Here is a 56394-nt window from a genome sequence, read left to right as displayed (position 1 = left end):
CATATTCTTTGCCGGTGCTCTTCTTGTACCAGTCGTAGATACGGCCCACGAACGGCGAGATCAGGAACACCCCGGCATCGGCGCAGGCCTGGGCCTGGGCGAAGGAGAACAGCAGGGTGAGGTTGGTCTGGATACCTTCCTTCTCCAGCTTCTCGGCGGCGCGGATGCCCTCCCAGGTGGAGGCCAGCTTGATCAGCACGCGGTCTTTCGTGATCCCGGCCGCTTCATAGAGCCCGATCAGTTGGCGGGCCTTGTTCAGCAGTGCGGGTTCGTCGAACGATAGGCGCGCATCCACTTCGGTGGAGATACGCCCCGGGATCACTTTGAGGATGCCCGCGCCCACGGCCACGGCGAACTTGTCGCAGGCCAGGTCGACATTGCCCTTGGCGTCTGCCTTGACCTGCTTGAGCAGCTCGGCGTAGCCGGGGATGGCGGCGGCCTTGAGCAGCAGTGAGGGGTTGGTGGTGGCATCGACCGGCTTGAGGCGGGTGATGGCGTCCAGGTCCCCGGTGTCGGCGACCACGGTGGTGAACTGCTTGAGTTGTTCCAGCTTGGAGGTCATGGGCGTGCTCTGTCCTGTGCAATGGCTCGACATTACCCGAGCCCTACCGCCTGCTCAAGGCCCCCTGTAGGAGCGGCCTTGCGTCGCGATGGGCTGCGCAGCAGCCCCGGGCAATCCAGGGCTATGCCAAAGGTGAGCATTCGAGTCGAAACCTGACCGGAGGTTCCTGCTTGTGGCAGCGGACTTGCCCGCGATAGGGGCGCAAGGCGCCCCCAGACCCTCACCGGCCCGCCAGCAACTCCGCCGCCTGGTCCAGCACCGCCAGCGGCGCATCGGTCTTGTGGATGTCCGCCGACAGCAACTGGCGGAAGCGCCGCGCCCCCGGGAAGCCCTGGCCCAGCCCGAGGATGTGCCGGGTAATGTGGTGCATCGCGCCACCGCTCTGCAGATGCGCGACGATGTACGGCCGCAGTCGCTCCATCGCCTCGCTACGGCTCACCACCGGCGCATCGCTGCCGAACAGCTGCTGGTCCACCTCGGCCAGCAGGTAGGGGTTGTGGTACGCCTCGCGCCCCAGCATCACGCCATCGAAGGTTTGCAGGTGGGTGTGGCACTCGTCCAAGGTCTTGATGCCGCCGTTGAGCACCAGCTCCAGGTCAGGGAAGTCTGCCTTGAGCTGCGCCGCCACGTCATAGCGCAGGGGCGGGATCTCGCGGTTCTCCTTGGGCGACAGCCCTTCGAGGATGGCGATGCGCGCATGCACGGTGAAGCTGCGGCACCCGGCGTCGCGCACCTGGCCGACGAAATCGCACAGCTCGGCGTAGCTGTCGCGGCCATTGATGCCGATGCGGTGCTTGACCGTCACCGCAATGCCCACCGCGTCCTGCATGGCCTTGACGCAATCGGCCACCAGCGCCGGGTGGCCCATCAGGCAGGCGCCGATCATGTTGTTCTGCACCCGGTCGCTGGGGCAGCCGACATTGAGGTTGACCTCATCGTAGCCAGCCTGCTCGGCCAGGCGCGCGCAGGCTGCCAGGTCCGCCGGCACGCTGCCGCCCAGTTGCAGGGCCAGCGGGTGCTCGGACGCGTCATGGCGCAGGAAGCGCTGGGCATCGTTGTGCAGCAGGGCGCCAGTGGTGACCATCTCGGTGTAGAGCAGGGCGTTTTTCGACAACAGGCGCAGGAAGAACCGGCAGTGACGATCGGTCCAGTCCATCATGGGGGCAACGCTGAATCGCCTACTGATAATATCTTGATTTATAAGGGTTTTTTCTTCTGAAAAATTCACTTAAAAGCCTTCATGTGTAGCCTTGGTGCACACGCGGTGTGCATGATGGGTGTGTGCAGTGTATTATTCGGGTACGTCAGAATGAACAGGGATTGCACACGCAATGGCAAGTATTGTAAAGCTTCCAAGCGGCAGCTGGCGCGCTCAGGTTATGCGCGGTGGTGTGCGGAAGGGCATGACGTTCAAGAAACGCGCTGACGCAAAGCGTTGGGCTGCGGAGATGGAAAGCAAGCTTGACAGCATCAGGGCTGTCGGCACAGCGCCAACGCCTAAAGGATCGACTGTTGCGGATTTCATTGACAAGTACATTGAAGAAACCGATCCGGTCAAGCCACACGGCAAGAACAAAAAAGCGACACTCCTACGCCTGAAATCTGAGTTCAAGGGTGTCCTGATGTCGGAGTTCTCGATCCTTCATCTACGTGATTTTGTAGACAAACGGCTCAAGCAGAAGACCCAGGCTGGCACGATAGTTTCTGGTGTTACTATAGCTGTCGATCTGTCGTACATTTCGACGATTTTGCATTGGGCTCGGGAGGTGAAGCATTACGACGTTGATGCAGGTATTGCAAACGAAGTCCGTAGCAGTCTGTCACGCAGGGGGGTGAGTACTCGTAGCAATCAGCGTGAAAGAGAAGCTACAGAGGATGAGCTCGACAAAATTTTTGCTGCTTACGAAGCGAAGGGGTCAAGACAAGAGATACCCATGCAGCACCTGATTGCTTTCGCCTTGGCCTCAGCAATGCGGCAAGAGGAAATTTGTCAGATCCTCATTGAAGATATCGACCATGTTGATAAAACAGTAGTGGTCAGAAATCGTAAGCACCCGCATGAGAAGATCGGGAATAACCAGACGGTTCCGCTTCTACCTGCTGCATGGAAAATTGTCATGGCGCATGTGGGGGATCGAAAAGCGGGACGCATTTTTCCGTACAACCAGCGTTCGGTTAGCGCGTCATTTACTCGTATTTGTAAGCAATGCAAGATAGATGACCTGCATTTTCATGATCTGCGGCACGGAGCGATTGGCAAGCTATTCACTGTCGGTCTCCGGATCGAGCAGGTGGCTCTGATTTCCGGGCACCGAGATTGGAAGATGCTGAAGCGCTACACGCACATTAAAGCCAAAGACGTGCAGAAGGCCTTCAATGACCTGCTTGGTGTGCAGTCACAGGCGGTCGAAATGATGTCAAATTGATCGCAGAATGGACTATCGACTACGGAGCCCTAAAGAAGAATTCCCAAATCTGGTGAAATTCAATCCGGTGATACCGGACTAACGGACTTCCGTAGCGGGTCGTTCTGCCGATCATGGTTACAAATCGTGCTGGTCAAGTCCGGTGCAAATGAGTGGTCAGGTCGAATGCAAATTTGGGGTCAAGTCAGTGCAATTTACCCTGGAGTCGTGGAACAGCCTGATAACTCCGCTTGAGTCGCATTACCCAAAAAGGTGAAGGCGGTCGTCCTACGTATCTGATGGCGATGCTGGGTATTCGTCTTAAGCAGAACTGGTTCGGGCATAGCGATCTGGAGATGGAGCGCTCTATCAGACGACTATCCTGCGCTAGTTCGCCGGGCTGAGTCTGGAGCCCATACCCGACGAAGCCACCATCCTTAACTTTTGGTACTTGCTGGAGAAGCAGAAGCTGAAAACAGTGACTCCGGTGGTGGGCAATTACTACTTGGGTAGTCGGGGCCTGTCACTATTCAAATTGATCGAATGATGGCTTCTCGGCTACGCTGTTTCTCCAGTGAATTTAAATGATCTGTTAAATTCTCAATGCTGTAAAGATAGGATGTCCCGAAGCGGACATATGCCGGGCCGTTTCCTCGCTTTCTCCAGTCCTCTAATGTTGCCGGTTTTACCTTTGCAAGCATAGCTATCTGATCTTCTGTCAGGTATCCGGCTTTGTTCGCTAGGGCACTATATTCAGCGATGGTCGGGTGGTCATTTTTATTCATTGAAGCTGAATCTCAATCTTGGGCGCATATAGCTCTCGAGCTATCGCGCCGGTATAAAAATCCCGTTCCATCCTGTACTTAGGCCTTAGTACAATAACTGAAAGATATTCTTAATATTTTTTGGAGTTCTCTGCGTGTCGCTTGTCACTCTATCCTGAGATGGATGCACGCAAATGGTGCTCTTTAAGATTCCCCCTGTCAACAAAAAAATAGGAGATTGGTTTTGACACTTTGTCAACAGTTTGCGGGCTCTTTACCGATTCTATATCCCACTTGGAACGTATGCCGACGAGTTAGAATTATTTGGCTTGAGTCTAATCTTTTGACAAAATGTCAATTCGCGAATTTCGGGTGTGGTTATCCAGCAAAATTAAGCGACATTATTTGATGGCAAAATAAGAGCAAAGAAAAAGCCTAGGCGTCCTGCGGACGAAGAAACGAATAGCTCCGCCCCAGCCGTTGGCTTCCGCTTTGGAGCATTTTCAAAATCATTAATTGAGCTATGGTCGCAGCCTTATCGCTGTGAATGATTACCGAGAGGATGAGGTTTCAGCTTATGGGTTGGTTACAAACATATATACTCCGTTTTGAAAAATTGAATTCAAGTGTAAAAATAAAAAATAAATCTATTGACATTCATAAAGTGCTGAAAATGCTGGTATTTCCGTTTTAAGTGGCCAATTGATAGCTAGCGATAAAGTTAGTTTGTCAGGTGCAATTGTGGCCCGTCGATATCATGTGGGTGATCGTTACTCCAGCGTTGGCATTGAGGTATCGGCAAAACCTGGCTCGCCTGCGCTTTGGCCCACAAGGCCCACTTCGCCAAACTGATGGCACTTGGCGCCACTTAGCGATGGGCAACGGCGCGACATGCTGGAGCTGCTGGACGACCGCTATGGCAACCGCTCGACGCGGGTGATCAGCCAGATGTCGGTGGACAAATGGCATGTGCTGATCGGTAACTCGACCCTAAGCCAGCGAACACACCTTCAGAATCGCATTAAAGGCGATGGTGTACCTCAAACACGTGGACACCATCGCCCTTATCCCTAGGATCACCATGTGCCAGCGCATCTCTTAGCTGGTCATTTTTTCCAATACTCCATCACCGACGTCAGGGCCAGCCCCAGCCTGGTTGCAGCTTGTTGAGGTGAGAGACCTTCAGCCTTAAGCGCGAGCACCGCCTTCTCATTGTCAGCGTGCAGTGGTCTCCCACGAGACCTCTTGATCAGAGAACCGGAGGCGTCGAATTGCTCCCCAATCAACTCGATCCCGCCGACTGCCACGAAGTCGGTCAGCTTGGTCATCGAGTCGAGAATCTTTTCGTGCGGCACGACTCCTTCACGCACAGACACGCACAACGCCATTAGGGCGATCGCATCAAGACCTAGGGATTCTGCGAGAGCGTCGAACTGCTCAAGGCTGACGCTCGTTTGAGCGTTCTCAAGCTCAGCGATTTTGCGACGGTGCGTGGCGTCCGAGAGGTCGGCATAACGGGCACCACGGACGAGGCGGAGTGCGCGCAGCACCCCTGCGAAAGCGGTTCTGAGATCCATGACTCGCTCAAAAGTCAGGATATAGCCACATCCGGCCTTTACGAATAAACGCTGAATCAGTGTATTATTCGTAATATCGAATGACCCTAGAGCGCTGCGTTTGGGCAAAGCTGGCCGGTAAGACGCCGTCAGACCTTTCCGCAGCAGCACTAAATGAGGCTCCGCAGGTGGATAACCGCAGAAATCAAGCTTCCCCAGAAGGCGGAAACGCAGCAAGCCGGTGGGTCGCTAAGCCAAGATCTCCTAGCGGGTCAGCTAGTAACGAGCTATGCCAAGTCTGTGTGACGTCAGTAATTTTAAGTATCACCTGCCAGTTTCTTCTCTCTGGCAACGAGTGTCGATAACGAGGTAGTGAAGGTGTTTGTAACCAACGGAGATGCGCTGAAAGGTCGTTTCAAAGCTGCTGACAGTGAACGGCTGCTCTGGAAAGCGGTTGAGCTCAATCCTGTTAGCTACTACTTCCTCGTGGAGGGGTGTGGGCTGATTGACGGCTGCTTTGGCCCATGGGTGCGGTTGGTGTCAGACGTGAAGGAGCTTGATCTTCTTTGCGCAGGGCAGGGGCCTGAAGCACTTAATGTGAATCATATTCAGCTTCTCGCACCTGCTTCTATGACGAATCGTGCAGGGGTCTCGATGGAGTTGCTTTCAGAAATACGTATTAAGCCAGGCACTGAGAGCAACCCGGTCTACGAGTTCATCACTAAAGCAGGTGAGGTCTACACGAGCGTACCGAGTTGATGCAGTGAATGTTGGAGGGCTCATGGCAGCAATTTTAAGAGGGGCATTTTGACTCCAATGGCACCGTCTCCCTGCTACTAGGTGATGGTCTTAGGAAGCAAGCGGCACTAAGTACCGTTTTTTCGTTTCGCGCGTAGCTGATTCAGCACCTTTAAGCACGCTGCCTTTCAGGCGGTGCGGTTGATTGCGCGCTCAATAATTGCAGGAGCACGTTTTGATTAAATTTGATTGCAGGCAGGTCACGGGAGTGATCGATAAACCACGGGTCACCGCTACCGAGCCGGGGGCAGTCACAGCCCGGATAGTGATAGACGGGGAGGTGCTGCCGGAGGTTCTGCTACCGGGAAAAATTTACGAAGAGCTCGAGGCAGGAGAGCGTGTGACCCTGTACGGCATCTTCACCAAGAATAAGGACAAGATGAAGAACAAGGCCACCATCTATGCCATGAAAGGCCCGAACGGCAGGCTGGTAGCTGCGAGGCAGTATCAGATCAAGGTGCCGGTGATGTTGATGGTCTACGCAGTGCCCTTGATGATCTTGGCGTTCATTGCCGGATGCTTCCTTTCTCCTTATCCGATCCACCTACTGACCGGAAGCGTCGACCCTGATTACCTTGTTCGAACCACCTTTGTTTGGGCGTTCTGGGAAGGGATTCTGGCTGGGTTGGTGATGGTGGGGGTAGCGATCAACTGGGTGAGGTTGAGTAACGATCCAGAGAGTTGGGCGGCGATTGATGCGGCATCGCTCTCTCAGCGCTTCAGTAAAGTCTTTAAGTAGCGCTTGATAGCCGGGCTTCCGTTCCTATGGAGGCTTTGGCTAGCCCGCATGGGATGCACATGGAAATCGATGGGGTGGAGCGCGAACGCCGTCGTAAAGCTGTGGAAGCGGAGATTGCTTGTCTAGCGCTCGACGGAGGGCGGCTTGCAGCTGATTGCTTGGCACAGTTGCAGCGCTATGTGGATGGCCAAGTTAGCCTCGAAGAGCTTCGGGCAGAGCTGATTGAGCGTCTGCGATTAGAAGTTGAGGGAATCGCAGATGAAGACGAAATGCGTCGAGCCTGGGGTGACCTTGAGTGACTCGAGTCTCTCGGCCGTAGGCGGCTAAAGCCGAATGACCGAGCTCTCGATCTTGATTTTGATTTGCTGCCCCATGTGGACGCTCCGGAGACACGATCAGCGTCGAACAGGAACCTGCTGACCCGATGAAAATTTTGATTTACTCAGATCTGCACCTGGAGTTCGCGGACTTCCAACCCCCTGCTATGGAGTGCGATTTGGTCGTGCTGGCCGGCGACATCTCTGTGCGTGGCCGAGGAGTCATGTGGGCGAACGAGACGTTCAAGTGCCCAGTGATCTATGCGTGCGGGAATCATGAGTACTACAAGGGGCACCTCGAAAAAACTCTGGCCAAGATGCGAGAAGCTGCGGCAGAGCATGTGCACGTCTTGGACAACCAAATCCTGATCGTCGGTAACACCAGGTTTTTGGTAGCAACAGCATGGACAGATTTCACCGCGACTGGCGACTACAAGGCTGCGATGAGGGTGTGTGCTGAGTGGATGAACGACTTCAAGCGAATTCGCATTGGAGAGGGCTACAGCAAGCTGCGTCCTGTCGACCTGATTGCTCGGAACATCACCACTAAAGAGTTTCTGGCCACCGAGCTCGCCAAGGGCTTTGAGGGAAAGACAGTGGTGATCACGCATCATTGCCCTCTTCAAGAGCTGGCCGGCGATGGCCATGAAGGTCACCTAGGTGCAGCCTACTTCAATGAATGGCACGAGCTGGTAGCCCAGGCTGATGTTTGGATTTTCGGGCATACGCATCAAGCAGTCGACACAATCGTCTCAGGCTGCCGGGTCATTTCGAATCCTCGTGGGTATCCGGGAGAGCGCACTGGATTCTTGCCGGACTTCACCCTTGAGGTTTGACAGGGTTGCGCCTGCAAGTGCGGGCAATGTCAGTTTTGAAAGAGGAAGAGTTGATGTCAGCTGAGGTCAACATCGAGTACCACTGCAAAAGCCCGTCAGATTTCCAGCTCAAGCGGATCTTACGAGCGATGACTTACAGGTCTCGCCACCTGTTAGCGGCTACCTGAGCGACGTCTTCATCACGTCCGAATGCGCTGCTGGCATCGTTTTTGGTCACACCGATCCTGGACAGTTTGAACAACGGGCGGATGGGCACATTCTGCAGACTTCTCGCATCGAGCATCTGAAGAAGGTAGGGCGCTTCTGGGTGATCACGACGGCTGAAGGACGGTTTGTGCTGACGTCGTTCAAGCGGGCGGTTGGAAGGGCGAGCTTACGAGCGCTAATTGCGGAGCTGATTGAAACAACGTAGCCAGGCGCTTCCGTGCGCAGGATGAACGACGCTGCTTAGGCCTCCGGGAGCAATGTTCGGCGTTGGTGGTTGCTACTCAGGATTTTGTTATCCCGGATGCGGTCGTTGGAGAGGTGACCAGCATCCACCAGTCCTCGAATGTAGCCTTCGCTTTGCCACAAGCTTCAAGCAGATGAGCTACAGAGGTGCTCTGGCGGATGTCATCAATGATCAGCTGCCAGCGCTGGCTCTGCCGTAGACCGATGGGTTCGGCGGAAAAGACAGGAGCATTCAGAAAGAGTTTCGTAATAGCCAGAAACGGGTAGATTGCACAAGTCGGGTGCTCCTCGAGTTAAATATGGCTCGAGGTGATCATGCGCACACTCAATCGCCTGTTGTTGGCCAGCCCATAAAGTGTCCGTTCTTCTCGCATCGAAGCTTGCGAGATGGGGGCACCAAAATGTGAGGTTTCACATGGTCAAACGCAGGACGCCGCTTTCCTCATCCAAGATCGTCGACACACCTTTAGCTGCCATGCCCAGCAGCGTGATCAAGGCGATGCAAATCGATTTTGGTTGGGAGATCACAGCTTTTCTGTCATCAGTCGAGTACGGTAGTGGACAGCTCTTTCTGATGGGCTTCGTATTCAGTGATTGTGAGAAGCGATTCGATGATGGTGATCCAATTCGAACCTCCTTCATCATGGGAACCCAAGAGATCCAAGGCTATCTTGTGGTGCAGACGCTGAGTAGTCGCTATGTAGTATGTGACTGGGCAGGTGAGGGGGCTCGAGGGGGCTCCAAAGTTCCTCACTGAGGAGGGTGTGAAGGAATGCTTGTTGCTCAATTAGTTGGTGTATCTCGCATTTCGTTTACTGACGCCCTCGATCATGCCCCTCTCTCATTTACCGTGGTAGTGGCCAAATGGTATGGTCTATTCATTGTCGCTCTTCGCGACTTGCCGGCATTAGGAGAAGCCAGCTTGGGAACTCTAGGAAGTTCGTCTCAAACCTCGCCGTATCTTTCGAGATTCGCCACACCAAGGACAGGGGAAGACAGCATCCCTGGCTACTACTCCTCTGAGCTCAACATGTGGGCGATCGATTCGTCGGCGGGTGTAGTCCCCATCATCACTGATGGAGTTCTGAATGAGCTCATGACGAAGACCAAGGTCAACGCAGAACAAGATGATGAGGCGTGCTGGCAGATTGAGCTCCTGACCAAAACCTACCAAAAGGTTGAGAGTGACGACGACGATCCCTCTCCCTATCGTGGGCAGTCCTCTTCTGAGCTGCGTAATTTCGACACCAGCAATCACCTGCTGCAGCTAGTGACCAAGACAGATGCGAATACCGAGCGCGATGATCGGTGCGAGGTCAATCATATTCTCGAGCTGATCACCAAGACCAATGTCGAGCTGGAGCGTGACGACAATGGCGATCCAACCTTCGGGCTCGACACTCGCTACTACTCAGACTGATCTGGACGCGCACCATGTTGCTGCTGGTTACGAATCGTCGTGACATCACGATGGACTATGTTGTCGCTGAGCTCCGCCGGCGCAGCGAACCTTACATGCGACTCAACACCGAGTTGCTTCCACAGGCGCTGTGTACGATGGCGGGGCATCCGCGTGATGCTTGGTCAATTTCACTGGATGGTGAGACTGTCCAGGGAGCGCAGATTTCAGCGGCCTACTTTCGTCGACCAGGAGCACCAGCGGTATCTGGCCAGGTGGAGGATGTGGGGGAGCGGGCCTATGTCGAGGCGGAGTGGAGCAGCTTTCTCAAAAGCTTATACTCACGTTTGGAGGGGCGCTGGCTTAACTCTCCTGCCAAGATCTTCATGGCTGAAGACAAGCCGATGCAGCTGCTGTTGGCTCACGAAATTGGCTTCCATGTCCCCCAGGCTTTGATCACAAACGACATCTCCTCAGCCCGGGCCATTACCGAGGCCGGCCAGGCCATCGGCAAGCCGCTTCGCCAAGCTGTGCTCACGGGTGAGACCGAACGTATCATCTTCACCACTCGCCTCGGGCAAATTGAAGATGACCAGGCCGACGCCATCGCGTTGACACCCTTCATTGTGCAGACCGAAGTCCTGAAGCAATACGATGTGCGGGTTACGGTGGTTGGTGAACGAGTTTTCGCTACGGCGATCTGGTCTCAAGAAAACCCCGAAACGGAAACTGATTGGCGTCAGGGAAACCGTCCTGATTTGCGGCATGAAAGAATTGTTCTCCCTGAGTTCGTGCAAAGGCAATGCATCGAGCTAGTGGCGCACCTTGGACTCCGATATGGGGCCATTGACCTGATCTGCGATCGCTCCGGCAAGCTCTGGTTCTTAGAGATAAATCCTAACGGCCAGTGGGCCTGGATTGAGAACCTCACGGGGTATCCGATAGCGTCTGCAATCGTGGATGAGTTGACGGGGAAAACGGTTTCTCATGCTTAAGCAGCGACTCCAGTGGCTCTGGCCAACCATCATTCCATTGTCACCCGATGAGCAGCAGGGGGACAATCAGTGGCGCCGTAGCATGGCGTTGTCCGTGCGCGATGGTGATTGGTCTCGAGACAGTGATGTGATTCTAGAGGAGTCCCGTCGACTCTTTGATGCGGAGGTCGATCGACGTAAAGGGGCTGACGCCAAAGCAGGTATCTACCTTGCTGCGATCACGGCACTGATACCTGTCTTAGTGTCTTTGATACCCAGCTTGTGGAACGACAAATCAAGCAAGTGGTTGAGCTGTCTGGGGCTGTTTATCTTCGCTTGGGCTGTTGCCTATCTATTGAGGGCAGGGGGCTGGGCGTTTAAAACGCTCAAGGTCGATGGATTTGATGTGGTGAGTCCAGCAGATCTAGCTCAGAGTTGGAAAAAAGGATCACCGAAGGCAGCCTTGGCTAAGGAGCTATCCCACGCTGTGCTTAACAACTACCCCAAGGTGAACCGGAAAGTGACGGGCATCAAAATGACCCATGAATTTCTTCTCCGGGCTTTTCTGACCTTCACGATCTTGATGGTTTTGCAGGTGGCGTGGCCGGTAGGTACTTGGGTTATTGGAGAGGCTACGAAGCTGATCAATCCGGAAGTGATAGCCCCCCTGATCATGTGCTTTTCGTAATGCTGCTAAGCCTACAGCTCGAAGGTGCGGCTGATTCCTAGGTAGGAAAGCTCGTCAAAACCTAGCCGAAAAAAGTGGCCACCACCTGCGTGGAGGTGATGGCCACATGGCACTGAGCTTCGTCAGAACACTGCCAGTCAGGTCTGAGGGGGAGTAAGGCGACTAGCCTTACTTTTGAGCTGACCATCCTCCAAGATAGAACTGGCCCGCCTCGATCTGGCCTCGTTGTAATACTTAACAGACGATTCAACAATGAGATCTGCGGTCGTGCATCACAGGGTAAGCATCAGCAGGGAGACCACGGACTGGTCAGGTTCACGGTTTGTTCGAATGCTCCGCATGCGAAGGGTTGCCCGCTACCCGAAATAGGCGTTCCGTTCATCAGGGGGTAGTCCGCCTGGTCTACAGGCTTGGACTGTGGCGTTGCTCGATTCCAGGAAGCAGCTAAGCTTGTAGGCTGCAAATAGCGCAGCGGTGGCCTATTTCGCGAGCGGCACAACTATTTCGCCGCGTTTCGCCTGTGGGGTGGTCATCCCATGGAAGAGAACCTGCAACAACGTGCCGAGCATCTCGTAGGGCTCCGTACGCAGAATCCCGCGTGGTTGATTCTCGCCTCGCCGCGAGCACCATTTTTCCTGGCCAGCCTCCGGATGATCCTTGAGCCTGGCCATGATGGTGTCGAGATGAGCGACGCGCTCCGATCTATAGCTGACACCTTCGCAAATTGCCCTGATCCTGAGTTTTACAAGATCGAGCGTGGGGCTGAACTTCAGCAAGCAAACCGAGAGCTCAGAGAGTGGATCAAGCGCCGGCTCATTGTCGAGCGTAACGGGCGGATCTACGCAACAGACTTCTTGGAGTCAGCCTTTCGGTTCACTGAATCTCTCGAAAACCGCGTAATGACGTCAACCGCCTCTCGGTTGTCAGTTGTACAGCGTGAAATTGAGAATCTCGAGACGCACCTGAATTCGGATCTGAAGAGCAGGATGCTTGCACTCAAACGGCGTATCAAGGAGCTTCTGGCTGAGCTGGAACGAGCTAAAGCTGGGCTCATCCCCGTACTTGATGAAGAGAAGGCCATCGAAGGCATCAAAGAAGTTTATGCCCTCGCTATGAGCTTGCTGGCGGACTTCCGAAGGGTGGAGGACTCCTGGCGGGATGCTGACCGATGGCTACGCCAGTCGATTATCAGCGAAAAGTTCCACCGAGGAGAGGTCGTCGATAACCTGTTGAATGGCCAGGAGGCCTTGCTCAACACGCCGGAAGGCAGGGTCTTCGACAGCTTCCAGCAGCAGTTATGGGCTCCACTTGAGCTTGAGCGTATGAGGCATCGCCTTCAGAACATCTTGCGCCATCCAGCTGCTACCAAAGCGCTGACGAAGACCCAACAGGTTGAGTTGCTGCGGTTGGTGCCGAGGCTACTCCGGGAAACAGAGCTGGTCTTACAAGCCAGGGCTCGGAGCGAGCGAGACGTCAAAAGCTTCATGAAGACCGGGCTTGTTGCTGAACACCACCGCGTTGGGCACCTGCTCAACGAATTCTTCAGTATGGTCGTAAACATTGATTGGAGTCGCCAGTCGGTGCGGCACCTGCAGGTTCCTCTACCTCCAGTGGGTACGGCATTGGTGAAGGTACCGGTGGTTGAGCGACTGCGCTTCAAAGGTATCTCCGGAGAGATAGTTCCAGAGCTTGATCTCAGCCGATGCTCTGCAGATCTCGAGGAAATTGAAGAAGAATTTTGGCAGTCCTTCGATGGGCTAGATCGAGATGCATTCATCAGAGAAACCTTGAGAATACTGGCTGAGCAGCAGCGCCCCCTTTCACTTGTGGAGCTGGCCTCGCTCCTTCCTCCGACCCACGATCTTGAGTGCTTCACGATTTGGATCACCATGGCTCGGGAGGCTGGAATTGACGTGTATGAGGATCAGACCGCTCCGTTTGATCTGACTGACAAAGACGATCGTCAATGGCGCTTCCATCTGCCCTTCACCCAACTTGAGAGCGAGAAGCTTCGCGATATCAAATGGGAGCTTTGACATGCCTAGCATTTTTGATGAATTGACAGGCAGGCCAGGTGAGGACGAAGACCGCGATGAAGATTCGGATCTGGAGCCGGAGCTGGATGATGACCTGGAAAACGACGAATCAGACCTGGAAGGTGACGACCTGCGAACACCCCGGGTCGTTCGAGAGGTGGTTCAGGAACTGTTCAAAAACGGATTTATCGAAGAGGCCGACTACAAACGTCTCTACCGTGCGGCATTGGCGAATGCTGAGCAAGTGGAGCAAATCTTCGAACCCTTCGATCTTGAAATTCAGTATGACGAATTTCGAGGCCTGGCCTTTGTCAGGGTGCGCCGTGAGTCAGGTGAGATTGCCGAGGGCTGGACGCATCCACTTATACGGCGGCACCCATTCAACCTAGAGCAGACGCTGCTAATCGCTGTGCTCCGACAGCACTTAATTGAGTGCGAGATGGAAAGCGGGGTTGGGGCGGCTATCCCGCAAATGACAGTAGACGACGTCATCACACAGCTGCGAGCCTATCTCGGGGAGCCTGGTGCAGACTTCAAAGATCGCCAGAGGGCGGTGAAGCTGCTTATTCAACTGAGGAGTCATCATCTCATTTCTATGAGTGAGCATAGCGATCACTTCACCATCCGGCCGCTGATTGCTCACGTCGCAAATCCCGAAAATTTGGCGGCATTGCTCCAGTGGCTGGAAGTTCACGACCTCAGTGCCGATCAGCTCCCGCCAATGGGTGAGGAAGGAGAGGACACTGATGAATAATCTAGAGAGGAGTCCATCTGGATACCTCCTGAGGGAGCTGAAGATATTCAATTGGGGCAGCTTCAACGGTATGCACCTAGCGCCCATTGACCCCGCTGGGACATCGTTGGTTGGTGTAACTGGTAGTGGGAAAACAACGATCATCGATGGGTTTATGACATTGATTTGCCTGAGTCCCCGCTACAACCTTGCCTCGACCGGAGGGAATGATAGTGACAGGGACTTGGTGTCGTATGTGAGAGGAATGCCATCGCTGGGCGAGGGGCAGAATCTAAAGCAGAAAGGCACCCGCCCCGGGCAAACGATGTCAGGAATCTGTGCCACTTTCTCTCGAGGAGAACAGCTGGTACGTCTTGGCGCCGTGTTCTTTTTCGAAGGCACCAGTTCCGCGACAGCAGAGCTAGAAAAAAACTGGATTTACTGTACCAATCCGGAACAAAGCCTAGAGTCTTGGCTTGAGACTTTCCACGACGAGGGAAAGCGTGGCCTGGAGCTGATTGAGAACAACACCCAAGGTTTTTGGGTTCATTCTGTTCGAAGGGACTACATGGCGCGTGTCCGAGCCAAATTCCAAGTCAGTGACAACGCCCTCTCGTTGTTGAACCGCGCAGCTGGCATCAAGCAGCTCACCGACATTGACGCGATTTTTCGTGACCTTGTGCTGGAAGACCGGGCCGCTTTCAAACGGGCAGACGAAGTCGTAAAAAGCTTCGACGACCTCAATGTCATCCACCAGGAGCTGGAGACTGCTCGGGCTCAGGAGCAAAAGCTCAAACCCATCGCAGAGCTGTGGGTTCGCTACCAGCAACAAGATGAAAGCCTCGCAGAGCTCAGGCTTGTCAGCGAGCTAGCACCGATATGGTTCGCTGAGCAATCGCATGATCTCTGGTCGGCAGAGAAGAGGAGGTTGGAACAGGAAATAGAGAAGGCGCTTTTCGTAATGCATCGCCTCGGTGATCAGCGCAACGTGCTGAAGCAGCAATGTGATGTCTTCCTGCAAGCCTACTTGCAGAAGGGAGGCGCTAGCATCGATCAACTGCAAAGACGTGTGGAGGAATGGATAGCTACCAAGCGTGTCCGAGCAACCACTTCCGCTCAATATCAGTCACGGATGCGCAGGTTAGGCCTTAGCGAAGAGCTATCAGAAGAAGGGCTGAGGCAAAACAAAGAGTTGGCTCATCAGCGTAGTGATGCTTTAACACGGCAGATTTCAGAGCAACGCTCCGAAGCATTCCAGTTTGGGATCAACGAGTCAGATATTCGCGCTCGCCTCCTGGCCCTTCAACAGGAGGTTGAGGAGATCAAACAACGTCCAGGTTCAAACCTGCCTACTGGGTACCATCAGTTCCGTACCCAGCTAGCGGATCACTTGGGGGTAGATGAAGCCCTGTTACCCTTTGCGGCAGAACTGATCCAGGTGAGGGCAGACGAACAAGAATGGCGTGGGGCAATCGAGCGCGCGATCGGTGGGCATAGGCTTCGCGTGATGGTTCCTTCTGACAAAGCCAAGGCAGCGCTGCGCTGGATCAACGGGCGCGACAACCACCTGCATGTAAGAGTACTTGAGGTGGATCTCGATACCCCAAGTCGCGAGAACTTACCGGACGGTTATGCACGGAAGCTCATTCTCAAGCCGCATCCGTACAAGAAAGCAGTAGAAGCTCTGATTGCGGAGTTAGATCGCCATTGTGTTGAAAGCTCAGATGCGTTGCTGGCCACCCCCCAAGCAATGACCAAAGAAGGGATGATGTCAGAGCAGCCCAGTTTTTTTGAGAAGCGAGATCAGCGCTTGCTGATTTCTGACTGGTTCACAGGGTTCGACAATCGAGATCGGCTGACGTATCTGCATCAGGAAATCTCTGATTTTGACGGCCAACTGGAACATGCCCATGAAGCGCTTTGCGCTGCTAGGGATCGCCTGGGTGATCTCGAGGAAGCGAGCAATGCCTATCAATTGATCAACGATGTTGAGTTCGATTTCATTGATCTCCATGGGGCCGAGAGTCAGGTTATTGATCTCCAGGGGCAGCTTGAATACCTCACTCGCCCCGACACAGACGTTTCTACTGCCAAATCACAGTTGGATGAGGGACATCAGAAGGCAGCTGAGCTCGAGGAGTCGCTTTTCGACGCTCGTGATGTTCATACCAGGCTGGTGGTTCGGCTCAGCGCAGCTACACAGAAGGTCAACGAAACACAAGAGAAGGCTGAATTGGGGCTTTCTGCTGAGCAGCGTGCTAGCCTCTCCAAATACCTTCCTATCATCAGCCCCGAAGAGCTGAGCGAGCTCAGCAATATGGAGATGAACTGCTATCACGACCAATCCAAAGCTATTGAAAAATCGCGTGATCGGCTCGAAGAGCTTGAAACCGAATTGATCAGGAAGATGGCTGAAGCCAAGGCTGTGGATAATGGCGCTTTGGTTGAAGTAGGACTCGAGGTGGCTGACGTACTCGCATACCTTAAGCGCTTGACCCTCCTGACTACTGAGGCGCTGCCGGAGAAAGTCGAGCGCTTCCTCACCTACCTTAACCGCTCCTCCGATGATGGCGTCACTCAGCTTCTGAGCTTTGTCGAGCAAGAGGTCGTGATGATTGAGGAGCGCATTGAGGAACTTAACAGCACCTTACGTCGCGTCGAGTTTCAATCAGGAAAATACCTTCGCCTCGTTACCAGCAAGGTCATTCATAAGGATCTGGTCGCTTTGCAGTCAGCGCAACGGAGACTTAACACCGCTCGCTTCAAAGACGATGTCGGTGAGACCCACTACCGAGCGCTCAGGAGTTTGGTTGAGAACCTCAGGAGCGCCTGTGATCGGAAAAAGACGACTGGTGCGCGGGCCATACTCGATCCAAGGTACAGGCTGGAGTTCTCCGTTGCTGTGGTAGATAGCGTTACGAGAGAGGCAACCGCAGGCAGGAAGGGCTCGTATGGTGATAGCGGCGGGGAGAAGGAGATTATAGCGTCCTACATCCTCACCGCTGCTCTCGGATACGCGTTGTGTCCTATCGGTGAAAGCAAGCCAATTTTCAGCACCGTAGTGCTCGACGAAGCCTTTTCTAGAACCTCTGTGAGCGTCGCTGCGCGGATCATTGCGGCCCTGAATGAGTTCGGACTTCACCCGATTTTCGTTACCCCCAATAAGGAGCTGCAGCTTCTCAAGGTGCACACCCGGTCTGCCATCATTGTTCATAAAAAAGATGGAGCCTCGACGATGCTGTCTATGAGTTGGGAGGAGCTGCAGAATTATTCCAACAGCAGAAAAAACAAGGGCGTCAAAGGCGACGCCGGTGGTGACGCTTGAGCCTAGGTGAAACGTATGAAGTCGCCAGAAGATCTGCGGCAGAGGCTGATACAGCTATGGCTTAAGCCAGGTGTTCGTTCCAAACAGCTTCGCAATCCTGCCTCTTGGCCCTGGGAGCTGAACATCGGTAAGCCTCCGCCCCGGTGTTTCAACACTCGAATATCAGAGGTTCAGAGACACGTAGAGGCCTGGCGTGGCGTGAAAGTGGGCAAGGTTGAGTGGTCGAGCGTTTCTTACAGAAATGGAGCTGACACAATTCTCGTCCCTAGTAAGTGGTGTCTCCGAAACCCTTCAGAGTGGGTGGCCGCGACAGAGGATAGGCCAACCATCGAGGAATTTGAGGCTCTGGGGTACCTGGTCGAGCGTGTCCCTGAGCACTTCCATACCTTACTCATTCAACGACGGCTTCTATGGAAGGGTAAGCCTAGCGAAGAGGTATTACAGGCTGCAGTACTGGCTTCCCAACTGACTCCAGGGTGTGCGAAGGGGCAGCCTTTGCGACTGCTTTCTGGATACGGCGTTGATACCAAATTCTTTGAGCGAAACGAGCTGCTACTGAAGAAGTTCCTAGATGTCCTATTTGAAGGGGAAGCCTCTGAGCAAAGCCTGTGTGGCTTTCTGGACGCTTACGATGAGACAAACCACTGGGTATTGGTGGTGCCTCTAGAGGACGGGCTTTTGCCCTTCAAACGACAGAGGGTGACAACCTCAGAGCTTGCTCAGGTGGAGTTGCCTGGTTGCAGGCTTCTGGTCGTAGAGAATGAAAAATCTTATCACCAACTCCTTGAAGTGCCTGGAGCGGTCGCAGTCTTGGGGTGTGGCCTCGACTTAGCATGGCTCGACTCCCCCAAGCACCGCGAGAAGGCTGTGGCCTACTGGGGGGATATGGACACCTGGGGGCTGCGTATGCTCGCGCGGGCCCGGGTAAAACATGGCAAGGTCACCTCAATGTTAATGTCCAAAGCTCTCTTCGACGAATACAAGCGTGGCTCAGCCGTGAGGGAGCTAGTTCGAGCGCAAGATACCGCACCGTCTGGACTGACGGCATCTGAGAGCGAGCTGTTCTGCCATTTGGTGAAAAGCTCAAAGGGAAGGTTGGAGCAGGAGTTCATCCCAAGGCAACTGGTGCACAAGGCTTTGCAAGCCTGGGTGAGTTCAAGCAGCAATCCTTGACGGGCCGCATTGAATACCTCGAGACCGATACGGTTGTGCAGGCGGTGCTGAATATAGTGAAAAATGCCCAAGAAACTGTCGGGGCATTCGTTCTCTTCAGAAGCGAATCCCCGCACCGAGTCATCATGCATTCGCATCATGCCCAGCACCTAGCCGCTGCACGGCTACACCGACTGCAAATCGACGAGTTGCCACGGCCGCTGCGGGCAGTCGTACTGCAAAACGATTTAAATTGTAGCCTGCGTTGAGTTGTTGGAGTGGTTGCAAGGATGAAGCGGGGCGGCGGGCACCCCTCAGGAGTTCCAATCGGAGATTCTACAGCAGAGCTTCTTTTCCACGGCTCTTAAAGAACCTTTGGATCAGCTTGGTCAGCCGCGATTTGGGATCGCTGACAACAATGCCTTTACAGGCTGCAAGAAATCGATCCGCCACATCGCCGAAACTCGAGGTATACGAGTCCTTATGGATCAGGAACTGCATGCTTTGGTACATAATCGCTTCGAGGTCATTGCCGCGTGCCGCGCGAATTTCAAATGCGTAGTCCACTGCACTGATGGTTCTAAATAGATGCTCTTCAGCGGTATTCCACCCTCTGCTTGTGCGTATCAGATTGCAGGCATCCACAAGCGTAGTAGCGTTTGAATGACGAGTGTAGGCATCATTGAGCACTGCTTCGACCTCAGGACGCAGCGGTCTGGACAATTCCCATGGTGAGTGTTCGAGGCCTTGCGGATATGCTTTGTTCAAGGCCGTTGACCAAGCGTTCAACAGCTCTTCGCTTAGGGTGGTGCTGCCCGTGAGCTCCTCAGCAATGTCAATTAGATAGCTGAGGGTTGGTGCTTCGATGAACTGTGCTTCAGGAATCAGTCCCTCTAGCTCTTTGCTGAGCTGGATCTCATCGATGTTAGGGTGCCAGTTGTAACGTTCGAAGAAGGTTGAGACCTTGTTCCTGGCACTCAGAACTCTGCCATCTTGTTGATAGCGATCAATCAAGTCGCTGACCTTTTTGGTATCCAGCAACCCGGTTTGGAGAACCTCGACTACGAGCTGCTCGAATTCACCGCCATTGTGGATTTCTAGTTTGCGCAGCAGAGAGTCCCATTGGCCCTGAAGCGCGTCTTCCTCGCTCTCTTCTTGGTCACCATTCTGACTACGAACGGCCCTGGTCATTGCCGAAACAGCGGCGTTATGACCCAGAACATATTCAAAGGTCGGGCCGTTAATTAAGCCTTTGTAGTAAATGGCGCTTAGCAGCGTTATTGGTGGGATGACGCGAGCGATAACGTTATCGGAAAGCTGATCATGTCCTTCAAGCAACCGATTCGCTACGCGGATAATCCTACAGAGGATGCGAATGTTCGTAATGCGGCAGGCTACCGTCGCTGCCTTCAGCTCATCAGACCAATCAGTGCTAATAATACTTTGTGCAATGTTGAAAGCCTCCTCCGGAGAAGTGTCAAGGCGAAGCTCCTGGTCGATAACCTTCTCCCTGAACTGCTCCCATATTTCTTTGTCTTTGAGCTTGTCATCATTCAGCACTACAAGAATTCGGCAGCCGTAACTCTGTACGCATTCATCGATAAATCCTAATATTTCATCGATGCTGAGCTTTTCGTGCTTTCGTTCAATGTCGTCAATGATCAGAAACTTTTCTTTGAGGAGACTCGGGAGGGCGAGGAGCGGGAGGTCGTCCAGTGCACTGAACCCGCGATGAAAGGATTGAGCTATTTTTTTCATCCCAGACATCGCAGCGGTGACCTGGGCTAGCAGCGCATTGTCGTCCTTCAGTTTGGGAAGTAGTGCTTGAGCGACCTTGATCTTTAGATCGCCTAAGGCACCTACACCGAAGAGTGATACTGCAGCAGAGTTTTTGATCGCTTCATCTCGAGACGCATCTCGAACCTGCCTCCAAAGGTGCGTCTTTCCTGTACCCCATTTACCAGAGAGCGCAATGACACTGTTCTCAGGATCGTTCAAGGCCTCTAGGAGGTTTTGCTTGCAGCGCTCGATGGTCATCACGGCTCCTTGTGGACGAGGTAGATTGGTAATCCGAGGTAAATGGAGACAGTTTGGATGGCCTTCAAGGGCGATCCATAGTTCGAACATCAGGATTGGGCGTTCAGGGCATAAACCCAGAGGGCCTGGGTGGTCTTGACTCACGGTAGCCTTCGGTGTTCAGGCGGTTCATCAGCAGAGACAAACGGGCTGATCCATTCGGCGGCAAAAACCGCCCCGGTAGCTTCACAGGCCTATGCTTAAGGGGTTGGATTGTCTTAGTGGAGGTAGTGCCGCCATGTCCGATCCATTCACCAAACCATACCTGAACCCTCGCACTGGCAAGGTAAGCTCGGGAGGGGCCGCAAGAGAAGGGCGCATTAAAACGCTTGGAGGCGTTGACGAGATCATCAGCCAAGCCGTAACCAAGGCGCTGATAGCGAACGCGGATCAGATTCAAACCGCCAGAATGCCCAAGAAGTGAGATTAGCCAGCCATGTTGGGTAAAGTGATCGAATTCAAGCCGCTCGCAAGGCAGAAGGAGTCAACCTCTCCTGCCAGAAGTAGCTTGGCGGATGCAATCCTTCAGCAGTTTCTGACGGAGGCTGACGCGCCCGCCAGATGCACCCATGCGCCGGCGCAAATCTTAACGTTCAGCCAAGATGGAAGAGGTAGGGGCCTGAGAGTGACCTCGCAGGTGCAGATACACCTTACGTCACCCTTCACCTTGGCGTACTGGCTGAATGAACTGTCCGACCCGCCGACCTCACGTCTTAATGGTTAAATAGCACAAGGAGTACATATGTACTCCTTGTGTGTTTTTGGGTAATGGCCCATCACCTCAGAGGTGGATATCAGACTGAGCCAGGCGCTCAGCCGAGCTGTCAGCAAAGAGACCAGGTCTCACTGCCGAAGAGTTCTGGCTTGCTCGCCGTCGCACCACGAGTGCTTGGCGCATAAGGCGAGTGCCCGCCCCACCTGATCAAACTGTGGCCTCGCCTCCAATCTCAGGCATGCCCTGTAATAGTTCGTTGAGCCCAGTGATGTTTTGCTGATGGCCTGCGAAATCCGGGCTCCAATTGTTAGGCAGCACGTAGGCTTCTGATTTGCCCATCCGGTGCTCTTGGTCGGAAGACCAAATCTCCACCGAAGCGTTGCAGTAGATGAGGAATTTAAACTCCTCTAGTGAGATCTCGGACTGGATGTCGCTTCGACTCTCCCGTGTCGCGTTGAGTAAGCCACAGCCCTGGATTGGATCGATGATGAGTCGTTCATTTGTGAAATCCATCCAGAACACGAAAAACGCTCGCCCATTGGTGGACTCAAGCTGGATGCCTACCTTTCCATCATCCATACAACTGGCTGTCATGTGCATGAGACCGAGGTGAACAGCTGTCTGCCCCTTACGAGCCATTACATAGAGCTCGTCAGGAAGTTCGTAATCTCGGCCCTCGGTGAAGGCACCTCTACGAAGCCCTTCTAGCTGCTCGTCGTCAAACAACGCGCGAAACCCCTCTAGCTCATACAGGTGATCGCGTTCATATGCCGACGGTGGCGGTACACCGAGTCGCTCATCCATCGCGAGTTCCGCGAGATGGCGCATCAGCGGTTTGTCTAGGTGGATTCGCTGGTGGTCATCAGGATCGTCTGGATCGACGATATCCTCGCGTTCAGCGTGTGCGATCGCGTGACGTCCTTGGGTGGTCAGGTACTCGGAGATGTTGTCGCCTTGCGCCTGCAGCTCTTCACGCCGGGAGATCGCATCTCTGTCCGTCATTCGGGGCAGTGCCTGCTCAATCCATGGCCCTCGTTCCCGGCCATTGGGGAGAGAGCGTGCGAAGGCCTTGTAGAAGCCTAGGAAGGAGTAAAACGGATTACCGAGTGATAGCCCTTCACGGTAGTAGGCCAGCGCCTTCCGAGCCTCACCGCTCTGTGGAACATGAAGGTTCTCGCCCGAGAAACACTCGGTAAAGGCGTTGTTGAGAATCCTGCCCACACGATGGGGGTGGCTACCTCCACTCCACATCACGATGTCCACTTTCTTGCCTTCACGCCAAGCGATGGCCGTGGCTAGGCGCATGACAGCTGCACGACCCTCGTTAACCGTTAGTCCATAGCCATTTGCTCGAATCGCGATCGCAGGAAGGCTGCGGTGCTGGTCGTCGACTACTGCCGGCTGCAGAAGGAAATCAAGGTTCTCAAATCTGACGAGTTGAGGGCGGTTTGGCCAGAAGACCTGGGTCTCTAGCCCTCCCACCACCCATTGCCCTCGCTGGTTCTGGTACCGCTCGGCTAGTTTGAAAGGATCGTCCGATGCCAGCATCGAGGAGCTCCTAAAAGTTGTTGGCGGCAGTGTGCCACTCCAGATTATATTCAATGCGCATCAACGGGGCGAACGGCTCACATCGAGTGAGGGGAGATTACCTAATGACTAAAGGAGCGTGGTTATGCTGAGTCAATCTGTGATAGAGAAAGCTTTTGAGGATGTCAGCGATGCGATAAACAGGGAAGCGGCAAAAAGTAAGAATTTCAAATTTGAAATTAGCATTTCTAGAGGGGATGACTCGTCGGCTGAATTCTATAGCTTGATGACAGGTTTGGAACAACGACTGCTTGGGCGGTACAAAGGGTGCCATGTGCGTGCTGAGATGAGTCAGTGTGTCACTGCAATTCAGATTTATGTCGCTAGCTTAGATTGAGAGAGCAGGAAAATGCCAATAACTTGGCCGGATCTTGACGGTTTTATATCTGAGGCTATACGAGGCAATATTATCCAGGCGTCTAGGCGGCTAATATTTACCTATTGCAATGAAGAGCTGGAGCAGTGGGGGTTTTACTTTGCGGACGTGCTTTATTTTTTTTGGCACCGTCCGCCTATCCCGTCCCGGAATAGATCCAATTTTCCAGCCTCGAATTGGGTATAAGAGCTTACTCAAGTCATCCCACTGACTTTTCGCTAAAGCATTTGTAAGAAATGGCGATTCATTCTGAGAGTCTGAGTAATGCGCGCTTATAATATGCTGCGCCGTGAGAAGAAAAAATTTCTCCTCATATTTTATCAGAAGCCCAGTCCGCGTATCTGATTCTGTCTGCAATTTTGAAATATCGAGATGCGCAGACGTATGTTGTTGATCCGGCGGCCAATCTCGTAGATTTAGAGATGCAGGCTAGTCCAGAGATGATTCAAGGTCGGAAAGAATTCAACGAGATGATTAGGCAGGTGGGGGAGTGCAAACTCCTCAAGCAGAATAGTGGTGAGATTTAGCTTTGCTTGCCCAGCTTAGGCTTCCAGAGCCTTGGGTGTTACTCAGGGCTGACTGTGAGGTTTAGGTTCAGGGACGCGGCCCATAGTGCAGACTGGTTTTCCATGCCTAGTGATCACAAACGTCCAGCCGAGCTCAACGAGCCGAAGGATACGACGCCATCGGCGCCGAGCCTGGCTCATGCTAATGACCTGTTCCATGCAATCACCCTATAGGGGCCAAGCTGGGATGGCCACGGTAGGTTTGAACCAGGACACTGGGCGATACCCAGTCCAAAGGGCAGTCAGCATTGAGATGCCAACGGTGAGGGTGGCTCTAGATGTGTTAATTTCTGCGGCTCAAGCGAGTCACATATAAAAAGGATTTCGTGTGGATAGGGATTGGGTAAGAGCCTTCATTGAGAATTTTGCGTCAGCCACTATTGGCGATATGGACATCCCTAAGCTAGTTAACGGGAAAACCCTACACATGCCCAATCGGCTTTTCAAAATCAGAAGGTGCGGCGAGTACGCACTCAAAAATTTGGCTGAGAAAACTCTCTATCTGAGCGTGGCCAATGAGTTCAACGACCCATACGACACTGCCTTCTGGATTGACTACCGTAAGCTCGCTGCTTGGGAAAAACTCGATGAGCTTGGTTTCAGCGATGAGCAGGTCGCCACTGCTCTTGTGTCCGATGATCCCATTGCAGCGGTAGTAGCACTGGCATCGGCTCAAGAGCCATGCCCCCTGAACCTTGATCAATGGCTTCACGAAGTTGGGGTCTTGGCGCCGAATCACCAAGCTGGGCAGCTTCCCAACCTCATTGATCAGCTCAAAAGCAGCTACAAAATCTGCAGCCTGAGTGAGCGCATAGATTCGGTACTGATGTGGAGCCACTACGGCTGCGACCATACTGGATTCGCCATGGAGTACGACTTCACACGGCTTCACCGGAACGAGCTTCCCACCCTCACGCTATGGCCGGTCGCCTACACAGATAAGCTGTTCGACATCACCCACATCCTCAGAGCCCACCACTTGGGCAAGGACTACAACGAGCTTTTTGGCATTGCTGCATCGTTGTGCAAGGCTGTAGATTGGCAATACGAACGTGAATGGCGCTGGGTAATTCCAGATGGCGATAGAGAGGTCAAAGGCTTCAACCGTCGAGCGCCCCTCAAGGCTGTTCATCTCGGGGCTAAAATCTCGGATGTTCATGCGCTTGAGATCTTGAACATCTGCAGCGAAATCGACATCCCGGTCTACAAGGTTAAGCTCGCGCCCAATGAGTTCCGGATGATTTCAGTGCCTACTAGCCTCGATGATTGGTGTTCCATGAATGGACGGCAGCAGGGCAACATGCCTCGGTAGTGGATGATGCACAAGTAACCATTTTGGAGCGATCTGACAGAAGAAGGCACTGACACGGCCTAAGTGCTGAGGTGGTTACTGGTTCGAGGTGGCAGGCATGGCGAGAACTTCACGAGCCGCAGCAATACGCGACTCGTGAAAGCCGATCGGAATCTACGATTCGAGCCCCAGCGCTTGTCTCATTCGTATGATCGCCATATCCGCTTCCCCGTTGGGCAGCGTCTCTGCTCGGTAGGGTACGTCAACACGTGAGCCTGGAGGTACTTCAGTCAAGGTGACCTCGATCCCAGCCGTCCTAAGTGCATCCACAATGACCTCTACGATTGGATCAAGGCTGGTAAGGCCATTCCAAGAGGTTCTTGTTTCCCATGCATCCCGCAGTGCACCTAACAATGCATCGAAGTGCTGGATCAGATCGCTGGGGACTTGGCAGCGTTCCTCAAGGTCGACAGGTTCGTCAATGCCATCCAGATGACCCATGAGGTAGGCCACCATTTTCAGTGGCATTGCGGTTTCGCGCCCTGTCTCTACCAACAGCCTGGCAACGTCGCCATGCATCCTGAACTCTTTGATCGTGGTGCGCGCCCTGTCTACAGCGCCTTCGAGAGATGTTTCTAGGCCTTGGGCATAGCTATCAGTCACGAGTGTTCCCCGACTGATCAAAGCGCTAAGTCGGCAGGCTGCATATTCTTCCCAGATCGTGTGAGCTGTGTCCCGCAGGGTGCTCGTAGCCCAGTCCCCCTGATGAGGTTCCAACATCACTCCCGGGGAATGATCCTCGAACCAGCTTGCTGTCTGAACGTGGCCTAGCTCATGCGCGAGGATGTTAGCCGCAGCCCAAAACTCATCACTCTCCAGGTCTCGTAAAGCCACATCGAGAAGGACGCTTCCTTTCAGCACAACGTGCACCTTGATGGCGCCATCCCGGCGAACCCTAAGGGATTTACCGACTCCCACGAGACCACCTTCGTTGGTGTATTGCTTAGCTATTGTTGACTCATAGCCCAAGTCCAACGAATCCAGCGCTGCATCGTAATCGAAGCCAATCGTGACACCGTCCAAATTTGACAGATCCATGACTCGACCACAGGTAACGACGACGTCACTGACGGCAGAAATGAATTTGTCTTTCCATTCAGCACCCTCAGGAATATCCCTAAAACTAATCTTGCACGACGCAGGAATGGAGCAGGGTGGTAACGGCTGTTCTGCAGCGTGGGTGTCTTCAGTCACGTTGATGCCTCCGTGTTCACTCCGGCGATTCCGCCGGAGCAGGTAGCCTTGTATGGAACAAGCGCCCACGACTGCAGGGCGCTTACGCCAACGAGAGACGATAATTCAGAGAGTCAGTTTGCGAGTCCATCCGTGCGTGGCGTAATCAAGGGTCACAATGGCAGCCGCTTCGGACGCCACTTTGTGGAAGGTGTTGTCCTTGCTTTTGTCACCGTAATCGCTGATGCCGCGTACCACCAAGACGGGCACGCTTTGCTTTTCGCAGGCTTCGAAAACGCCATATGCTTCCATCTCGGCGACCACTGCTTTGTCGTGAAGCCCTTGGAAACTCTCGAAAAGCTTCGGGTCTCGAATCAGTAGTTCGCCAGAAGCAATGGTTGCTGGGGATACCTTCAGATGGGCCGCGACGTCGCCGGCTTTGGACTCAGTCGGCATCGCAAAACCAAGCTCGCTCGCACGTTGTTGCAGGCGATCAGGTAGGGATGCGGTTGCGAAGTAAGCGTTTAGATCTTGCTGGGTAGAAAGCCCAGGTCGAGGCATCTCCGGTCGCGCCGCAAGCTTGCCACCGGCGAGCGCTGCCGCCCCTTCGTAGTACACGACGCGCTCGGACAAAATAACTTCACCGAGGCTCAGCTTTTTACGCCGGCCCGCTGCAATCCCCATCATCAGAACCTTTTTAGGCTTCAGCTCCGAAAGGAGAAGCGTTGTGATGGCGGATGCATTGACGTTGCCAGCATTGCCCAGAGAAGCGATGACGCAAGAAAGTGGGCCGTCAGCTCGCTGAATAGTCACTGGCCAATAGTGGACACCGTGGGCGGTGAATCGCGCTGGAACATCTTCGCCGACACCGAACACTTTTTTTGCAGCTGCCAATTCAATGGCAATGGCTGTGATCACCAGAAGGTCAGGAGACCGTGCCGCTTCTCGTGCCTCAATTTCAGCCTGGAAGAGGCCTACGGAGAGCTCAGCGATTTTGTCGAGGTCGTAGATGGGTTCCTGCAAAGACATGCTATCCAGACGTCCCTTCACTTGCTCGCCGGTGAGGGGGAACATCGTCAGGGGCTCTTTGAAGAAGTTTGCGTGCAGGCCGAGCGCTCCTTGGCCGTCCTCGCTGAATCCACCCAGCTGGAGGTCGAATGGCAGCACGGGAAGCTTATGTCTGCGCATTTTGCGGGCGCGGTCTGAGACACCCTTGCCACCACCCAAGGCGATCATCGCTGTGGCGACTTCAACTTGTTCGTCTCCAATGTTCCCGCCGGTGATCACGTCGTCCTCGAGGTAGATGATCTCCGCGAAGTCTTCAGCCGAGAGCCGGCGGATCAGCATCCGCTGTTCTGGAGTCATTTTTTCCTGCATGGACGATTTAGAGGTCACGATTTTCAGCTGGCGGGCAGGGGTGCAACCAGCCAACAACTTTTCCGCCTCGTACACCACCGTCCAATCGAAGGTCAGCGGATCGCCTCCCTCATTGGTAGGAAGCCCTGCGAGGTAAACCACCAAGCCACCCTGTGCGGCCAGGACACTTTTGGTGAGCGCGCGAGTGAAGTCGTGCGCGAGATCGATCGAGGCCTTCTCTGTCTTTTTGGAGATGCTGCCCGCAATCAGAATGAATTCATTTTCAAGCTTTGCCATCGTGACAATTCCGGTAGCTGAGGTGTTGAGTGTTGGCTGATTTTTTGGGTGTTAATACTGGATGAGGTCTTTGATCTCATCCCTATTCTTCAGCGCCAGCTGGATGACCTCGGGCCTCTGATCGGCTTGGTCTTCATTCAGGTTGAGCTGGAACAGGAGGTACAAGAGAAGGGCTCGGCGACACTCGACGTGCATCTCACCGTTCTCCATCAGAAAGTCGGCCTCGATCAATTTGCGCTGGGCGGGAGTGAGGCCAGGGTGGGGGGTGAGAATCACATCCACCATTCTGTTCCAGGCGTAGTCTTCATCGACCCGATCACGATCTTGCCCACCAGATTTGCAGTATTTGATACGGGTCAGAGAAAAGTCCCGGAAGGCTTTGCGTTTGTGGCAGTACGCGCGAACGTGCCAGCGGTTCCCATCGTGTACCAAGGCATGGGGTGACAGTAGCCGCTCCCCACCTTCGGGGTCGTTCATAGACTGGTAGAAGACCTCAACAAATTCTGTCTCGCGTATCGCACGGAGGATTGCCCCAACGATGTCTGCGTTCAGGCGACGACCTAGCTTGGGCACGGCTGCGACAGGGGATTGCCAGCCCAGGAAGCTGCCGTAGGGGATCTCTGGCTGAACGGCGACGCGCAGCAGATCATCCAGGTACCGCTCCACTGAGGTGGACGAGAAAACTGCTTTGAATGTGTCGGTCGCCCTGTAAACCCTGGCCCGGGTGTCGTACTCCAGGTTGCTCTCAGCGAGCTTCGAATACTCAGTGATGTCCAGCGAAGCTTGTGGCACCGAGATGCCAAAGAAGTCCGTGAGACTGCTTCGGTTGATCTGGCCGTCCCATCGCAGTCGATAGTCGATGAATTCCAACCGACGTTCTTGGCCCCAACGTGCTCCTTGTCGTCCCTTACTGGTGGGTTGGTCGTCCGTGGGTTTGGACTCGTTTGTCATGATCGAACCTTGATAGCGTATAAAAACTAGACTGAGCATAAAAACTATGCGTATAGTAATAATACGCTAGCGAGCTGCGGTTCGCAATTTTCCTTGCCGAATTCTTCGGATGGTGCAAGGAGGGTTGAATTGCAGTGAGCCGTAAGGGCGATTCGGGCCTTGTGCTCGAGTGGCCGCGCCATCTCATCCGTCGGCATGTGGTGTAGCTGCTGGTAGGGATGCTTTGCGACTAACACAACATTTCTAGGAGGGGATGGCACATGCCACTCACCAACACTCAGATCAAGTATTACGACAGTAACGTGCTGCGCCTGCCGAAGGACAAGCGGGAGACCTACAACGCCCAGGTTGACCGGTTGATCGCAGCGCTAAAGGACAGCCTGAAGAAGCAGGACAAAATCACCATCAAGAAGGTGGTGAAGGCCGGCTCATTTGCCAAGCACACCATCCTGCGGCCCAACGCTCAGAACCCCGCCGACGTGGACGTGGTTTTCTACATCAGTGGCCAGAAGGTGGATGAAGAGACCTTCGCGACCCTCAGCCAAAAGATCTACGACGCGCTGGTCAACCTGTACCCCAACAAGTCTGTTGAAGACTTCGAAATCCAGCGCAAGGCAGCGAAGGTCACCTTTGTGGGTACCGGGCTGGAGGTTGATATCGTTCCGGTCATCGAGAACCCGAACAAGGACAGCTACGGCTGGCAGTTCGACCGTGTCGATGGCTCGAAAACTGAAACCTGCGCGCCGTGTCAGGTGAAGTTCGTAAAGGATCGGAAGGATGAAGATCCAGACTTTCGCACCTTGGTGCGCCTAGCCAAGCGCTGGCGTACCTGGAAGGAAGTACCACTCAAGTCCTTCCACGTCGAGCTGATCATGGCCCACGTGCTTGAAGTGAACGGCAAGGCTGGCTCGCTGGAGAAGCGCTTCCGGGATTTCCTGCTGTACATCGTGCAGTCCGGGCTCAAGGAGGTCATCAAGTTTCCTGAGAACGGCTGGGTGCCGCAATTCAAGGATACGGTAGTGATCATCGATCCGGTATGCGACACGAACAACGTCGCGAGTCGTATCACCGAGGACGAGCGCAAGGAAATCGTTCAGCTCGCCGAGGAGTCGTGGGAAACCGCGAACTTCGCTTCGATGGAGGATGACTTCGAGGTGTGGAAAGAGCTGTTCGGCAAGGGCTTCAAGGTGGAGGACGCAGCATGAGTTCTACCTCCACCCAAACCAGCACCTTCACCACGACTGATATTGAAGCGGTCATGCGGCGTATCACTGCTGACCTCGTAATGATCGCGTCCAGCAGCGGTGCGATCACTGAAGCCGAGGCTCGTGAATGGGGGCATGACATTGAGGTTCTGGCCAAGTACGGCTACCTCGAGTATGTCGATATCACCTTGTTGAGCTACGGAGTCGAGTACAAGGCTGCTCGATTCTACGTCAATGAATCTGGCTCGCTTGCGAACCAGCGGCCAGGAAATGCCCTCTGGCCAAGACTCTCGAACTCAGAACTGCGGATCGTTCTCGCCACCACTGACGCCTACGATGCGAGAGCTCAGGAAAAGATGGCCGGCAAAATGAAAGGCAGTTGGTCGACCAGTTACGCAGATATTTCTCACTCTCAGCTGACCCAGAGTGGTGGGCGTGAATACTCCAGCAATGGCTATGGCATGGAACGTAAGGACTATACCCGATGAGCACTACCACCGTTTTTGACTCGGCCATTGAGCTGCCGGACATCCAGCTGACTGATCGCGAGAAAGTCTTGCTCGGGTTTGCTGGCCGCTATGAACGTGTGCAGAACCAACTCCAGCTGTTGCTGAACCAGGGCCAGTTGTCCGAGTGGAGCAAGCAGCACCATAAAAGTGTGCTGCCGATCTGCAACCTCGTGGCCGATCAGTATCCCCTGGTGATCTTCCATGGCGACGTCGGTACCGGGAAAACTGCAACAGCGGAGTGCATTGCTAACCGTATCGTCCGAGACTCTCGCGCTGAGGACTCGGTACTGTTCAAGTTGAGCAACCGCGTTCGGGGTTCCGGTAAGGTCGGCGAGATGGGCACGTTGTTGACGCAGGCCTTTGCAGAGGTTGCTGAGGCTGCGGGTAAGAAGCGTCGAGCAATTCTGATCATCGACGAAGGTGACTCAATTGCGGCTTCCCGATCGCAAAGCCAGAGTCACCACGAAGACAAGGTGGCAGTGAACACCTTGATTCAAGGTGTCGATGAGCTTCGTAAGTATGGTGGCCGCATCGTGGTGATCCTGTGCACCAACCGACTTTCCGTGCTGGATGCGGCCCTTCGCCGTCGTGCCGCCATCGTTGAAGAGTTCACTCGACCGGATGCAGCAGAGCGGAAAGAGTTGTTCAGCATGGATTTGGCTGGCATGGGGCTTTCGGACAAACAACTGACCGACTTGGCAACTGTCACCGGTGAGCGCAACGGTCAGCCAGCGTGGACTTACTCTGATATCCGGACTCGCCTGTATCCATCGGCAATGGCGAAAGCCTTCCCAAATCGTCCGCTGGAGTTTAAGGATCTGACCGAGTCGATTCTGGAGATGAAGCCATCCCCGGTCATGGAAGACAAGTAAGCGGCTGATGGTTTGATTGGGACGGAGGAGGGGGCTTCGCTCATACTCTTTACCGACTAGTTCAGTGATCTTTCCAGGGGCTTGGTGTCTGGTAGCGGTACGCGCGGTAGTCATCCAGACATCAGCTCAAACGGAGTAGTTATGAAAGTCGAAAAAGAAATATTCGTCTCGGTCGACATCGAGGCATCGGGCCCTATCCCGGGTAAGTACAGCATGCTGTCGATCGGCGCGTGTCTGGTGTCGAATCCGGCCGAGCAGTTTTCATGCTTGCTAAAGCCCATTTCCGAGGCGTTCGTTCCGGCTGCACTGGAGGTCACAGGGTTGTCACTGGAGAAGCTTCGCAACGAGGGCTTGGAGCCTCGTGATGCAATGGCACAGTTCAAAGCGTGGGTTGAGTCACTCGCCGGCGCTGGCCAGACGGTCGTGTTCGTAGGGTTCAACGCTTCCTTCGACTGGAGCTTCGTGAACTACTACTTCCATCTGTACCTGGGTGAGAACCCTTTTGGCATCGCAGCACTCGACATCAAGTCCATGTTCTTCGGTACCGCTCAGTGCACCTGGAAGTCGACTCGGTCGAGTGAGATTGAAAAGGTTGTGAATCCTGAAAACTCTGGCAATCATGATGCGTTGGACGATGCAGTGTACCAGGCAGAGCTGTTCAATTTGATTCGAGAGAAGCTGGTAGCTAGTAAGCGTTCATAGACTTTTCTGGAGGGGCTAGAACTCCACCTTGCCCCGCCCCGCCTTGACAGTGCTGCGCCTGGCTTTTCCTTCGAGGCGGCGGGTCTTCGAGCCGAGGGTCGGCTTGGTGGGACGGCGTTTCTTCTCGGTCTTGCCGGCAGTGATGATCAACTCGGCAAGACGCGCCAGTGCGTCAGCGCGGTTTTGCTCCTGGGTGCGGTACTGTTGGGCCTTGATGATCAACACGCCGTCGCCGGTGATGCGACTGTCACGCAGCGCCAGCAGCCGCTCCTTATAAAACTCGGGTAGCGACGAGGCGGGAATGTCGAAGCGCAGGTGCACGGCGCTGGACACCTTGTTGACATTCTGCCCACCTGCGCCTTGCGCGCGGATGTATGTCAGTTCGATGTCGGCATCTGGCAGATGCACGTTATTAGAGATGGTCAGCATGGTATGGCCCTTGTGATTGCCCTTAATTATCACAGCCTTCGCCGCTCGCCCACAGAACAAAAGACGTTTGACTTCAACCACACTGATCGGGACGCCCCACTCCGTCATTGCCAATTCAGCGGCCTAGAGTGTGATCGGCAGGCTCGTCAGGGCCCCTTTGTTGCGAGGGGCAGCGATGCATGGATCGCGCTTTCCGCGTAGCGGGCTCGTTGTTGCTCTTCGACTGGGCGTTCAGCTTGGCAAAGTACCTTTTGCAGCCTATGGCGCCTTTTGGTTGTCTGTGGGGTATTAGCTCACGAGATCTGCGCTATGCATCCAACGACACCAGACGGGCGCTATTTCGTAGTAAAAGGTCAGCTCTGGCGCTGCACGAATCTCTCACTGAGTGAGCGCGAGCGGCAACGCCTCGTGCATGACGTGATGGATGCTCGACGAGATGTCAAAAGGGCCAAGCGCGCTGACGATTCGAGCATGCTTAACTCTGCACATTCGCGAGTGAATGTTGCCAAAGAAGGGCTGGGCGAGCGGGGGGGCGTTTGGTGGGACGACGGCAGTCCTGACTACAATCGTTGTCGGGTGGAACTTACGCCTTACGCTGACTGGTACAAGGTTTTGGATGCCACAAAGGATCATTGATGTACGTCGAAAAGAGCTTCACTCCTCAACAGTTATTTGAAATGGTGTGGACACGACCCGTTCTGATCATCGCTAAGGAAATAGGTGTCTCAGATGTGGGCTTGTCGAAGGCCTGCCGCAAAGCGGGTATCACGTTGCCCACCCGGGGCCACTGGGCCAAGCCAGCCTCGAAGCGCCCGCGTCGTCCAAAGCCCCCAGCCTCTACCACTCCTATTACGTTTCACGTTCTGGATGTCCAAAAGGCTGCCAAGCTGAAGCCAGAAAATCCAGTCAAAGACCCTAATACGTTGATCGTGCCAACGGAGTTATCTGACCCCCATCCTTTGGTAAAAAAATGGCTGGCGGCAGCGAAGAAAGCCAAGGAGCTCAACGGCGCGTTGGCAGGAGATAAGTCGCAGGTCTTGAATGCTCACATTTCTTCGGCGGAAATTGACCGCTGCGCAATTCTGTATGACAGCCTGATCAAGACAGGGGAGGCCTTGGGCTACGCATGGGGAATTAGCGATAAAGGAACCTTTGTTCGCCTGGAGGGGGAGGATCTACTGATCACGATCCAGGAAAAGATTAAACGCTACGATATCCCACCGCCGCCTCCCAAATCCTTTAAGCCTGGTCAGAGATGGGAGCCTGACTATACGGCGATGAGAGCAGCTCGCTTTGGCTGGGAGCCCACAGGTGTGTTTTCGCTGATCGTCGATGCGCGTTCTGAGGGGCTGATTCAGAAAACTTGGACTGACAGCAAGACAGGGAAACTTGAGGCAAAACTTGGTCAGATTTTGACGGGCTTCGTTCGCATTGCCGCCTCCGTGAAAGCTCAAAGATCATACGACGAAGCTAATCGACGTCGATGGGCTGAAGAGGAGCGCGTTAGGAAAGACAGGATTGATCAGCAGCGTCGCCTGGAAAAACTGCGTCAAAATTTGATGAATAACTTGGGAAGTTGGGAGCGCGCTCAGCGGCTGCGTGCGTTCATCCAGGCGACGGTTGAAGCATCACCCCCTGACGAAGCATCTCAAATGGCATTGGCGATGTGGGTTAGCTGGGCTGCACAGCAAGTTGAGTTGCTTGATCCACTACAAGTAAGTGCTCCGAACGTTATCGAATTGGCTGTGGAATTGCCAAACTCAGAATATGGTTACTGGAGCAGTAACAAGAAAGTAGAGGACTGGTGGCCCTAATTTTCATTTGGGTTTGAACTTAAACTGCGCTAGGATCCTCTACAAGTCTCCTATCCTATTTCGGAGTATTCACATGTCGCGTTTGGCAGAATTTAGACAACTTGAGCAAAAACTAGCTGCCCAGTTGGCCGAATTGGAGGCGATGAAAGGCAGCAGCGAGCTTCAGAAAGAAATCGAGTTTGAGACCAAGCTGCGTGACCTGCTGAGCAAATACGGTTACAACCTGCGCGACATCATCAACATCTTGGATCCTCAGTCCAACCGACGCTCTGCTGCTCCGGCAGTTGCAGAGAAAGCGCCACGTCGTGCCCGTCAGGTCAAGCAGTACGAGAACCCTCATAACGGTGAAGTCATTGAGACCAAGGGCGGTAACCACCGGCTACTTAAGGAATGGAAAGCCAAGTACGGCGCAAACGAGGTTGAAGGCTGGGTCACCCGCTAAACCGTTGAGGCGGATCAAATCATCGCGGTGGGTGCCGCGCGACCAATGAGTCGCAGGCTCAACTCCGGAGTCGTGCTGGGCGGGCCCGCAGGGGACTGACTCTCTGTAGTGTCGGTAGCGCCTAAACGACACCTGCCGTGAGAGGTTCATCGTTGCTGGTGTCATGAATCGCTTGTAAGGATGGCCTGAACGTTGAAATGGCGCTTGGTTAGCGGGGCTTTGCCTCTGGAATACGCACGTCACGCTACTTCACATAGGCATCTGCCACCCAGACTTCACCCATCGGAACCTCGGCTCTTGAACCTTTGGCCCGCCAAAATCTTCACCTTCAATCTCGAAAGACTTGGCCATCAGATCCCGCACCCCGCCCAAACGCTCCATGGCGGTAAGTTCCTTGGTGATGTCTTTGATGACCGTTGTAAACGCCTTGGCCGATTCTGACTTCATGAACTCGGGAGTGGAGAAGGCGAAATCTCGATCGGGTAACGAAACCCCGAATAAACTGGTGACAGAGCTTGCCGCTTTGATGAGAAAGCTGCCCTGGATGCCTTGGGCAGAGCGGACGCCGTAGCTGCGCTTAAGGTCACCGCAAATCTTGTCAACGTCATCCATGAACTTGGTGATGCGCTTGTTTCCACTCGCGAGCCCTTGCTCGTCGAAGGCAACTCGAATGGCCTTTAGGGTTTCGCGCATGGTAACGAAATGGTCTTCGCTACGGATCTGCCTGGCCGCCTCGATCGCACCGGAAACGCTGCCGGAGGATTGAGTCAACCACGCCGAGAACAAGGGTAGATCCAAAGCTACGGTCTGGGTTGCTCCGTGCGATTGGATTTCCGAAATGCTAGTACTGGTTTTGTCCGAGAGGTTTGCCAAAAGGCGGGCGGTGAAGTCATGGCCGAAGGCGCCGGCTTTCTTCATCCAGTGCACTTGATAGGCATGCCTAATGGGATGGATGAACGAGTCCGCTTTCAAGTACTTGGCTGCGGTCGTGTAATAGATCGATTTGTATGCAAGCCAATTCAGTGAAGCAATGAACATCTCCAGCTGCTTGGTGGGGCCTCCGTAGGCACCAGAGTACTCTCCAGTGAAGTCTGACTTGCTGAACACGTGGCCATCAGAGCCTACTAGCTTGACGTCTTTTGACCAACGCCCGCGCGTTTCACTTGCATCGCTTAATTCCGCGAAAATTGCCGCGCTTAGGGCGCTGTACTTGCCGTAATCGTCAGAAGCTCGGTAGCCCAGCATCCTCATGGTTAGGTAGTAGACGCTGGAGGCTTGATCCCAGGTGCAGACCATGTTCATTTTCAGCTGCTCCAAGAGGGCACTGAAATCTTCGTCCACGAACTCGCCGCCGCGAATTTCTGGGCGGATCAACTCTGCTTCCTTTTGAGCAACCGCGTCCACTCCCCCCAGCCCAAACTCGGCAGGTGACAAGAACCGGAGGTAAGGGAATTGTTGTTTGCGGTTTTCTCTGTGCGCGGCTTTATAGTTGTCTATACAGAGGAGGTCGTCGTAGAAGAGGTTTCCTTGCAGGAAATTCTCTAACGCGCACAGGTCTCCATTGATCGTATCTCTGGTCTTGACTGGAACCGCGCCGGTAGCGCGCTGGACGGCGGTGAGGGTGGCGTTGTCTATCAGTGCGTAGGTCATGGATTTATTGCCCATCCTGTGTGGTCGAGACTATAGCCACTCAGATTGGATGGTGGCTATAACCCCGACAACTCCCCGACCGACACCACGCCTCGCGGATTTTTTCCGAGTGCATGGCAGCCCTATGAAATCGGACGTTTTCTGCCTATCTTTGAGCTGGATCTGCCTTTGCCAGGGATTGTCCCATGCTCGAAAAAATCCTGCTTCGCAACGTCTCCAGCTACTCGCCTGAGGCTGTGGTGTCCATTGCTCCGCTCAAGCGCGTGAGCCTGTTTTATGGCCAGAACGGTACAGGCAAGACCACCATCGGCAACTTCCTCCAGGCTCCTGATGAGTCCTGCTACAGCGTGTGCGGGGTGGAGCCGGTAAAGGTCGGTCGGGAGGTGCTGGTCTACAACCATCACTTCATGGAGAAGAATTTCCAAGAGGCCACCTCCCAACCTGGGGTGTTTACGCTCAACGAGGGAAATATTGAGGCAAAGGAGGCACTGGCAGCAGCGGAGGCATCCATTACTGAGCTGACCATCACCCACGATGCTGAGATGGAAAAGGGGGTTAACAGCAAGAAGGTTCAGGACGCTGCTTACGAGGCGTTGTTGGACAGTGTCTGGAAGCCCAAGCGGGAATTCGACAACACGGCGTTGGCGTACTGCTTCAAGGCTCTCAACACCAGGGAGCGATTGCTGGACGCTGTCCGTAACGTCCCGCTCGTAGCCTCCACCGATACCGCCCAAGGCCTGCTCGCTGAGGCGGCGGCGCTAAAAGAGACTAGTGATCAGGAACTACCTAGCATCCCACCGATTGCGTTTCAAGCGCACAACCTGGAGGACGATCCGGTTCTGCAAGAGGTCATCACAGGGTCAGGTGATTCCTACCTTTCTGCGTTCATTCAACAACTGGGAAATTCGGATTGGGTCAAGCACGCGCTCCGTTATCAGGCAGAGGCACAGGACAAATGCCCACTATGCCAGCAAACCTTACCGCAAGATTTCTACGCCGAAATCCATAAGGTCTTTGATAAGACCTATGAGCAGCGCCTGGATGTGTTGCGCCAACTCGAAGGCCGTTACCGAAGTGCGGTCGATCAGTTTCTACGTCGGTGTGAAGCCCCGGATTATCAGGTGCAAGCGATCAAACTGCATGTCACCAGGCTGCAGACTGCGTTTCAAAAGAACCTGCAATCCATCGCTGAGAAAATCGCCGGCCCATCCCTGATCATGGCCCTGGAATCAACCGTTCCATTGGTGGCCCAACTGAATGGCGAGATCGCGGCTGAGCAACTGAAGATCGACGAGATCAATGCGAGGATCAAAAATCGTAAGCAGCATGAAGCGAGCATTAAGCAACGTTTCTGGAATTGGTACAGAGGAGCGTGCAACGCCGCTTTCGTGACGTTCGACAAAGTCGACAAAGCGCAAGGCCGCATACGCCAAGCGGCCAAGGATGAGGTGCAGGCCCTCAGAGATCGTATCCAAGAGCAGCGCAGGATCGTTACCACGTCCAGAGCCTCCATCACCAACATCGATCAGGCGGTCGAGAACATCAAGTACTGGTTGCGGATGTTGGGGCTGAAGGGCTTCACGCTAATCAAAGAAGAGGGGCCGATACCCCAGTACCGGCTTGAGCGTCCAGGCCAGACTGAAGATGTGTTCAAAACGCTCAGCGAGGGTGAGAAAACACTCATCTCATTCCTCTACTTCCTAGAGGTCTGCAATGGCGAAATGGGCACCACGAGTGGGAAGCTCAAGAGTGACCGGATCATCGTGATCGACGATCCAATATCGAGCCTTTCCCATAACTATGTCTATGACATCGCTTCCTTGATCAGGCGCCAAGTGCTCATCCCGAAGGAGCGATTCAAGCAGGTGATCATCCTGACCCATAACCTGTTTTTCTTCCATGAGATGGTCAAGCTGCTGAAGGAGGACGGAGAGAAAGCTTTTGCCATGTTCCGAATCACCAAGTCCGAGTACAGCTCTGTGGTGGCGATGGAGGAGCGGGAAATCCAGAATGATTACCAAGCGTTCTGGCAGACGATCAAAGACGCCTTACAGGGGCGGACGTCTCCCAACGTCATGCCGAACATGATGCGCAACATTTTGGAGTACTACTTCAGTTTCGTACATCAGACACCTACGCTGCGGCAGGCGCTGATGAAGCTCAGTGAGGACAAGCCGGAATTCAGGGCGTTGTTCCGTTACATCAACCGCGAGTCCCATACTGATTCGGTCAATATCACAGACTTCGGTGAGATCGATCCAGCCACCTTCATCGATCGTTTCAGGGACGTGTTCGTCGAAACGAAATTCGAAGCTCATTTCGACAAGATGATGGCGTGAAGTCGCCCAAGGTAACGAGTCGCAGCTGCACCGGTTTGGGGTGAGGGGGCAAGTATCGCCGATGCAAGAGTTAGCCTTCCCAGACCGGCTATGCACTGATAGCATTGCGCCTGCAGCTACCACCAAAGGACTCTCCTTCCTGCCTGGCACTCATCTGCTCGCTTTGCATGTGGCGTGTAAAGGCTGTCAGCGGCCCGCTGAGATCAGATGGAGAATATGCCATGACCGATCATGGAAAAGTTGTCCTGGTTCGCCAGTACAACCGTTTCCGGTTGGGGCAATGGGAGATCGTGTGCACGCACATGCGCTCCCTTCCGCGCCGGTAATTGAACGTACCTGGGTGGTAGCTGCACCACCTCTCTCTGCCCCCTTCCTGTTGCCAGACCTTGTTACCAATCGATTCGTCTGGGTGCCCGAGCGAAGGGGGCGACTTGGCTCCCGAGCTGCCGGGCGCCTCTCAGTTACTTGAACTGATGGAAAGAGCTGACATTTTGGTCTGTCAACTCCTAGCTGCCACTCGTACGGCTATTCAGAAATCGATGAGTTCGCCCAGGCAATGGGCGTGAAAATGGTCGTGCACGGATTCCCAGGCTCCATATCAGCCCCTCTGCTATTTGGCTGGTGATCCGATCTGAAAGGGGCACAAGCAATTTAGCGTAGTGGCGCGATAGCCGGCGTCCTGCCGAATTCTCGAAGGGGCTGTTGCATCTGCATCCTTCGCCTCAGCACTGCATCGGTTATTCGGGCAGGAGCCCGCCTAAGGCTTCACACTCGCTGCTACCAGTTCCGCTATGCCTTGCCGCACGGTATCAATGTTGTCGTCAAGGGTGGTTAGGGCACCGTTCACATTCTCAACCACAGTGCTGGCTCCTCGATCACCAACCCATTTGGCTAGCTCTTCAACTGCGGCGCGTAACGCATCCTGATTATGGCTGAGGCGTTCAAGCACTGCAGCGGCTGTCCGTAGCTCTTTCATGATTAGCGTGTCCTGATGAGGTTGGCAGCAGACCTTGTATCATGGCCTCCGTTAGTAAAGCTGGCATCTGATCGTTACGAAACTAGATTTCGCAATAAGCGGAGAGCGTAGGCGTGACGGATGGACGCCCGCCGAGGGCTTGGTTCACGACAGCCGGCTCCGAAAGGGCACGCGCAAGCTATCTGGACAAGAACGTCAGCACCTGGTGCGTGATTTGGTAACTTTCACGCCTAACCATCAGTTGCTTGCACCGGAGCTGCCTGAGTGTCAGGTTTCAGTGATGGCGCTTGTACTGGTAGCAATGGAGGAATATCTGCGATGTCTGAGTTGAAGCGAACGCTTTTGGGTATGGCGGAAGCAGGTGAGCCATTGCTGAGGCAAGCGCTCGAAGCGATTCGAGCCTATAACGATGCGGTGGCACAATATCGACCCCCAGCCGAAACTGAACGACTGCGCCTTGAGGCAGACCATCTCTATCAGACAGTGATCGACTACCAGCTCCATAAAGCCGGGGCCTTGGGTGAGTCGCTACATTAGCTGCCAGTGCGGCATCATCGATGGATACAATTGCGTGAGGGAAACGAGTGATTTGGTTTCTGGGTGATGTTCATGGGCGCTTTGATCATGTGATCCGGCTGGTGAAGCTCCATCGTCCCGAGGCAGTGGTCTTCCTCGGTGACCTCGAATGCAGTTTGCCCCTAGACATGATCCTCCGTCCGATCCTCGAGCTGACAGAGATCTGGTTCATCCACGGTAACCACGACACTGATAGGCCGGCCTACTGGCATAACCTTCATGGAAACAGCCTCTCTGATCGAAGTTTGAATGGTCGGGTAGTGGAGATCGCTGGCCATCGCGTGGCAGGGCTGGGCGGGACATTTGAGGCTCAGGTCTGGTTGCCCGGTAGCCCCGATACGGGAATCCAGAACTATCAGGGTTTCCTCGATCTCCTGGCTCTTAGGCCGCAGCACGCAGACATCGTTGAGACGAAAAAGCAGCACGCGCTTTCAGCAATCTACCCGGACGACTACTTCGCACTCGCCATGCAAAATGCGGACATCTTGGTCTGTCATGAGGCGCCCAGTTGCCACCCGTACGGGTACTCTGAAGTCGACGACCTCGCTCAGTCCATGGGCGCGAAGATGGTCGTGCATGGTCATCATCATGACTGCTTGAATTACAGGTCGGAATGGCCAAGGCTGGGATTTGAGGCTTACGGCGTGGCGTTCAGATCCATCATGACCGTCAACGGAGAGGTCATCAGCTGACTGGTGGTGAGTGGGCTTTAAGAGCTTGGCTTGCGGTCAAACAATGAGGAATTCGGTGTTAAAGACAGCAGGGCATGGAGTGACTGTGTAATGCGGTGAGGAGAGGATGTACCTTTGGATGAGGCTTCATGACTGCGGAGTGATTTACACTGAGCACTCATACGCTTCCTCATCAGACCGGTGCTTGGGCCGCCGGTGGGTAGGCCTCCAGCCAGAAGGCATGGCTGACACAGAGCCTCATGTGTGCGACCTGGACATGCCGGAGAACACCATCAATCAGCACCGTTCCTCACTCCAATCGAGCTGGAAGGCTTCGCTCAAAAATACCAACGGCACAAAGGGTCGCACGGTTTTGCCTTGTTCATCCCGCCAGTGAGGAGTGCGGCGTGGTTAGCGACCGCATCAGTATGGCTCTGGCGGTGTGAAATTCAATATTCCCGCCATCATGTTTTTAGCTTGTAGTTTATTTGAGCATTTTTGGCGTCGCTCTAAACTGTCGAGGACTTCAGGCGAGTTTAGGTGAGTCGCCAAGGCCAGCTTGTTAAGCAAGGTGCGGAAGTGCTCTAGTTGCTGGAATTCAATTGAGTCGATTTCAATAAATCCATGGTCTGCGTGTCTGGATGTTAACGTCTGAAGTCGCGTATCTATCCAGTGGTCAATGTCATGGGCGGACACTTTATGTAGTGTATGGCATTTGTTAGAGCTGTCTTTGCGCATGGGGCGTGTCCGCTCAGAAATGTGATGACTGTTAAAGTCTGCCTGTGGAGCATAATTTGGGTCTAGTCCCGGGTCGCACATTTTTATCGCTACCCATTGTCTGATCGGGTCGTCAGTAGACCCGGAGAGGCCAATACTGGGCCAGTGTCGTTTTACGTAGGGCCTGTGTTGACCCTGGCTGAGCCGCTATTGGCTAGCATTGGGACAGATGTTTTAGTGATATACACGATTTTTCTGGGGGGATATTTTTTGTTGGTTCTGAAGATATGCCAAGAAACAAGTTATGTCGGTGATATACGCCGACTGTCAATTTCTTTCGAAATATCCTGATGCTCACACCCTTGTGGGGTTGCGCTGGGTGTTGCTCCAAGAGCAATACTTAGGAAGTAGATATGATCTGTGAGTGGAAAGGTGCTGTATGAGGGATAAGGTTCTCACCCTTAAGCCGATCAAATCGGCTAAAAAAGATAAAAGCCTGCTAATCCGTATGACCGCTGATGAACGTGCTATTTTTGATGCGCGACTCAAGGAGTCTGGCTACAAAGCTGCTGGAGCTTTTGTTAGGGACTATATAATCAATTCTAAGCCGAAGCGCAGATATGTAATTGTTCCTCAGGCTCAGAAGGCCAACGAGCATCTCGTTGAGCTTGCACAGATGATCTTGGATGGCGAAGAAAAGGAGCTGTTAATAAAAAAGATCATGCACGTTGCTGTTAATATTTTCGGAGAGTTGGAAGGTGTTAACCTTGCTGGAAGTGGTGAAGAGGGCGAGAACTATGATTGGTAAGATTTTAAAGTCGTCAACTGGATCTAGCGCCAATCGTATCAGATATGTTTATGGGTCGAAGAAGCACGATCACGACCTTGTTGGGATTAAAACCATCGATACAAACTGCTTTGCTTTATTTCCGGAAATTGGTATGCGGAAGGGCGGTACGGAGGATCTCGGTTGTATGATCTTGGACATGGATGTCGCTACAAAATTGAAGATTGGTGAGCAAGGGCAGCCGAAGAGGAATTTGAAGCCGATATTCCATGCGGTTCTTTCACTGGATGTCGGCGAATCGCTCACAGATGAGCAGTGGAGGCTTGCTGTACGGCACTATCTGAAGGTGATGGGTTTCAGTGCTTCGAATAAATATGTGGCAGTCCTTCATCCTGATACTGGGAATCAGCACGTTCATATTGTAGCGAATCGCATTCGCTACGAGCCTGGCTTCAAGATGGTTCATGATAAAAATAACTTTGAATTAAACCTCCAAGCGATAAGCGATATAGAGTGCATGTTTGGCCTCAAAAAGGCCCCGAGACCAGAAGAGAGTTGGAATATTGCTGTTAGAAGTAGAGATGTGCAGGGGGCCGCACGGGCCCACACCATGCCTTACAGATCCCGTCTTGCTGCAAGGGTTGGCGCTTGTGTCGAAAGCACCAAGGAACGTAACGGAGATATTATCAATCTTGTTCGGGCTTTGAGGAGGCAAGGCGTCTATGTCCATCTGCGATATGACAGTCAAGGCCAACCGAAGGGAATCGCATATGAGTTCGAGGGGCGTGTCACTTCCGGCAAGACTTTGAAAAAAGCTCGATTTACTTTTCAAAAACTCACCTTGCAGGAGGGTATCAGGTATGAGCCGTATATGCTTCTACAGCTACAAACTGAGATTTCAAAACGAGTTCCGGCGGGTAAAGGAAAGTCTAATCCAGCAGAACAGCGCTACTGGGTCAACCGAGGTTGGATCTACATGTACTTCGTCCCGGAAAACACGGCTCGTGCACCCTTCATCAAACTCAAAGTGAAAAAATCCGGGGCTCAGGTCAGGCGGGAGATCGCCCATGAGGAAGCGATGGCGCTTATCAGGGCAATTTTACAAATCCTGGAAGCTCTTTTCGGTGCTGCCGCTAGATACTCGGCGAGGCCTGGGAATCCAAGAATCAAAGGCTATTCAGAATACGATCAGGATGAGGTGTTTCCATTCCTTTCCCTCGATCAACCTAGGGTTGTTCAGGAGGAACTGCAACTGGATTCGTGAGGTGCGCTGTACAAAATCCTGTTTCCTGGGGCTGTTGAGTGCCCCAAAGGCGTTTGCAACAACCGGGGCCACGGAATCTTCGTCCGTTCCCTCAGTTGGCAGTGCCGGTCGGTAATTCACGAGATGGGGGTTAGAGCGCTGCTGATCTGTCCAGTCAGCTTCAGTCCAGTCAAACGGGCGGTGGAGGAGCGGTGTACCAACAGTGGGCGATCGATTGCACATCCATTACACACGATATTGATTGAAGACCGCGTAATTACTGGTTAAGAAGTCCAATCCATCATGGGGGCAACGCTGAAGCGGCGGGACGGCTCAGGGCTTGTGGTTTGTGGCTTTGAAGCAGTTTCTAGGGGCATTCTGGTCTACGCATTCTTGTTCCATTTTTCGCGGTTTTGGGACGTTTTGGAGTGACAGTGGTGCGATGTACCGCCACCACTAACGCTTGTACCACCGGAAATCATGGCAACGATCAGAGCAAGGAAAAAGGCCGATGGGACGGTCAGCTGTACCGTCCAGATCCGCCTCAAGAAAAAAGGTGTCCTAGTCTACCAAGAGTCCCAGACATTCGCCCGCAAGCAGGCTGCTCAAGCCTGAGCGAAGCGACGAGAGACCGAGTTGGCAGAGCCGGGCGCGATCGAGCGGGCCAACTGTGGTGGGCTAGCGGTCAAGGACATGATCGACCGCTAGCTGGTGGAAGCTGAGAATGCGTGGCCGCTGGGTAAGACGAAGCGGCAGATCCTCCTGGCTATCAGGAACAGTTACCTCGGTGAGGTGGTCGACTCCGACATTTCTTAGCAGGTGCTGGTGGACTCCGCTCTCTGGCGGATGAGCCCTGAGGGCGGCGGCATCAAACCGCAGACAGCCGGCAATGATTTGACTCATCTGGGCTCAGTGCTGTCGTTTGCCAGGGCGGCGTGGGATTACGAGGTCAATCCTCAAGCCATGCCCGACGCTCACCTGGTGCTGAAGCGGCTCGGCTACAACATGAGAAGCCGGGAGCGGGATCGTCGGCCAACCCTAGAAGAGCTCGAAAAAGTGCTCGAACATTTATCTTGTGGGAGGATCTGGATGAGCATCGCCAGGCGGTGAAAGTGCGGGACATGAAGAATCCTGGGCAGAAGATCGGCAACGATGTGTGGTGCCATTTGCCGGATGAGGCATGGGCGATTGTGCAAAGCATGCCGCGTCAGTGCCCGGAGATCTTCCCTTACAACACCGATTCCATTGGCACGGCCTGGTCCAAGGCATGCAAGATGGTGGGCGTGGTGGATCTGCATTTTCACAATTTACGCCACGAAGGTGTGAGCAGGTTGTTCGAAATGGATTGGGATATCCCGAGGGTGTCGAGTGTTTCCGGTCATCGTGACTGGAACTCGCTGCGGCGCTATACACATCTGCGCGGGCGTGATGATAGATATGAATGCTGGAAGTGGTTGGAGAAGATTATCCAGGCGCCAGTTACCCTCGGTGCCCGGGTCGACTAGTTGGTCGGGTAATACACAGGCCGGTTTGGGCCGATTGCTGCGGTTCGCGACGGACCACTTTCGACCCCTTTCTACCATTCGCGCTTCAACAACCAGGTTTTTGCTTAGCAGCGGTAGCCGCCATTTGGCTGCGCGGCTTCGGAAAGCAGATTTTGGTAAGTGATTTATGTTTGATTGATGCTAGCGGGTGAGGGGTGAATACTCTAAGAGACTGATAGCATGCGTATCATATATTGTCTTAATGCGAGATTAAGGGGGCAAGATGCCATCTAATGAAAGTATGACTATCGCCATGCAGCCGGTTGATCCGAGTCAAACGCCGGGGACACCGTCCGAAGATGAGGTTTCTATGTACCCTGTTCGTCACGAAAGCGCACGACACTGGGTAGACCTCAGTCTTCACCTCTCCGACCTTGAGGCCGCTCTTAGTTGGCTGGAACTACTCGTTCACAAGCACACCCAGCGGACACCAGAAGCAGATGCCTTGTGGACGGCAGCGCTCACCATGTTTTTCAAGTGTTTCCAACAAAGCGCAAGTCGGGAAAAACTCAATGCAGCACAGGTCTTCGCGAACGAGCCAGAGGAAGGCCGCGCACAGTTTGAGGTACTCAAGTCTTTGAGGAATAAGACCGTTGTGCACGATGAGAACGCCTATACGCAAGGCGCCGTGTTGGTGCCTATTGCCAACCCTGATGGACCTGTGGCAAAAAGAGGCCAAGCAACTTTGATGCTCTTTGAGGCATCGACGCTCGATGATTGCCACATTAGCAATCTACGACTACTTACCTTGGCATCAATTACTTACGTGAAATCTGCAATTGTAACTGCTTCGGCAGAAGTTGAGGCTTACTTGCGTTCGGCTTCCCGCGCCGATCTTGTAGCTGCTGGTCCGTACCGCTATACATCACCTTCCATCGAAACTGCAAACCAACGAAGGGTCATTTGATCAGTCAGTCAAGAACGCATGAGGCGTATCCGATAGTAGGCACATGGCAGTCCTCTGGCAATGGCCGCTCATGGCTAAACCCAGATGGCTGCGGAAGCAGGTTGTGGCTCTTGTCGAAGTGGACTTTCAAGCGTGGCTCTCGCCTTGATGTTTGCGTCATGAGGCAAACGCGTGGAAAGCATCGATATCAAGCGCCCTCATCATCCGGGTTGTCCCTGTTTTCCCATGTGCCCGAATCGCAAGCGGCCATTTTGACAATTGGTGAGCGCCCGCTTTGGGTCGATAGCCGCCGATCGTAGGCGGCCATCACTGCTGAGTGGTCAATTCGAATGCAAACAGAAGATCACGGACGACAGGCACTGATCAAGTGAGGTGCATATTCCCAGTTAGCCTGCCCGTAGCGTCTTGTTTAATTGCGCACACTCTTTGCGCGCAGCATCCCGCTGCTGATCCAGGTAAAGAGCCAGATCAGCCATGTGGACGCCTCGGGTGCTTTTCTGGCTCGGTTCAAGACGGGTGATGGGCAGCTTGATCTCCCCTGCTAGGTGAAACTGTGCATTAGAAGTGGAACGATCAAGCGGAGCGAGTCGGATGAGGTTGATCAAACCTCGGCATTTTGTTCTGTGTAGTAGGCGTAGCAAATGTGTTCGCCGTACGGATTTGTTAGTAGCCACTGGGGGTCTTCTGTCCACCAAACGACTCCGTGTGAGTAGCCACAGTCCATCACTTCCCGGAATCTCATCAGCCGACGACTAGCCTTTTCTTTGCTGTCGGAGGCTGAGCGGAGGTCGCCAAATCCTTTAATGATACGCGCCATACCGTCCACTATTTCCGGCAGGATTCGTGGTGCATCACGACCGATTTCAGCGAGTTCATGCAGCAGGACCGGGTCGCCTGAAAGCTCCAGTTCTTCATGGATCAAAAGAATATCGATCGGCTCCTGCCGACGGTAAAGTCGTTCGATGGCCATGAAAATCAGTCGATGTGTAGAGTTGCCAAACGAACCTGCATTTAGCTTTATCTGGTTGAGCAACACGGAGATCAGCGGGGCCTCTCCGTAGCGTCGAGGCTCAAGTCCCATTAAGACTAGCCAGCCGAGCAGATCGCGCTCGATTCCTTGAGCAGTGAGCTCCTGAAGTTCGGTCAAACCTTGGCATTTGCTATTGAGCACTTTTAGCGATCCTTGCAATTTCTATCCTGGGTGGCTGTCTTGCGTGGGGCAAAAATGGGGCAAACTGAGCGCCATTCCATGCCTCTCTATGCCTTTCAACCACTATTCGTGCAAAGGGCAAAAGTGCCGATTAGCCTTGTGGCTACGGGACTTTGGCCCTATGCATGTCAATACTCCAGCACAATCGGGGGTATGCTGGGAGACAGAGTCAGTCTCTCCCGATGGCGAGAGTGTGTGGGCCATCCGGCTTTAATAGATCTATGAGGTCATAGTAGGGGACTGAAACCGACCAGCGTCCGTCCGCATAGGAACTGACTTCATAGGGTGCGAATACGAACTGAAAGCCCTGACGGTCTATTGTGAAGCGCCGGAAGTTTTCAATATCAGGACCCGCGCCGCTATTGAACCACTCTATTTGCTTGGTGTCAGGCTTTTCGTTGTTTCTGGACCAGTATTCTCGACATAACTGTTTAACCACAATTTCGCTGAGTGCGCTTGATGCGGCTTTAAGGTCTGTAAAGAAGTCTTCAAGTTCGACTGTTGTAATTCTGTCTATAAGTGTGAAATTGTATGTTTCAAAGTGTGTGTTTGGGTGTGCTGCCCCAGCCCCGTACCAGCTGACATCGTAAGTCAAACTTAGGAAGGTCTCGCTTGCGTGCACTATTCCATAATTTTCCCATCGACCATCAGTGGCCATGGGTTCACCAGGAATTGGGAAAAGCTCTGGTTGTTGGTCCCCTGGCTTCTGCCTGGAAGCGATAAGATTTCGAACGGCGCGCCCGGAGAAATAGAGTGATAGTTCGTTGGCGGCTGTATTTAGTTTTGGGGACCTGAATTGGGGATATTTAATTTTGATGTCGTGCCCTGGTTGTCCAGGCCATTGCTCGTTGAAGAGCTCGTCGAATACTTGGAACGGTCCAGCTGTTATGCCGTTAGTTGTCTCAATGGACTGCTGCTCAGCAGCCGTTCTGAGAGAGGTCAGTACCTGTTCCCAAGCATGAGAGTCGCTCATGTCTATGTACTGGAGTCGTTGAGATATGGGTTGTGGTACTTCGCACTTGTCTAGAAGTAGTGGGATTGCATAGATGTCCGTTGGTTTTTTATATCGCAGGTTTTCTATGGCGTCATTAGCTTCCCTTTGGACAAAGCCTCGTTTGTCAACGCTTCGTTGGCTCATGAGTAGCAGAATTACATTGGCCTCTTTGAAAGCCTTGTCAATTTCAGCTTCCCAGTTTTGTCCGGGTAGTATATGAAGTTTGTCTATCCAGGGTTCGAAACCTTTATGCTTGAGTCGTTGATAGTAGTCCAGTGCAACTGATTGATCTTCCTTGGCATAGCTGACAAAAACTTTTAGCGTCATGTGTTGGCCCTATGATTTTGTTCTTCCATTGACTGATCATCCGTTCAGGGTGGGGAGACGTCACCAGATCGTTGTCGCCATCCTGCGATGGATTGGGCAACCACGCTATCTTCGGCATCGTAAGGCCGGTATCGCAAGTTTGGGGCCTTCTGGATAAGAGTGCTGAGGCGGTTGGTACGAAATTGGTACACGCTTTGAGTACGCGTGGCTAATGTCAGGAAAATAAAGGTGTTAAAGAAAGATATACCCATTCCCTAATCGGCGCAACGCTGAAACGGCGGGAGACATTCGCCCGCAAGCAGGCTGCTCAGCCTGGGTGAAGCGACGAGAGACCGAGTTGGCAGAGCCCGGCGCGATCGAGCGGGCCAACTGTGGTGGGCTAGCGGTCAAGGACATGATCGACCGCTAGCTGGTGGTAGCTGAGAATGCCTAACTGACGCTGGCCGTGGCTGGCTCACTGCGAAGAGCGGTCCAGGCTAAAGCAGCGATCCAGGCGACGGACACGCCGTAATTGAGTCGCTGGTACAGGCCAAACCCATGACCGTTACTGAATGCCTTGGCCATCATTGCAACAGTCGCGAGAGCAAGGATTACACACAGTTTTGCTAATGCGGCCCAGGAACTTTCGCTCAGCGAAAGTGCGATCAGGCGGCAGGCCCCCAATTAAAAGGAGTTTCTCGGGATATGGCTGTTCAACCGTGTCGGCAATCGCAACTACCACGTCAGTTTCGGGTTGAAATCAGATGCCCGCAGCTCTCAACTTTTGACCCATAGCAGATCGCTTCGAGTTTCTAAAGCAGCCAATGTGAGCTTGGGCTTTGTGTGTGCCGCTCAGGGCGTTAAGCTGCCATTGGCAATCCCGATTACCTTTCCCAAGAGGCAAACCTTTGTCTACAGATCCGCTCTGTCTCGTATGTATACCGACGCTTGTATCACTGTTAAAAGCGGCCGAAGATCGCAAAGGCACACTGCTCAGTGAGGCTGAGGTGCTTGAGATTCGAGATAATGCAACCGCGACAGCAGTGCCCTTCAGTGTCGCTTTAGCATTGGAGAAAGAACGGGGTTACGAAGACATAGCCCCAGAAGAATGCTGGAGTGAATGGCAGCGAGTACGCTCACTCATCTGAACAACAGAACCTGGTAGTTCGAAGCTAAAAACTCGCTAAACCTTGCCCCTGCGTCGACTCCCAAGCGAATCAGGACGTGCACGCATTCTCATGGCAACGATCAGGCCCCGCAAGAAGACCGACGGCAGCATCAGCCACACCGCTCAGACGATGAGCCTTGAAACGCGGTGGACTTATTGCGGCCAGGCCTCCACCAGAAAATCCCGCACCGCCTTGATCCGTGCACTTGCCCGCAGCGAGCGATGAGTACACAACCACACCTCCTGGGTCAGCCCGGGCATGTCCATCACCAGTTCCAGGGTCGGCGTCAGCTTGGCCGTGCGTTTTTCCACGATCCCCAGCCCGGCGCCTGCAATCACCCCGTCGTAGATGCCCAAGGTCTGGTTGCAGCGCAGCCACGGCGCAGGTGCGCCGTCGAGGCCTTGCCACCAGGTTTCCAGGTCCTGATCCATGCGCGACTCCTCCAGCCCGACGAAGTCCAGGTTGGCCCAATCCCGCGCTGCAATCGCCGGGCGGTGGCGGTCGAGGTACTGGCTGGCGCCGTACAGGGCAAACTCGATTTCGCCGAGGCGTTCGGCTGACAGGTCCTTGGTTTCCGGTTCGGTATAGCGCAGAGAAAGATCCGCTTCGCGCCGCGCCAGGTTCACCGGGTGCGGCGTGGTCAGCACCTCCATGTCCAGCAGTGGATGCCGCGGGCGAATCGGGGCCAGCAGGGCGATCACCAGGAATGACAGCCACTCGTCGGCGTTCACCCGTACCGTGCCTTCCACGCTCTCCGGCGAATCCGCCTCGCGCAGGATCTCGTTGGCCGCGCCCTCCATCTGCTCGGCGAAGCCTGAAATACGCTGGCCGAAGGCGGTGGGCAGGCAGCCGGTGGAGCTGCGCTCCAGGAGTTGCCCGCCGAGCTGTTCCTCCAGCGCATCGAGCCGCCGCGACAATGTGGCGGTACTCAGCCGCAGGCGCTGCGCCGCGCGTTTCAGATTGCCGGTACGGACCACGGCGAGCAGGACATGCAGGTTGTCCCATTCAAGGCGTTTCATATTTGCAACCACTACTTAGAATACTGGCTGTTGAGGTACGAAAATGTAGTGCATAAGCTGGCCGGGTTCAAACGTTTCCAGGAGTCATCCCATGACCACCGAAAAGACCCTGCTCACTCGTATCGTCCATGCGTTGGGCTTCGAATTCTTCGCCTTGCTGCTCTGCGCACCGATCATCGCCCTGGTGATGGACAAGCCGCTGATGAGCGCCGGGCTGCTGACCCTGGCGATCTCCGTGACCGCGACGGTGTGGAACATGCTCTACAGCTACCTGTTCGATCGCTTGCAGGTGCGCATGGGCTTCCAGCGCACGCCGCTGGTGCGGATCGCCCACGCCCTGGGCTTCGAAGGCGGGCTGATCCTCGCCGTGGTGCCGGCGGCGGCCTGGTGGCTGTCGATCGGGCTGGTGGAGGCGTTTCTGATGGAGGTGGGGTTGCTGGCGTTCCTGCTGCCGTATACCTACCTGTACAACCTGGGGTTCGACCGGCTGCTGGAGCAGCGGCGGGCCAAGGTCGGAAAGCTGGTGTGCAATTGAGGGCCTTGTCGCCGAGTGGGTGCCTCGGGCGCTCTCCTGGCTCGGTTCAAGTCGGGAGATGGGCCGCTTGATCTGCGCTGACAGTACCTTGCATTGAACTACGAGCGGCGTGAGGTGTGTGAAGTAGTCGGCGCGCACTTGCTTGAGCGAGATGATCGCCAGACCGTTGCAGCGCGCCCTCAATACGAAAGCCCTGTTCATGCACTTTTCTCGGTGGCTTGTTGAGCTCGGGCGGGCAGTTGGTTGCCGCGTGTGCGAGGAAAGCCACAGGCATTGCAGGTAGCCGCCATAGCGGGGCGCATGAAGGTCTGTAGCTGCTGGGCAATGTGCAAGACTTACCCTGCGTCGCCGCTTGACATTAACAAAACAATTGTTATGTTTTGTGTGTCGCAGCGATCAGCAGAAATGTGGTGGATGACGGTGAATTCGTGCTTCGGGCCTGTTAGATGCCGATCGGCTTGCACTCAGTACAACAAAAATGACGAGTAAATGGAGGCACGGAACTGAATGTCAAAGGCACTGATCATCGGCGCAACGGGTAATTTGACAGGATTGACCGCGGAACGGCTGTACCGAGCCTCGCCGGATAGCTTGCGGGTTGCAACCAGCCGGCCTGCAGGCCTCGAAACACTCGCTCAACGGTTCCCCGGCGCCGAGGTGGTGCTGGCAGATTGGAATGACGAAGCCAGTCTCGTTGCGGCGATGCAGGGGGTCAGCAGATTGCTCGTGGTGACACCTGACTTTTTCACGGATGAAAACGTCGCCACGTCGAACATCATCAGCGCGGCAAAGAAGGCCGGGTCGATCGAACTTGTGGTACGGCTCCTCTCGATACCGCCGGGGCTCACCGCCGACCAGCTGTCGCAGGAGTTTCTCGACACGCGCTGCGGTGCGAATTTGCACGTTATTGCCAAGCCGCTGCTCGACGCCAGCGGGCTTCCAGTCTGCTATGTCAATGTTCCGGCGTGGATCATGTTCAACCTCCATCTGTTCCTCGCAGCCGAGGTGAAACTGAGCCGGCGCATCGCCATGCCGGCCGCGACCCAGGCAAACCGGATGTGGGTATCGGAGCATGACATTGCCGATGTCATGGCGAAGATACTGTCTGAATCGGTGTCTCTCCACGTCGGGCGCGAATATGTGCTGACTTCGCCCCAGCGTTACGGCTATTCGGACGTTGCTGAAGTCTTCTCGGCAGTGCTTGAAGAAGACGTGACCTATGCGCAGGACGACGAGCCGCTGCGAAATCTGATGGGTGATGCCTACGAAACCTTGATGACCTATTTCCGGCACGAAACAAAGGCCTATGGCGCCGTGGTCCACAGCGAAACGCTTTCACAACTGCTGGGTCGGCCGCAGCAGACCTTGCACGACTACATCAAGATCAACAGGGAAGCGTTTCAGTGAGCTCGATGCCTGAGCCCGTACCTCCAGTGTGGCTGAAGCCTGGGCATCGAGAGCGGTAGGCGCTCGCATCCCGGCAGCGTCAATGGCAATAAGAATGAGAACGCCGGTTTGTTGGATAATGCTTGTGCGAGCAAATACATCTACAAGCCGGTGGCGCTCAGTTATCTCATTTTTGCCCCATCCGATCGACGACGCTCCTTCGCCTCGACAGCGATGACCTGATGGCCATTGGCTGCACCGGCAATGACTTGCCTTGGGCGTCCTGCTAGCATGCGGCCCCCGCAACGCGGACGGACCGCCTGCATGACCCGTATGGACACCGCCGATACATGATCCGCCACCTCGCATTGATTGCCCTGATGGCCGCCCTCGGCGGCTGCCAATCCATGGAAAACCTGGGCCAGAGCACTGCGCAATACATCAAGGCTGCTCGTAACCCGCCACCCCGTACGCCCATGGAGGCTTTCCTCGCCGAACTGCGCAACCCGTACGTGGCGCTCGGCACGTTCGACTACAGCCTCGGCGACGATCAAGCCAAGGCCTGCTACCGCGCCACCTACTCCCGAACCGCCCAGCCGGGCCAAGTGCGACAAGTCATGGCGGCCAGTGAACAAGGCCATGGCGCTTGCCAGCATGTGCTTGGAACGCTGTACGAAACCGGCAGTGGGGTGTCCTTGGACCTCGTCCGCGCCCGGGCGCTTTATGTGCAAGCAGCCCCGAACGACCCCTACGCCTACATCGAGTTGGGCCGTATGGCGCGTGACGGTGTGGGCGAGCCCGTCGACTTCGTCAGGGCACGTGACTTCTACAAACAGGCCGGCCCAGGGGGGGCGGTGGGCCTGGGTGGGCTGATGGAGCAGGGCAAGGGCGGGCCGCAGGATGTGCAAGGCGCCTTGAACCTGTACATGCAGGCCACCCGCAAGCACCGCGACCCCGCGTGGAAGGCCATGCGTACGCTGCAGGCCAAAGGCTTGCCACTGGATGCGGGGCAGGTGGAAAAGTACAACCGGCTCTGGCTCGAGGGGTTCATGAACATCCAGAGGGTGCAGATCAAAAGCATGCGGTCGTTCAGCGGCATCAGCCCGGCCGAGACGATGACGGTCAAGGTGTTGTACAGGTTCACGGCAGGGCAAACCCGCCCCACCGCTTACCTTGCACAGAGTAGCGGCGATCCGCAGGTTGATGGCGTCGTAGTGAGAGGCCTGGACAAGCTGCCGATGGAGGATCCATACCTGGTGCCCGAGGGTAAGAGTACCCCCGATTTTGTGGCCCCGGTGGTCATCCACCCCAGCGCCTTCGGCGGTTGAGCCGACCTGTCCACCGGCTACGCCGCCCCCTTAGGAGCCGGCCTTGCCGGCGAACAGGCCCGCCCAGGCAACAACGCCCTCAGTGCTGCATCCCCAGCTCCGCATCATCCATCAGCGCCTTGGCCAGCGCACTCAGGTAATACGCCGCCCAGAGCATCTGCGGCTTCTCCTCCATGATCCCGGTGATGGTCAGGTCGCGCACGCAGCCCATCAGCTCCGACGCCTGGTCGCGTGCGTGCTGGCAAGGGATGCCTGGCTCGATGCAGAACAGCGCGTCGGTCTGGCCTTCGCCCTGGTAGAACTTGGTCTTGCCCACGGTGGTGGGGTGTGGTCTGTGGTCATTGCTCAATCTCCCTGAAATGGTCGGTGCCTGGGAGGGCTCATTCGCCGGCAAGGCCGGCTCCTACAGGTGAACCGCAGCCCCCGTTGGAGCCGGCGTTGCCGGCGAACAGGGCCCATCCAGGCAGCCCATGACGAACGGCCTAATGCAACGTCCGAGGCTCCATCAGCGGCATCTGCACCTGAATCAACGCCGATTCGAGCAGTACCCGCAGCGCCTCCATCTCATGCATTGAAGCCATCATCAGCATCGAAGCCGGCGACCTGGGCTGCAGCAAAACAGCCTGATGCGCCACGGTCTGCGCGCACAGGGCGTACTCCGTGGCCTGGATGATCGTGTCTTCGAGGGAGTGGTGATTGTGGGGTGGATCGGGGACGATCTTTTGCATCACGATTTTCCTCAATGGTGCGACCACCTGCCTGCTGTCAAACAGAAGGGTGGCAGCTGTACGTGGGTTGACAGACCGGCGGAAATCGCAAAGTTCCGGCGCACGCAAGCGTGCCCGCACGTACAGCCGCCATTGAGGGCAAAGCCATACACGATTTACCGTCACAGCCTGTCAAAGCTGTATCGTTGATGTGCAACGACTCGCCGAGACTAGGGCCCAGGCAGGGCGACCGCAACGGGAAAAAGGCGGTGAAAGTATGTTTGGGAAATGGACTACAAGGAAGGGGGAAAGTCTGATTGCCGGCAATCTCGCTCTAGGGCGTCTTGAGCCCGGCGCAGGGCGCCGTACAGGGCAACTGCTACATACACACAACTTCCGCGCTACCACGTTGAACGCGGGCGTTGCCTTGTATGAAAGATACCCAGTATCTGTAGGCGGTCGCCTCGTACCCGATAGGGTATCAAGTAAGACCAGTTCGGTACTGCCCACTCCCGAGTGTTGCTGACTCGCCCCTCACGTCCCATGCTGGGAAACTGCGCAAGGTGATCAACGCTTGCAAAAATGGCGTCGGTGAAATCGTCAGCTGCCTTGGGGTTTTCCTGGGCAATGTAATTGGCTTCGTCTTCCAGGTTTCTGAGTGCTTTCTCCAGCCACTCAACCCGCATTCCGGCTCCAGCGTCGGGCACGCATTGCCGCGACTTGCTCATCACTTGCGAACTTACCTTGGTCGGCTTGCGCTACCGCCTGCTCGATCTGAAGGGTCAGCGTCTTTTCGTGTTCGATGTAGTCACGAAGAACGTCCATTGCCAGATAGCTTGCACTCTGGCCATTGGCCTTTGCGAGGTCCGCGAGTGAATCGGAAAGGTCTTCCGGAAGTTCCAGCGATAGGCCAGTCATGGCAACCTCGGTGTTAGTGAGTGCTGGTCATGTTACACCCTCAAGTCCACCAGCGAATCGACAGGTTGTCGCCATGTGTAAACACCCGCTCGCAAAGCGGTTAGCGCATATGCCATCGCCCAATAGCCGTTTCAGCACGTTCGTCTACCTTGCAACCCGCTGCATACCGCCGCGAACAACGCGAGCAGTGCGCCGATCCCCAGCCCACTCGGCAGCGCAGCGTCATTCGAAAAAACCGCAAACATCCCCCCCATAAC

General features: G+C 54.5%; 52 protein-coding genes and 7 pseudogenes (1 of these 59 only partly in view). 36 read left to right on the top strand and 23 right to left on the bottom strand.

Annotated elements, in window-relative coordinates:
- Together tal and dusA are read right to left on the bottom strand one after the other, a co-directional pair.
- A protein-coding gene (gene tal, locus IX761_RS00275; protein WP_194787569.1) for a transaldolase crosses the window boundary here: on the bottom strand, nt 1-562 show its 5' portion. Its footprint begins 365 nt before the window's first position; the window shows 562 of its 927 coding nt (coding positions 1-562); its start codon is at nt 560-562; its stop codon lies beyond the left edge, outside the window.
- A gap of 220 nt (nt 563-782) precedes the next feature.
- Complete coding sequence (dusA, locus tag IX761_RS00270) at nt 783-1763, bottom strand: tRNA dihydrouridine(20/20a) synthase DusA (RefSeq protein ID WP_323744552.1); 981 nt, start codon at nt 1761-1763, stop codon at nt 783-785.
- A gap of 130 nt (nt 1764-1893) precedes the next feature.
- Here dusA and IX761_RS00265 point away from each other — a divergent pair, with 130 nt between their 5' ends.
- The gene (locus IX761_RS00265; RefSeq protein ID WP_194787568.1) at nt 1894-2988 is read left to right on the top strand and encodes a tyrosine-type recombinase/integrase; all 1095 of its coding nucleotides are present in this window, start codon (nt 1894-1896) and stop codon (nt 2986-2988) included.
- A gap of 208 nt (nt 2989-3196) precedes the next feature.
- Nucleotides 3197-3496: pseudogene (locus IX761_RS27040) on the top strand (transposase); the annotation flags it as partial.
- A gap of 1 nt (nt 3497) precedes the next feature.
- On the opposite strand, the gene IX761_RS00260 reads toward IX761_RS27040, so the two are convergent.
- Entirely contained in the window at nt 3498-3752 is a 255-nt protein-coding gene (locus tag IX761_RS00260) for a hypothetical protein (protein WP_194787567.1), read from the bottom strand.
- Between the two features lie 770 nt (nt 3753-4522).
- Here IX761_RS00260 and IX761_RS00255 point away from each other — a divergent pair.
- A pseudogene (locus IX761_RS00255) lies at nt 4523-4727 on the top strand (ATP-binding protein); the annotation flags it as partial.
- A gap of 110 nt (nt 4728-4837) precedes the next feature.
- Here the strand turns inward: IX761_RS00255 and IX761_RS00250 are convergent.
- On the bottom strand, nt 4838-5524 hold the full coding sequence (locus IX761_RS00250; protein WP_228533133.1) for a helix-turn-helix domain-containing protein: 687 nt from the start codon (nt 5522-5524) through the stop codon (nt 4838-4840).
- 141 nt (nt 5525-5665) lie between these two features.
- Here IX761_RS00250 and IX761_RS00245 point away from each other — a divergent pair, with 141 nt between their 5' ends.
- The 12 genes from IX761_RS00245 (at nt 5666) to IX761_RS00190 (ending at nt 18755) form a co-directional block, all read left to right on the top strand.
- The gene (locus IX761_RS00245) at nt 5666-6046 is read left to right on the top strand and encodes a hypothetical protein (protein ID WP_194787566.1); all 381 of its coding nucleotides are present in this window, start codon (nt 5666-5668) and stop codon (nt 6044-6046) included.
- Between the two features lie 214 nt (nt 6047-6260).
- Nucleotides 6261-6824 (top strand): hypothetical protein, encoded by a 564-nt coding sequence (locus tag IX761_RS00240; RefSeq protein ID WP_194787565.1) that lies wholly within the window; start codon nt 6261-6263, stop codon nt 6822-6824.
- 59 nt (nt 6825-6883) lie between these two features.
- Nucleotides 6884-7123, top strand: a complete 240-nt coding sequence (locus tag IX761_RS00235; RefSeq protein ID WP_194787564.1) for an antitoxin VbhA family protein — start codon at nt 6884-6886, stop codon at nt 7121-7123.
- A 125-nt stretch (nt 7124-7248) separates the two neighbouring features.
- Entirely contained in the window at nt 7249-7977 is a 729-nt protein-coding gene (locus IX761_RS00230) for a metallophosphoesterase (protein WP_194787563.1), read from the top strand.
- Between the two features lie 865 nt (nt 7978-8842).
- Nucleotides 8843-9184, top strand: coding sequence for a hypothetical protein (locus IX761_RS00225; protein ID WP_228533132.1), 342 nt, complete (start codon nt 8843-8845; stop codon nt 9182-9184).
- Between the two features lie 15 nt (nt 9185-9199).
- Complete coding sequence (locus IX761_RS27035; protein ID WP_228533131.1) at nt 9200-9847, top strand: hypothetical protein; 648 nt, start codon at nt 9200-9202, stop codon at nt 9845-9847.
- 14 nt (nt 9848-9861) lie between these two features.
- Nucleotides 9862-10821, top strand: coding sequence for a hypothetical protein (locus IX761_RS00215; protein ID WP_194787562.1), 960 nt, complete (start codon nt 9862-9864; stop codon nt 10819-10821).
- On the top strand, nt 10814-11488 hold the full coding sequence (locus IX761_RS00210; protein WP_101319316.1) for a hypothetical protein: 675 nt from the start codon (nt 10814-10816) through the stop codon (nt 11486-11488). The genes IX761_RS00215 and IX761_RS00210 overlap by 8 nt, the downstream gene beginning before the upstream one ends.
- Before the next feature lie 536 nt (nt 11489-12024).
- On the top strand, nt 12025-13524 hold the full coding sequence (locus IX761_RS00205) for a DUF3375 domain-containing protein (protein ID WP_194787561.1): 1500 nt from the start codon (nt 12025-12027) through the stop codon (nt 13522-13524).
- Nucleotide 13525: 1 nt separating this feature from the next.
- Complete coding sequence (locus IX761_RS00200; RefSeq protein WP_194787560.1) at nt 13526-14278, top strand: DUF4194 domain-containing protein; 753 nt, start codon at nt 13526-13528, stop codon at nt 14276-14278.
- Entirely contained in the window at nt 14271-17582 is a 3312-nt protein-coding gene (locus IX761_RS00195) for an ATP-binding protein (RefSeq protein ID WP_194787559.1), read from the top strand. The genes IX761_RS00200 and IX761_RS00195 overlap by 8 nt, the downstream gene beginning before the upstream one ends.
- A 15-nt stretch (nt 17583-17597) precedes the next feature.
- Complete coding sequence (locus IX761_RS00190) at nt 17598-18755, top strand: Wadjet anti-phage system protein JetD domain-containing protein (protein WP_194787558.1); 1158 nt, start codon at nt 17598-17600, stop codon at nt 18753-18755.
- Nucleotides 18756-19070: 315 nt separating this feature from the next.
- On the opposite strand, the gene IX761_RS00185 is transcribed toward IX761_RS00190, so the two are convergent.
- Nucleotides 19071-20771 carry a P-loop NTPase fold protein gene (locus IX761_RS00185; protein ID WP_194787557.1) on the bottom strand — a complete coding sequence of 567 codons (1701 nt, stop codon included), beginning with the start codon at nt 20769-20771 and terminating at the stop codon, nt 19071-19073.
- A 277-nt stretch (nt 20772-21048) separates the two neighbouring features.
- On the opposite strand from IX761_RS00185, the gene IX761_RS00180 reads away from it, so the two are divergent.
- Complete coding sequence (locus tag IX761_RS00180) at nt 21049-21234, top strand: hypothetical protein (RefSeq protein ID WP_194787556.1); 186 nt, start codon at nt 21049-21051, stop codon at nt 21232-21234.
- Between the two features lie 498 nt (nt 21235-21732).
- Here IX761_RS00180 and mauJ read toward each other — a convergent pair whose 3' ends face one another.
- A complete protein-coding gene (mauJ, locus tag IX761_RS00175; RefSeq protein WP_194787555.1) occupies nt 21733-23073 on the bottom strand; it encodes a methylamine utilization protein MauJ in 1341 nt (446 codons plus the stop codon).
- A 124-nt stretch (nt 23074-23197) separates the two neighbouring features.
- Here mauJ and IX761_RS00170 point away from each other — a divergent pair, with 124 nt between their 5' ends.
- On the top strand, nt 23198-23449 hold the full coding sequence (locus IX761_RS00170; RefSeq protein ID WP_194787554.1) for a hypothetical protein: 252 nt from the start codon (nt 23198-23200) through the stop codon (nt 23447-23449).
- A 933-nt stretch (nt 23450-24382) separates the two neighbouring features.
- Nucleotides 24383-25366, top strand: coding sequence for a DUF2971 domain-containing protein (locus IX761_RS00165; protein WP_194787553.1), 984 nt, complete (start codon nt 24383-24385; stop codon nt 25364-25366).
- Nucleotides 25367-25519: 153 nt separating this feature from the next.
- Here the strand turns inward: IX761_RS00165 and IX761_RS00160 are convergent, their stop codons facing one another.
- The 3 genes from IX761_RS00160 to IX761_RS00150 form a co-directional block, all read right to left on the bottom strand.
- Nucleotides 25520-26599, bottom strand: a complete 1080-nt coding sequence (locus IX761_RS00160) for a hypothetical protein (RefSeq protein ID WP_194787552.1) — start codon at nt 26597-26599, stop codon at nt 25520-25522.
- A 105-nt stretch (nt 26600-26704) separates the two neighbouring features.
- Nucleotides 26705-28231, bottom strand: a complete 1527-nt coding sequence (locus tag IX761_RS00155; RefSeq protein ID WP_194787551.1) for a purine phosphorylase — start codon at nt 28229-28231, stop codon at nt 26705-26707.
- 51 nt (nt 28232-28282) lie between these two features.
- Nucleotides 28283-29101 (bottom strand): WYL domain-containing protein, encoded by an 819-nt coding sequence (locus IX761_RS00150; RefSeq protein WP_194787550.1) that lies wholly within the window; start codon nt 29099-29101, stop codon nt 28283-28285.
- A gap of 341 nt (nt 29102-29442) precedes the next feature.
- On the opposite strand from IX761_RS00150, the gene IX761_RS00145 reads away from it, so the two are divergent.
- The 4 genes from IX761_RS00145 to IX761_RS00130 all read left to right on the top strand — a co-directional run bounded on the left by IX761_RS00145 (nt 29443) and on the right by IX761_RS00130 (nt 32470).
- Complete coding sequence (locus IX761_RS00145; RefSeq protein WP_194787549.1) at nt 29443-30387, top strand: CBASS oligonucleotide cyclase; 945 nt, start codon at nt 29443-29445, stop codon at nt 30385-30387.
- Nucleotides 30384-30875 carry a hypothetical protein gene (locus IX761_RS00140; protein ID WP_194787548.1) on the top strand — a complete coding sequence of 164 codons (492 nt, stop codon included), beginning with the start codon at nt 30384-30386 and terminating at the stop codon, nt 30873-30875. Before IX761_RS00145 ends, IX761_RS00140 begins: the two co-directional genes overlap by 4 nt.
- Nucleotides 30872-31768 (top strand): AAA family ATPase, encoded by an 897-nt coding sequence (locus IX761_RS00135; RefSeq protein WP_194787547.1) that lies wholly within the window; start codon nt 30872-30874, stop codon nt 31766-31768. Before IX761_RS00140 ends, IX761_RS00135 begins: the two co-directional genes overlap by 4 nt.
- Before the next feature lie 141 nt (nt 31769-31909).
- Entirely contained in the window at nt 31910-32470 is a 561-nt protein-coding gene (locus IX761_RS00130) for a 3'-5' exonuclease (RefSeq protein WP_194787546.1), read from the top strand.
- A 15-nt stretch (nt 32471-32485) separates the two neighbouring features.
- Here the strand turns inward: IX761_RS00130 and arfB are convergent, their stop codons facing one another.
- The gene (gene arfB, locus IX761_RS00125; RefSeq protein ID WP_033701529.1) at nt 32486-32899 is read right to left on the bottom strand and encodes an alternative ribosome rescue aminoacyl-tRNA hydrolase ArfB; all 414 of its coding nucleotides are present in this window, start codon (nt 32897-32899) and stop codon (nt 32486-32488) included.
- Between the two features lie 309 nt (nt 32900-33208).
- On the opposite strand from arfB, the gene IX761_RS27030 reads away from it, so the two are divergent.
- The 3 genes from IX761_RS27030 (at nt 33209) to IX761_RS00115 (ending at nt 35155) form a co-directional block, all read left to right on the top strand.
- A complete protein-coding gene (locus IX761_RS27030) occupies nt 33209-33535 on the top strand; it encodes a hypothetical protein (protein WP_228533130.1) in 327 nt (108 codons plus the stop codon).
- Nucleotides 33535-34713 (top strand): hypothetical protein, encoded by a 1179-nt coding sequence (locus IX761_RS00120; protein ID WP_194787545.1) that lies wholly within the window; start codon nt 33535-33537, stop codon nt 34711-34713. The genes IX761_RS27030 and IX761_RS00120 overlap by 1 nt, the downstream gene beginning before the upstream one ends.
- Nucleotides 34714-34786: 73 nt before the next feature.
- The gene (locus IX761_RS00115) at nt 34787-35155 is read left to right on the top strand and encodes a histone-like nucleoid-structuring protein, MvaT/MvaU family (protein ID WP_194787544.1); all 369 of its coding nucleotides are present in this window, start codon (nt 34787-34789) and stop codon (nt 35153-35155) included.
- 249 nt (nt 35156-35404) lie between these two features.
- On the opposite strand, the gene IX761_RS00110 is transcribed toward IX761_RS00115, so the two are convergent.
- Nucleotides 35405-36805 (bottom strand): hypothetical protein, encoded by a 1401-nt coding sequence (locus tag IX761_RS00110; RefSeq protein WP_194787543.1) that lies wholly within the window; start codon nt 36803-36805, stop codon nt 35405-35407.
- Between the two features lie 185 nt (nt 36806-36990).
- Between IX761_RS00110 and IX761_RS00105 the strand changes: the two genes are divergently transcribed.
- Nucleotides 36991-39144, top strand: a complete 2154-nt coding sequence (locus tag IX761_RS00105; RefSeq protein ID WP_194787542.1) for an AAA family ATPase — start codon at nt 36991-36993, stop codon at nt 39142-39144.
- A 757-nt stretch (nt 39145-39901) separates the two neighbouring features.
- On the opposite strand, the gene IX761_RS00100 is transcribed toward IX761_RS00105, so the two are convergent.
- The gene (locus IX761_RS00100; RefSeq protein WP_194787541.1) at nt 39902-40120 is read right to left on the bottom strand and encodes a hypothetical protein; all 219 of its coding nucleotides are present in this window, start codon (nt 40118-40120) and stop codon (nt 39902-39904) included.
- 327 nt (nt 40121-40447) lie between these two features.
- Here IX761_RS00100 and IX761_RS00095 point away from each other — a divergent pair, with 327 nt between their 5' ends.
- Nucleotides 40448-40657 (top strand): hypothetical protein, encoded by a 210-nt coding sequence (locus IX761_RS00095; RefSeq protein WP_194787838.1) that lies wholly within the window; start codon nt 40448-40450, stop codon nt 40655-40657.
- Between the two features lie 47 nt (nt 40658-40704).
- Entirely contained in the window at nt 40705-41388 is a 684-nt protein-coding gene (locus IX761_RS00090) for a metallophosphoesterase family protein (RefSeq protein WP_194787540.1), read from the top strand.
- Nucleotides 41389-41584: 196 nt separating this feature from the next.
- Here IX761_RS00090 and IX761_RS27455 read toward each other — a convergent pair.
- Both IX761_RS27455 and IX761_RS00085 read right to left on the bottom strand, forming a co-directional pair.
- A pseudogene (locus tag IX761_RS27455) lies at nt 41585-41760 on the bottom strand (IS21 family transposase); the annotation flags it as partial.
- Between the two features lie 30 nt (nt 41761-41790).
- Nucleotides 41791-42105 carry a hypothetical protein gene (locus IX761_RS00085; protein WP_194787539.1) on the bottom strand — a complete coding sequence of 105 codons (315 nt, stop codon included), beginning with the start codon at nt 42103-42105 and terminating at the stop codon, nt 41791-41793.
- A 418-nt stretch (nt 42106-42523) separates the two neighbouring features.
- Between IX761_RS00085 and IX761_RS00080 the strand changes: the two genes are divergently transcribed.
- From IX761_RS00080 to IX761_RS00065, 4 genes and pseudogenes are all read left to right on the top strand, one after another.
- Nucleotides 42524-42892 carry a hypothetical protein gene (locus IX761_RS00080; protein ID WP_194787538.1) on the top strand — a complete coding sequence of 123 codons (369 nt, stop codon included), beginning with the start codon at nt 42524-42526 and terminating at the stop codon, nt 42890-42892.
- Nucleotides 42861-44135 carry a relaxase/mobilization nuclease domain-containing protein gene (locus IX761_RS00075; RefSeq protein ID WP_323744551.1) on the top strand — a complete coding sequence of 425 codons (1275 nt, stop codon included), beginning with the start codon at nt 42861-42863 and terminating at the stop codon, nt 44133-44135. The genes IX761_RS00080 and IX761_RS00075 overlap by 32 nt, the downstream gene beginning before the upstream one ends.
- Before the next feature lie 459 nt (nt 44136-44594).
- Nucleotides 44595-45619 (top strand): annotated as a pseudogene (locus IX761_RS00070) (tyrosine-type recombinase/integrase).
- A gap of 262 nt (nt 45620-45881) precedes the next feature.
- The gene (locus IX761_RS00065) at nt 45882-46565 is read left to right on the top strand and encodes a hypothetical protein (protein WP_194787536.1); all 684 of its coding nucleotides are present in this window, start codon (nt 45882-45884) and stop codon (nt 46563-46565) included.
- A gap of 386 nt (nt 46566-46951) precedes the next feature.
- Here the strand turns inward: IX761_RS00065 and IX761_RS00060 are convergent.
- The 3 genes and pseudogenes from IX761_RS00060 to IX761_RS00050 form a co-directional block, all read right to left on the bottom strand.
- Nucleotides 46952-47110 (bottom strand): annotated as a pseudogene (locus IX761_RS00060) (pyocin activator PrtN family protein); the annotation flags it as partial.
- Nucleotides 47111-47166: 56 nt separating this feature from the next.
- Complete coding sequence (locus IX761_RS00055; protein ID WP_194787535.1) at nt 47167-47736, bottom strand: DnaB-like helicase N-terminal domain-containing protein; 570 nt, start codon at nt 47734-47736, stop codon at nt 47167-47169.
- A 208-nt stretch (nt 47737-47944) separates the two neighbouring features.
- Nucleotides 47945-49096 carry a TIR domain-containing protein gene (locus IX761_RS00050; RefSeq protein WP_194787534.1) on the bottom strand — a complete coding sequence of 384 codons (1152 nt, stop codon included), beginning with the start codon at nt 49094-49096 and terminating at the stop codon, nt 47945-47947.
- Between the two features lie 281 nt (nt 49097-49377).
- On the opposite strand from IX761_RS00050, the pseudogene IX761_RS27450 reads away from it, so the two are divergent.
- Nucleotides 49378-49502 (top strand): annotated as a pseudogene (locus tag IX761_RS27450) (site-specific integrase); the annotation flags it as partial.
- 894 nt (nt 49503-50396) lie between these two features.
- Here IX761_RS27450 and IX761_RS00045 read toward each other — a convergent pair.
- Nucleotides 50397-51263: a LysR family transcriptional regulator gene (locus IX761_RS00045; protein ID WP_194787533.1), complete on the bottom strand. Its 867-nt coding sequence runs from the start codon at nt 51261-51263 to the stop codon at nt 50397-50399.
- 91 nt (nt 51264-51354) lie between these two features.
- Between IX761_RS00045 and IX761_RS00040 the strand changes: the two genes are divergently transcribed.
- Nucleotides 51355-51798, top strand: coding sequence for a PACE efflux transporter (locus IX761_RS00040; protein WP_194787532.1), 444 nt, complete (start codon nt 51355-51357; stop codon nt 51796-51798).
- Nucleotides 51799-51813: 15 nt separating this feature from the next.
- On the opposite strand, the pseudogene IX761_RS00035 reads toward IX761_RS00040, so the two are convergent.
- A pseudogene (locus tag IX761_RS00035) lies at nt 51814-51999 on the bottom strand (pyocin activator PrtN family protein); the annotation flags it as partial.
- Between the two features lie 306 nt (nt 52000-52305).
- On the opposite strand from IX761_RS00035, the gene IX761_RS00030 reads away from it, so the two are divergent.
- Together IX761_RS00030 and IX761_RS00025 are read left to right on the top strand one after the other, a co-directional pair.
- Nucleotides 52306-53205, top strand: a complete 900-nt coding sequence (locus tag IX761_RS00030) for an NmrA family NAD(P)-binding protein (RefSeq protein WP_194787531.1) — start codon at nt 52306-52308, stop codon at nt 53203-53205.
- A gap of 329 nt (nt 53206-53534) precedes the next feature.
- Nucleotides 53535-54512, top strand: a complete 978-nt coding sequence (locus IX761_RS00025) for a tetratricopeptide repeat protein (protein ID WP_194787530.1) — start codon at nt 53535-53537, stop codon at nt 54510-54512.
- Nucleotides 54513-54591: 79 nt separating this feature from the next.
- On the opposite strand, the gene IX761_RS00020 is transcribed toward IX761_RS00025, so the two are convergent.
- The 4 genes from IX761_RS00020 to IX761_RS00005 all read right to left on the bottom strand — a co-directional run bounded on the left by IX761_RS00020 (nt 54592) and on the right by IX761_RS00005 (nt 56137).
- Nucleotides 54592-54861, bottom strand: coding sequence for a DUF3077 domain-containing protein (locus IX761_RS00020; RefSeq protein WP_194787837.1), 270 nt, complete (start codon nt 54859-54861; stop codon nt 54592-54594).
- A gap of 133 nt (nt 54862-54994) precedes the next feature.
- Nucleotides 54995-55240, bottom strand: a complete 246-nt coding sequence (locus IX761_RS00015; RefSeq protein WP_194787529.1) for a hypothetical protein — start codon at nt 55238-55240, stop codon at nt 54995-54997.
- 380 nt (nt 55241-55620) lie between these two features.
- On the bottom strand, nt 55621-55905 hold the full coding sequence (locus IX761_RS00010; RefSeq protein WP_194787528.1) for a type II toxin-antitoxin system RelE/ParE family toxin: 285 nt from the start codon (nt 55903-55905) through the stop codon (nt 55621-55623).
- Nucleotides 55895-56137 carry a CopG family ribbon-helix-helix protein gene (locus tag IX761_RS00005; RefSeq protein ID WP_194787527.1) on the bottom strand — a complete coding sequence of 81 codons (243 nt, stop codon included), beginning with the start codon at nt 56135-56137 and terminating at the stop codon, nt 55895-55897. Before IX761_RS00005 ends, IX761_RS00010 begins: the two co-directional genes overlap by 11 nt.
- Nucleotides 56138-56394: the final 257 nt, after the last annotated feature.

It is taken from the genome of Pseudomonas sp. UFMG81, from assembly GCF_015354575.1.
Taxonomy (GTDB): Bacteria; Pseudomonadota; Gammaproteobacteria; order Pseudomonadales; family Pseudomonadaceae; genus Aquipseudomonas.
Note: the sequence above shows the minus strand (reverse complement) of the source record. Positions and strands in the feature narration are given on the sequence as shown.

What these genes read in the sequence shown, in the direction of transcription:
- IX761_RS00265 (WP_194787568.1), top strand. Translation starts at nt 1,894, where the DNA reads ATGGCAAGTATTGTAAAGCTTCCAAGCGGCAGCTGGCGCGCTCAGGTT.
- IX761_RS00260 (WP_194787567.1), bottom strand. Translation starts at nt 3,752, where the DNA reads ATGAATAAAAATGACCACCCGACCATCGCTGAATATAGTGCCCTAGCG.
- IX761_RS00235 (WP_194787564.1), top strand. Translation starts at nt 6,884, where the DNA reads ATGGAAATCGATGGGGTGGAGCGCGAACGCCGTCGTAAAGCTGTGGAA.
- IX761_RS00230 (WP_194787563.1), top strand. Translation starts at nt 7,249, where the DNA reads ATGAAAATTTTGATTTACTCAGATCTGCACCTGGAGTTCGCGGACTTC.
- IX761_RS00225 (WP_228533132.1), top strand. Translation starts at nt 8,843, where the DNA reads ATGGTCAAACGCAGGACGCCGCTTTCCTCATCCAAGATCGTCGACACA.
- IX761_RS27035 (WP_228533131.1), top strand. Translation starts at nt 9,200, where the DNA reads ATGCTTGTTGCTCAATTAGTTGGTGTATCTCGCATTTCGTTTACTGAC.
- IX761_RS00215 (WP_194787562.1), top strand. Translation starts at nt 9,862, where the DNA reads ATGTTGCTGCTGGTTACGAATCGTCGTGACATCACGATGGACTATGTT.
- IX761_RS00210 (WP_101319316.1), top strand. Translation starts at nt 10,814, where the DNA reads ATGCTTAAGCAGCGACTCCAGTGGCTCTGGCCAACCATCATTCCATTG.
- IX761_RS00205 (WP_194787561.1), top strand. Translation starts at nt 12,025, where the DNA reads ATGGAAGAGAACCTGCAACAACGTGCCGAGCATCTCGTAGGGCTCCGT.
- IX761_RS00200 (WP_194787560.1), top strand. Translation starts at nt 13,526, where the DNA reads ATGCCTAGCATTTTTGATGAATTGACAGGCAGGCCAGGTGAGGACGAA.
- IX761_RS00195 (WP_194787559.1), top strand. Translation starts at nt 14,271, where the DNA reads ATGAATAATCTAGAGAGGAGTCCATCTGGATACCTCCTGAGGGAGCTG.
- IX761_RS00190 (WP_194787558.1), top strand. Translation starts at nt 17,598, where the DNA reads ATGAAGTCGCCAGAAGATCTGCGGCAGAGGCTGATACAGCTATGGCTT.
- IX761_RS00185 (WP_194787557.1), bottom strand. Translation starts at nt 20,771, where the DNA reads ATGACCATCGAGCGCTGCAAGCAAAACCTCCTAGAGGCCTTGAACGAT.
- IX761_RS00180 (WP_194787556.1), top strand. Translation starts at nt 21,049, where the DNA reads ATGTCCGATCCATTCACCAAACCATACCTGAACCCTCGCACTGGCAAG.
- mauJ (WP_194787555.1), bottom strand. Translation starts at nt 23,073, where the DNA reads ATGCTGGCATCGGACGATCCTTTCAAACTAGCCGAGCGGTACCAGAAC.
- IX761_RS00170 (WP_194787554.1), top strand. Translation starts at nt 23,198, where the DNA reads ATGCTGAGTCAATCTGTGATAGAGAAAGCTTTTGAGGATGTCAGCGAT.
- IX761_RS00155 (WP_194787551.1), bottom strand. Translation starts at nt 28,231, where the DNA reads ATGGCAAAGCTTGAAAATGAATTCATTCTGATTGCGGGCAGCATCTCC.
- IX761_RS00145 (WP_194787549.1), top strand. Translation starts at nt 29,443, where the DNA reads ATGCCACTCACCAACACTCAGATCAAGTATTACGACAGTAACGTGCTG.
- IX761_RS00140 (WP_194787548.1), top strand. Translation starts at nt 30,384, where the DNA reads ATGAGTTCTACCTCCACCCAAACCAGCACCTTCACCACGACTGATATT.
- IX761_RS00135 (WP_194787547.1), top strand. Translation starts at nt 30,872, where the DNA reads ATGAGCACTACCACCGTTTTTGACTCGGCCATTGAGCTGCCGGACATC.
- IX761_RS00130 (WP_194787546.1), top strand. Translation starts at nt 31,910, where the DNA reads ATGAAAGTCGAAAAAGAAATATTCGTCTCGGTCGACATCGAGGCATCG.
- arfB (WP_033701529.1), bottom strand. Translation starts at nt 32,899, where the DNA reads ATGCTGACCATCTCTAATAACGTGCATCTGCCAGATGCCGACATCGAA.
- IX761_RS27030 (WP_228533130.1), top strand. Translation starts at nt 33,209, where the DNA reads ATGCATCCAACGACACCAGACGGGCGCTATTTCGTAGTAAAAGGTCAG.
- IX761_RS00120 (WP_194787545.1), top strand. Translation starts at nt 33,535, where the DNA reads ATGTACGTCGAAAAGAGCTTCACTCCTCAACAGTTATTTGAAATGGTG.
- IX761_RS00115 (WP_194787544.1), top strand. Translation starts at nt 34,787, where the DNA reads ATGTCGCGTTTGGCAGAATTTAGACAACTTGAGCAAAAACTAGCTGCC.
- IX761_RS00110 (WP_194787543.1), bottom strand. Translation starts at nt 36,805, where the DNA reads ATGACCTACGCACTGATAGACAACGCCACCCTCACCGCCGTCCAGCGC.
- IX761_RS00105 (WP_194787542.1), top strand. Translation starts at nt 36,991, where the DNA reads ATGCTCGAAAAAATCCTGCTTCGCAACGTCTCCAGCTACTCGCCTGAG.
- IX761_RS00100 (WP_194787541.1), bottom strand. Translation starts at nt 40,120, where the DNA reads ATGAAAGAGCTACGGACAGCCGCTGCAGTGCTTGAACGCCTCAGCCAT.
- IX761_RS00085 (WP_194787539.1), bottom strand. Translation starts at nt 42,105, where the DNA reads ATGCGCAAAGACAGCTCTAACAAATGCCATACACTACATAAAGTGTCC.
- IX761_RS00080 (WP_194787538.1), top strand. Translation starts at nt 42,524, where the DNA reads ATGAGGGATAAGGTTCTCACCCTTAAGCCGATCAAATCGGCTAAAAAA.
- IX761_RS00065 (WP_194787536.1), top strand. Translation starts at nt 45,882, where the DNA reads ATGCCATCTAATGAAAGTATGACTATCGCCATGCAGCCGGTTGATCCG.
- IX761_RS00050 (WP_194787534.1), bottom strand. Translation starts at nt 49,096, where the DNA reads ATGACGCTAAAAGTTTTTGTCAGCTATGCCAAGGAAGATCAATCAGTT.
- IX761_RS00045 (WP_194787533.1), bottom strand. Translation starts at nt 51,263, where the DNA reads ATGAAACGCCTTGAATGGGACAACCTGCATGTCCTGCTCGCCGTGGTC.
- IX761_RS00040 (WP_194787532.1), top strand. Translation starts at nt 51,355, where the DNA reads ATGACCACCGAAAAGACCCTGCTCACTCGTATCGTCCATGCGTTGGGC.
- IX761_RS00030 (WP_194787531.1), top strand. Translation starts at nt 52,306, where the DNA reads ATGTCAAAGGCACTGATCATCGGCGCAACGGGTAATTTGACAGGATTG.
- IX761_RS00025 (WP_194787530.1), top strand. Translation starts at nt 53,535, where the DNA reads ATGATCCGCCACCTCGCATTGATTGCCCTGATGGCCGCCCTCGGCGGC.
- IX761_RS00015 (WP_194787529.1), bottom strand. Translation starts at nt 55,240, where the DNA reads ATGCAAAAGATCGTCCCCGATCCACCCCACAATCACCACTCCCTCGAA.
- IX761_RS00010 (WP_194787528.1), bottom strand. Translation starts at nt 55,905, where the DNA reads ATGCGGGTTGAGTGGCTGGAGAAAGCACTCAGAAACCTGGAAGACGAA.
- IX761_RS00005 (WP_194787527.1), bottom strand. Translation starts at nt 56,137, where the DNA reads ATGACTGGCCTATCGCTGGAACTTCCGGAAGACCTTTCCGATTCACTC.